Source organism: Streptomyces sp. NPDC007872, from assembly GCF_042868165.1.
Lineage (GTDB): Bacteria > Actinomycetota > Actinomycetes > Streptomycetales > Streptomycetaceae > Streptomyces.
The window spans coordinates 56203-113873 of sequence record NZ_JBIAEA010000012.1 but is presented as its reverse complement, the minus strand read 5'-3'; the positions used below and the strand labels follow the sequence as shown (position 1 = coordinate 113873).

Below are 57671 nucleotides of genomic sequence, written 5' to 3'. Positions count from 1 at the left end.
ATCCGGTGGAAGGCGGCCGACCGGTCGGGTCCCAGGGTCACGGGGGTGTTCCAGGGCGCCCACTCGGTCACGGCCTTCGACCTCAGTCCCGACGGACGGCTGGTGGCGGCCGGCGGCTTCGACGAACGGGTCACCCTGTGGGACCTCGGCGACCCGCGGCGGCCCCGCCGGATCGTCTCCCTGCCCGGACACACGGCGGGCATCTCGGCCCTGTCCTTCAGCGCTGACGGCCGGGCCCTGGACAGTGGTGACGACCAGGGCGACGTGATCCTCCGGGACCTCGCCGACCGGAAACGGCCCCGGCGCGCGGCGATCCTCCACCGTCCGGAGGCGGTCAGGCACCTGGTCTTCGCGCTGCGGGGCGCGATGCTGATATCGGTCGAAGGCCCGCTCTTCGGCACCGACACGGCTCGTTTCTGGGACGTCGCCGACCTGGCGAAGCCCCGGAAGGCCGGCCGCTCACCCGGCGCGAGCCCCCTGGCACCGCCACGCTTCCGCCGCGACGGGAAGGCGCTGGCCTTCGCCGGCGGGATCACCACCTACCTGTGGAACCTCGAACCCGACTCGAAGCCCGTCGAACTGCCCACAGGCGCCTCCTACCCCGCCTACTCGTGGGACGGCCACTGGCTCGCGACGGAGGGAGACCGGGACGGCAGCCCGCTCGCGCTCTGGAACGTCGAGGACCTCCGCCACCCGCGCAGGGCGGGCGAGGTGAAGGGCCAGGACCAGCTCGTCGATCTGCCGTTCCATCCCCAGGGAGACCTCCTCGTCGGAGCCGACCGGGAAGGGCACTTCACCCTCTGGGCGGTCGGCGAACGCAGCCTGCCGCACCAGGTCGCCGTGCTCGACGACCACCACGAAACCGCGAAGTCGGCGCAGTTCACGCTGGACGGCCGCTACCTCCTGACCTCGGACCGCAGCAGTCTCTACGTCTGGGACCTCGACGACCACCCCCAGATGAGCGCCGACACCGTCGGCCGTGCCTGCGCCGTGGCCGGCGGCGGGCTCACGAAGCAGGAGTGGGGCACCTGTGCGCCCGGCCTCGCCTACGAGCCGACCTGCGGGGGGTCACGGTGGGTCCCACGGACCCGCCGTCTCCGTCGGCCCCGCCCGCCACGGGTGGGTGGCCCGGGCACTCCCACGCGGAGCCGTCAGGGCCGGGGACGATCATCGTCGGGACTCCGCCGACCAGACGGAGCACGCGGCTCGGGCGCACCACCGGGCGCCCCCGGACCGTGCCGACCGGGCCCCGGCCGAGCATGCCACCCATCCGACCACGCCCGTTGTCAGTGCCGGATGCGACGGTGGATGCCATGGGCATGGACATGGCCGGGGAAGAGGAGCTGGAGCGCGGTCGGGTCTACGGCCGGGACCACAACGACCCGGGTCCCGGCCCACGGCCGGGGCGCGCCCACGCCGAACTGGGCGGCGGCCCCCTCGACGGCCTGTTGCTCGACCCCTCCGATCGGTGCCCTGAGCAGCTCCGGGCCGGCGTGCTCCTCGGGACCGCACTCGGCGGAAGGCGTCCTTCAGGTGGGTGGTGCAGTCGTCCTTTCCGTAGGCCCGCCGATGCCCACCGTTCGCGAGGAGCGGTGCGGAGAGGATCTCCGGGCGGGCGCCCGAGCAGTTGTCGCTCGTGAAGTCGCGCCGTCCGGGGCGTGCGCGGGACTGCATCGGCGGAGAGCGACGAAGGTCGTGCGGATGACGTCACGCGGATCGGTGAGGCCTGGCTGGTGGGAGCGGTTGCTCTTCAACCACCCGCGACGTAGCTCCAGTACGGGTCGAGAAGCGTTCCGAGCTGCCGGGCGGTGTGCAGGACACGGGCGGGTTCCTCGCCTCGGGCCAGGCCGTGCTCGAGGACCTCCAGTGTTCCTTCGGCGACCTCCGGGGGCGGCCTGTCGCCCCACGACTCCATGTACGTGAGCACGGGGACCGGGACGTCAGGCAGTTCACGCGAGGCCTCGATGATGCGGGAGAAGAGCGTGCACCAGGTCGACAGGTCCGTGTGGAGGTAGAGGGCGGCTTCGGCGGGGCCGGCCTGGGTGCCCATCCAGGTCAGGTCGCGCACCACGCGGAAGAGCCCTTGGTCGACCGGGACCGACGGGATGTCGGGGCCGGGGACGTCGACGGACGGTGCTGCTTCGCGCAGGAGTCCGCGTGCGGTGGCGATGGTGTGCTGGACGAACGAGAACATGGTGGCGGGCGTCTCGTGGCGGTGCCGGGCCACCAGGAGCGCGTAGGTGGACAGCTCGGCCTCCTGGCACTGGTACTCGGCCAGCAGGATCCTCCTGAAGTGCTCGGGACCGACCTGTCCGGAGCGTGCCAGTTCGACGATCCTGTTGTCGCTGACGAACCGTTCGACGTCCGGCTTCATCGCCTCGACGAGCTGCTCGGGCTTCACAGTGCTCTCCTTTTCGTGGGTGCGCGTACAGGGAGGCGAAAGGCTCGCTCCGGAGGGAAGCGGCCGGTCATCGGCGTACCGGACGGCCCCGTTGGATCACGTGCCGTGCGCGTCCGGTGGCGGTGATGTCCTGGAAGGGGTCGCCTTCGAGGGCGACGAGGTCGGCGGTGGCCCCGGGGGCGACGATGCCCAGATCGGGCCGACCGAGGAGGTCGGCCGCGGTGCTCGTGGCTGCCCGCAGGGCACGCAGAGCGGTGTAGCCGTGGTCCATCAGGGTGGGGAACTCGCGCCAGTTGTCGGCGTGCGGGAACATGCCGGCGTCGGTACCGAACGCCGTCTTCACAGCCGTCCGGGCGGGCCGCAGGAGTCCTTCGCGCAGCGTTTCGGCGTGTTCGCGGTAGTTCTCGCGTGCGAAGACCATGGAGCCGTCCCAGAAGGCGTCGTCGTCGAGCCGGTCGAGGAAGTAGGTCTGCACGTACTGGGTGGGCACCAGGAACGTGCCGGCTTCTTCCATGGCCCGGTAGGTGGGCGGGGTGGCGAAACAGCCGTGCTCCACGCTGCGCACTCCCGCGGTGACGGCGCGCATGACGGCGCGGTCGGTGAAGACGTGCGCCGCGCAGGGCAGGCCGAGGTCGTCGGCGGTGGCGACGATGGTGTGGACCTCGACGCGCGAGTAGGAGGTGCTGGTCGGGCTGTCCACCGGTGAGGAGAATCCGCCACCGCCCGCGAACTTGATCCAGTCCGCTCCCGAGCGGGCCTGCTCGCGTACCGCGCGGCGCAGTCCCTCGACGCCTTCTGCGAGGGTGCCGATCCGGTGGCCGTACCGCTGGGCGAGGTCGGGCTTCTTGTCACCGTGCCCGCCTCGCGGGGACAGGATGTTGGGTGCCGCGAGGATGCGCGGTCCCTCGATCAGGCCGTCCTCGACCGCGTCGCGCAGCGACACGTTGAGGGGAAGGTGGGCGCTGCCGAGGTCCCGGACGGTGGTGAACCCGTTGTGCAGCAGCGTGCGGAGGACGGGCACGGCGGTGAGGGTCTGGTACGCGGCGGGTCCGGTCTCCGCTCCCTCGTCGAGCAGGTGGACGTGGCAGTCGATGAATCCGGGCAGCAGCGTGCAGCCGGGCATGTCGAGCACGTCCGCCTCCGGGCCCGGGACGAGGTCGTGCGCGACGGACGCGACGCGGCCGTCGCGCACGAGGACGGCCAGTCCCTCGACAGGGGCGTCCGCGATCCCGTCCCACAAGCGGTCGGGTCGCAACAGGATCTCTCGGTGGACGGATGCGGGCACGGACGGCCTCCGGAGCGGCGAGTGCGGCAAGGGCGGGTGCGGAGGGCATCGGAGCCCTTCAGACGGCGGCGAGCGGGGTGTAGCGAGGGTCGCTCCAGACGTCACCGGGGCCCGGGTTGCCGGGCTCGGGAGGGGCGCCGAGCTGGCGCAGCACCCCCCAGGCGGCGTTGAGACCGGAGGCAAGGGCGTGGTCGAGCCAGCCGGGCGACCAGGACGTGTCGTCACCTGCCAGGTAGAGGGCGTTCGGCGGTTCGCCCGGTATGGCCGGGGAACCGGTGGAGTCCTTGAGGAAGTGAGCGAAGAGGTCCCGCTGGTAGGGGTAGTCACCCGGGCAGGACCAGCGGCACAGACCGCGGAAGTTCTTCTCGTTCTCCCACGACACCGTCACCGCCTCACCCGTGCGGACTTGGGCACGCAGTTCGTCCGCCACCGAGGGGTGGATGTCCGCGAGGTCGCGGACGAAGAGGGCGACCCTCTCCTCCAGGTCGGAGGGGGCGACCTTCAGGGCGTCCTGGGCCCAGCTGAAGCTGAGGTCGAGCACGCCCCGGCGGCCTCCGGCGCCGCGAGCGGGTCCGTAGTCCATGGTGTAGGCGGCGCGCGGCAGCCGATCGGTAAGGGTGACGCCGTCCATGGTCGTCGTCTCCCAGAACGGGTGCTCGACCACGAGGGCGGTCTTGGCGGACTGCCAGTAGGAGAGGCGGCGTACGGCCCTCCACAACCGGGGACCGAAGACGGGGACGCACGGGTCGGTGGAGCGCACCTCCACCCCGGTCTCCAGGAGGCGCAGCTGCGGAGTGAACACCACCGCCGCGAACCGTTCCTCCCGTCCGTCCGCATCGTGCACCACCACACCGCGCGCCGCGTCCGGTTCGACTTCCAGAAGACGTACGGCGGGTCGCGGCGCCCCTTCGTTCACCGCCTCCAGACTGCGCGTCCGTCCGCGGGGGTCGACGACGGGACGGGTCCAGAAGCCTTCGGCGAGCCGGCTGATGCCGTCGGGCGCGTACAGGGTGTCACTGCCCTCGGTGCACAACAGCAGTCGCAGGATCTCGACCACGCTGATCTCGAAGAAGGAGTCCCAGACGGCGGGTCCCACTCCCGCGGTACCCAGGAGCCGTGCCTGGTCGTGGGTCAGGCCCGCACCGTCCGGCTCGCGCAGGAAGCGGTAGAAGGACCAGGACTCGAACTGGCCGAGCAGCTGGTTCCAGCGGCGCCGCGCCGCGGCCAGGTCACGCGCGGCCAGGTCCCGCAGGATCTGCGGGAGACCGATCCGGGCGAGGACGCGCTGCCAGCGCGTGTGCGCCTCGCGGAAGCCGTCGTGCCGGGCGTAGAGGTCCTGGATCTTCGCGGCCGGGTACTGGACGCCGTCCACATCCAGCACGGTCAGCGGCGTGACGGGGGTGGCGTAGTTGTCGCGGAAAGGCTCCAGGCGGACGCCGAAGGTCCGGGCGTACTGGCGCAGCAGGGAGGCCGAGTCGGGAAAACGCATGCAGCCCAGTTCCACGACCGCGCTGTCCTCCTCACGGAGACGGCGGCTGTACATGCGTCCCCCCAGACGCCGGCCGCCCGGCCCGTCCGTGCTCTGCTCGGCCTCGTACAGGACGGGGTGGCAGCCGGCCCGCAACAGTTCGTAGGCGGCGGCCAGCCCGCTGCCGCCGGCGCCGACGACGGCGACCCGTGCTCCGAGGGACGGCTCTGGGAGTCGCCCCATGCGCCGGCCGTTGCCGACGTGCGCGGCGTAGTCGAAGGGGAAGTCGACCTGGAGGTCGGTGGCGGGTGGGGGAGTGTTCGGGGTCATCGCTGGCTCCGGGACGGGAGGGCGGGCAGTTGCCAGGTGTGTACGGGGGCGGCCCCCGCGGAGAGTGCCGCATAACGAACCGTCAGCTCAGTCAGTCCGCCGGGATCACGCCGTTCGGGCCGCCCGGCGTCCGGTGGTCTCGGCCGCCGTAGTGCTTCGCGTGCCCGCTGCTGCCACCACGCCCCCGTACGGCCCGTCGCGACCCGGTGGTGCAGCAGGTCCAGCAGGGCATCGGCCTCGTCGGTGTCCACCGAGAGCAGGACCAGTCCCTCCCGGGCCCGTGGCAGCAATTCCTCGACCAGTGCGGCGGCTTCGTGCTCCCGTGGCGCGCCTCCGGGCGTGGGCCACCACAGAGAGGCGCGCAAGCCGTCACGCGCGGCGCGGTAGAAGTTCTCCTTCGCGCGGGCGAAGGCAAGTTCCTCCGCTACGTCGCGTCCACCGGCCGCCAGGAAGACGGTCAGACCGGTCAGGAAGGCGGCGTTTGCGGCCATGTCCAGCGGGGTCGGTCCGGAGGGGAGCGCCCGGAACTCGATTCGCAGGTGGCCGAGCGGGTCGTACACCGGCCGGTTCCACCACCAGACCGTGCTCAGGTGCAGCCGGAGTTCCTCCAGCGCCGGCCACCCGCCGGGCGCGTCACGGTCCTCGGAGGAGACGTCGGGCAGCAGGACGTCATAGCGGTGCACCGCTTCCTCGAACGCCGTGAGGGGACCGCCCCGCATCCATCCGTGGCCGAATCCGACCCGGGGGCGCCGGGTGCCGGCGCCAGGTGCGACGCGGTCTCCGAAGCCGTGCTCGTAGAGCGGGATGCGGGCTTCCTGCCACCCGGACCGCCCCAGCGGCAGCGGCGAGTTCCCGGCGGCCGCCAGGGCCGGTCCTGTGGCGAGCTGGGCGGCGTTGAAAGCACGGTGGAAGAGATCGGGAGCGGCTGTCAGGTGCACCTGCCAGGAGCACGCCGCGCCCTGCGCCGCCACGGACTCCGCCCTGACCAGGTCCCGTTCGCCCACCGGTAGGACGAAGGGCACCGGGCGCCGACAGGACCAGGCCCGCTCCAGTGCGTGGTAGCGGGGCAGGTCGGTCAGGGCCCGTGCGGTCAGATCGGCCGGCGTGAGCGTCGGCAGGGTTCCGATCGGGATCGCGGCGACCGCGTGGCGGCGCGAGGCCGCAGCGGTGACGTTCGCCAGGGCTCGCGACGCCTGCGAGGCCAGGTCGGTGAAGGGGCGTCCTCGCGCGAGAACCGGCACCAGGTTCGCCTCCAGATTGAAGCGAGCGACCTCCAGAGTGAGGCGGTCGTCCCCGGAGTCCTCACGGACGGCCGCGTTCACCGGAGCCGGACGGCCGTCCGGGTCGATGAGGGAGAACTCGAGTTCCGCTCCCAGCGTGGGCGGCGTCATCCCGAAATCGGGATCCGTGAGCACCTTCCCCAGCGTGGAAAGACACTCCGCCAGGCGTGACCGGAAAAGCGTGTGGTCCCGCTCCGTGAACGCCACCCGACTGACTTCGCGTCCCATGCCACTCCTCTGCACGGCCTCATGCCTGTTGTCCGGAACCCGCCGCGGTGCCGGTGGAGCTCAGCCGGCCGTGGCGACCGCACGCCACCAGTCGCGCAGTGCGGGCTCCATCCGCACCGCGCTGCGGGTGATCCAGACGTCGGGTTCGTGGTGCTCCCTGCCGTACTGAATGACCTCCAGTACGCCGTCCGCGACCTCCGGAGGGTTGTCGCGGTAGGCGTCGACGTACGCCACCACGGCCTGCGGCACCTGTTCCGCCTCGGCGAGGACGTCGCTGAGCACCGCGCAGGAGTTGCACCACAGGGTGAAGTCGGTGCGCGCCAGGAGGGCTGCCTCACCCGCTCCCGCGTGCAGGGCGACCCACGAGATGAACTCGGTGAACCGCCGGACCGCCTCGGACCGGGGCTCCCGGCGCATCCGGTCGACCGACATGCCGAGGGCGGGCGCGAGTTCACCCACCATGCGCCGACGTGCCCGCATCAGCTCACGAGTGACGAACGAGAAGAATCCGCCGGGAACCTCGTGCGGGAACCGGGAGGTCAGGAGTCCGTAGGCGGTGAACTCCGCCTCCTGCGACTGGAACTCCGCCAGAGCGAAACTCCGCAGGTGTTCTTCTTCGACCATCCCTTCCCGGGCCAGCGACAGGAACTCGTTGGCGCTGAGATGCTCGGGAATGTTCACCCCGACCTTTTCGATGAATTCAGTGGAAGGCAAGAGGAATCCTTTTGGAGTGGGGGCGGCGAGAGGTGGGGGACGGCACGCCGAAGCCGACATGCGGAACCGGCTGGCGGAGCCGTGTTCCCGACGTGGCTTCGGATTTGATCCGCCCGTACGATCCAGAGTTTCCTCAAAAGCCGGATCTGGCAAGCGGATCTGTCTGTTCCGCCATGGGTTGGATTCTCGCCATGGCGACCGGATCTCGTGGCGATCTACTAGGCAGCCCTTTTGAACTGCGTGAACCCTCCTCCTTGCCTCATGGGACTCCGGCCCGAGAAGGATCCGATAGGTGTCCTGATGGGCTTCTGTGTAAATCTCGCACGAGCAACTTCAGTATCGCGTTGAACTCCTCCACCCTCTGTCTTCGTCCCTGGGGGCGATTTGTGGAGAATGACGCACCGTGGACGTCGGAAATTATTTGAGAGTCGTTGTTTTCAGGACGATTTCTGGAATAGAACTGTCCCGCCCTCGTCTGCGGCCGTCCGCCGTGCCCGGCCAGGGATTCTCGACACCGCCGGGCTTCGCTCCGCAGGCGGTGCGGCGCGCCCGTGCTGCTTCGTGGAGGGACCTGCCTGACCACCCTCTCCGCCCGGTGCACGCCGGTCCGCCCACGGCGCCCGGTGGTGCGGCGGCACCGTGCGTCAGCCGACCCGTCGCAGCGCGTCCTACACGGCCGGAAATCCGACGGCACAGCGGTTCACCAACCGAGTCCGGCCCGGGCCAGCCGGTCCAGAGCACTGTCGAGCAGGAGCCCCGGTTGTCCCAGGAAGAGCCGGACGTACGCCTCCTCCCGGTCGTCCTGTCCACCCGGGACGCTGACGTGGTTCGTCATGCTGCCCGCGCCCGGCAGGACACCCGCTGCCAGGCACAGGCGTCGGTAGTGGGCTTCCGAACCGCTCCTGACGAAGCGTGTGGGCACGCGGAAGCGAAGGTAGGAGGTGCACGAGCCGGGGTGGACGGCGTATTCCGGAAAACCGAGGTCATCGTGCAGGCGCCGGGTCACCCGCGATCTGGCGTCGGCATAGGTGTGCCTCAAGCGGTCCACGAAGGCCTCCGCTTCGTCGGCCGTCCGCAGCCAGTTCGCCATGGCCGCTTGCAGGGGCAAGGCGCAGCCGTAGGAGCGCTGCTGCGTGACCCGGGCCAGCCCCGCGAGGACCGCGGGCCCGGCGGTGAGGGCTCCGATGCCCCAGCCGTTGCAGTGGAACTGTTTTCCCAGGGTTCTCGTGGCCAGCCACGGCACGGAGGTCTCCCGCGTGGCGGTCACGAGGACGCGCAGGGCATTGGTGGGGGATGTGCCGGGTGCGTGCAGCGCGTAGTAGGCGTCGTCGAGCAGCATGGCCGCCCGGTGCGTTGCGGCCGTCCTCACGATCACTTCGACGGTGTCGGCCTCCCACTCGGCACCGGTCGGATTGTGCTGCGGGTTGAGGACGAGCAGGCAGCCGGAGCCGGCACGCGCCAGCAGTGCCCCGATCTCGGCGACATCGGGTTGCCAGGACCGGTCGGGCCGCAGGCCATAGGGGAGGATCCGGTAGCCGAGGGGGGCGAGCACGCCCGCGTAGTCCCATCCTGGCGAGGGGACGATGGCGGCCGGGGGCGTCCCGCGTCCGTCCGCATCTTCGAGGAGAAGGCGGCCGAAATCGGACATGACGCCTCGTGTGCCGCTCTGGCTGACGGCCACGTCGTACTGTGCGGCTTCCGGCCGTGGCAGGTGATGCGTCCGAGTGATGTAGTCACGCAGGACGTCACGCAGGAGGGGCATGCCGTAGGGGGACAGGGTGTACCCGTGGGCGTGGGCGGGCAGGGCACGGGTGAGCGCGGCGGTCAAACCGGGGGCAACTGCCTGCCACGTTTCGCCCAGGCTCAGATAGTGCAGGTCGCGTACGTCTCCGCCTCGTGCTTCGTACCAGCGTATGAGGCGTGCGTCCTCGTGGTCGTTGGGAAGCCGGCCGCTGTCCAGGACGAAGCGCGTGGGCTCCATGCCGCTATTCCTCCGTTCGCGGGTACGGGACGTAGGTGCGCGTCAGAGCGGCGAGTTCGGCCGCTGTCAGTTCGATGCCGAACTCGCTCAGGACACCGGGGAGGAGGTCGGTGGTGATCCGTTCGGTGCTCCGTCCCGACGGAGTGACGCGCCTGAGGACGTCACCGCGCAGTTGAAGCCACTTCTCGGGAGTCAGCAGTTGCAGGAACGGGGCCTTGCGCAGCATGGACCTGGGGTGCGTGCTGAGGAAGTGGTGGGCGACGGTGAAGTCCATGGGGTGCCGGGACTCGTGCGTGAACTCGTACAGCGGCGTCCACGCACCGGACGCGTGAACGTCGACGCTCCACCGGAAGCGGTCGTGGGCCGCGACGCGGAAACGACGACCGTGCTGCGTGACCTCTGCTCCGTGCCGCGCCGGCAGCGGGTGGAAGTATCCGTCGGATCCGAATCCGACGTCACAGAGCCATTCCTGCTGCCCGATCCGTGCCTTGAGGAGCATGTGGGTACGGGGGCGCGGACCCGAGCCGCCCAGCAGGACACGTGCGGCGAGGCGTTCGACGGGAACTCCCCACCGCTCGAGCACGAGGCCGAAGAGCAGGTTGTGCTCGTGGCAGCATCCGCCCCGGGGACGTCGGCACAGCTTCTCCGAGATCGCCTCGGGGGTCAGGCTCACCGGGTTTCCCAGCACGAGGTCGATGTTGTCGAACGGGATGGCCGCCAGGTGGGCGCGGTGCAGTGCGCACAGGTCGTCAGGCGTCGGACGGCTCCGTCGCCCCCCTTCTTCCGCGATGAGCCCGGGCAGGCCCACGCGGTCGAGGTAGGCGTCGAGGTCGAGGCGTTCGGAGCCCCAGCCGGACGGGGCTTCGGGTTCGGGATTCTCGGCTCGCATCACGGGATCTCCGAGGCCGGGGAGTGACGGGCGGTGGCGAGGATCTGCTCGCATCGACGGCCGAGTTCGAGCAGGTGCTCGTCGTGGTGGCGTGGTGCGTCCAGCAGCAGTCCGACGGGCAGCCCGGCAGCCGTACGTCCGACAGGTACCGTCAGCGAGGGCCACCCCCACACGGCGGCGGGTGCCGTGTTGCGGATGTAGGTGGTGAAGGTCGGCACGTTCCGTCCCCGGTGGCTCACCCACGCGCCGGTTGCGAGGGGCGGTGCGGGAAGGGGCGTGGTGGGAGCGAGGAACGCCGTGGCGTCGCAGTTCCCGAGCGCGTCCAGGGCGGCGTGGGCCGTTCTGGCGGCGATGAGGTGCGCGGCGAGACGCCGGCCCGGGTCGACGACCGGACCGTCCAGGAGGGGGATCAGGAGCGTGCGGACGTCAGGTGAGACGAGTGCTTCGAAGACCGTCGTCGACGTCTGCGGAGCTCCGTGGCCACGCAGGTAGGCGTTCACCGCGGCCTTCGTCTCGGCCAGGGGCACGGCCGTCGCGGCCTCGATCAGGTCAGCCGGATCGTACAGGGGCTCGCACAGCTCTCGCATCTGCCACCCGGCGGACCGCAGGGCGTCGAGTGCCGCCTCGGTGACGCGGGCCACCTCCGGGTCCAGATCCGCCCACGCGGTGGCGCGGGGCAGCGCGAGGACCGGAGCCGTTGCCGGAGGCTTCCCGGAGGAGGCGGTTCCACCCGCGAGCACCGCGTCGAGCAGGTGCACGTCGTCGACGCTGCGAGCCATGATCCCGACGGTGTCGCGGCTGGGCGAGATTCGAACGATCCCCTGGTCCGGGTAACGGCCCGTACTGGGGCGGAAACCCACGACACCGCAGAGGGCCGCCGGGATCCGCGCGGATCCTCCGGTGTCCGTGGCCAGTCCGGCCGGGACGATCCCGGCCGCCACGGCGGCGGCGGTACCGGAGCTGCTCCCACCGGCCAGCCTGCCGGGAGCGGCGGGGTTGCGCGCGGTGAGGACGTCGGCATGAACGCCGGTCACCCCGTAGGCGAGCTCGTGCATGGTCGTCTTCCCCATCGGCACGGCACCGGCTGTGGTGACCCGTCGCCAGACGGCCGCGTGCCGCACGGGCACGTGGTGACGGAGGGCCGGCGTACAGGCCGTCGTGGGGAGGCCCGCGACGTCGATGTTGTCCTTGACGGCGAGAGGTACGCCGCCGAGCGGACCGGACGGGCGCGACGAGTCGGGCCGGAGGCCGTCGGTCTCGTGCACGAAGGCGTGGAGGTGTGCCAGGACCTCTCTGCGCCGGGTCAGTTCGGTGAGGTATTCGGCGGTGGAGATGATGCCTCGCTCCATGGCCGTACGGGCCTGTGACACGCTCCACAGGTGCGGCGACGTCATCGCGCGGCCTCGTCGGTTGCCGGCTTCCGGGACGTGAGCGGTGGGGACGACGTGTCGCCGAGGAGCTCCGGGTGGTGTTCGGCCATGTACGGCCGCAGGACCTCCAGGGTGTCCGCGAACGCCGCGACGAACGAGTCGACGACCGGTTCCGGCGTCACGACGTGCTGGCAGATCAAGCCGTGTCGTGAGGTCAGGAACCCCTGGTCGAGCAGGTGCAGGTGGATCAGCGCCCGTAAGCCGTCCCTGCCCTTGCGGGCCGCCGCGGTGTCGCCCGCGTCCCGGGGCGGTGTGGCCGTGAAGTGGAAATAGCTGATGCCTCCTTCGCCGACGGCCCGCCCGACGACACCGGCGTTCCGGGCAGCGGCGTCAAGACCACGACGCAGACCGGCGCCGAGCCGGTCCAGGTAGGCGACCTCCGCTTCCCCGAACGTCTCCAGCGCTGCGATGCCGGCGGCCAGCGAAAGACTGTTCCCTCCGAAAGCGCTCGCGTGATAGACCGGCCGCGGCCCGGCGGGATCGAAGATCGACATGATGTCCGCGTTTCCGCCGAACACGCCGACGGGGAGCCCCCCTCCCACGATCTTGCTGAACGTGCTGAGGTCGGGCCGCACTCCGTGCCTCACCTGCCACGTCCCCAACCTGAAGGTGGCGCACTCGTCGAAGATCAGCACCACTCCCTCCTCCGCGGTGAGCCGGCGGACCTCTTCGAGGTAGCCGGGCCGGGCCGGGATGCCGCCGCCCACTCCCATGACCGGCTCCACGATCATGGCGGCGACCCGGCCCCGCAGTCCGGACAGGACGTCCGCCACTGCTCCGGCGTCGTTGAAGGGAACGGTGACCACGGACTGCAGCACCGTCTCCGGTACGCCGGGGGCCAGGTCCACAGCGGCGAGACCTGGAAGAAGCTGGGGATGCGTCTCGCCGCCTGTCAGAAAGGCGCTGACGTGCCCCCAGTCGTGCGTGCCGTGGTAGCCGCCCGCGACCTTCACGATGACGTCCCTGCCGGTGTAGGCACGGGCCGCCCGCAACGCCCACATCGTGGCTTCCGTACCCGAGTTGCAGTACCGCAGCCGCTCGAGGGCGGGCACCCGTGCGCACAGGAGCTCGGCATGCCGGTACTGCAGGGTGCTCGGTCCGCCCAGGGCGGTGCCCAGACGGATCTGGTCGTTCACCGCCCGTGTGAGCGCCGGATGGTCGTGGCCGTGGGTGAGGGCACCGTAGTTGGCGACCATGTCGTGGTACCAGCGGCCGTCGAGGTCCTGCACCCGCGCACGTTCACCACGACTGAAGTACAGCGGGTACGGCGCGTAGGTGGTCATGGTGCGCGTGTCGCCCCCCGGCAGGGAGGCCGCCGCCGCCTTGAAGGCGCGTGCCGATGCGGGGTTCGAGGTGTGGTAGCGCTCGATGATCTGCTCGGCTACGTCCCGACTCGGTGTCATGCTGTCGCCTTTCTGGGTTTGCCGCCTTGGTTGCCTGTCCGTGTTTCACCAGGCAGGAGAGCCTGGTTCCAGATCGGAACGCGCCTCCCACAGTTCGGGAAAGAAACGGTGGTCGGCCGAGCGGCGCAGCCAGTCGACACCCGTGGTGCCTCCCGTGCCGGCTTTGTTGCCGATGGTGCGCTCCACCAGGAGCAGGTGGAGGGAACGCCACCGGCCGAACCCATGGGCGAAATCCATCAGCGCCTCGCCCAGTCGGAACACGTCACTCGACGGGCCGTGCTGCCGGTAGACGTGCGCCCATGCTCGTCGAGCGGCCTCCGTCGAACGTTCGTCCGCGCCCAGGAGTCCGCGGCGACGCAGCAATCCCAGCGCCTCGTCGTAAACACTGGAACTGTGCAGCGTCCGGTGGACGGACTCGGAAACGCCGGGCACGCTCGCATACCGACGTGCCATGGACTCCGATTTTCGCCCCAGTGTGAACTCCACCATCCGATACATGTAGGAATCGATTCCGGATGCGGAACCGAGCTCTTCGCGGAAGGCGTTGAACTCGGCAGGAGAAATCCTGGCGAGCACATCCCATGCCTGCGTCAGCATCTCCATCGCGGAAGACGCCCGACGAAGGCTCCACGAAGCCTCGTCGGGATGATCGACGACGAGGGAGAGACGTGCCGACGTGATTTCCTCGTACACCAGCTTGAAGAGAAGTTCCTTGGCCTGTCCCACCAGGTAGAACGTCATCTCGGCAGGATGGCCGGTGTGGGGCTGCTGCAGGGAGAGCAGGGTGTCGATGCTCTGATAGGCGATGTATTCGCTCTTTCCCCTCCCTTTTCCCTTGGCTTCCTCGTACAGGTCGACGAAACGCTGTGGAAGGTGGGCGGCGGACCGTTCGCTGTTGTAGTGCCGGCCGAAACGGCGGTCGTACTCGTCGAAGAGCGACGGGGAACCGTGGAGGAAGAGGATGTCGTGCAGCGCCATGTGGCGGATGGCGAAGAGGGGCTCGGGGGACCGTGACACCGGGAACAGCGGGTTCCAGACTGAGGGCTCCGGACAGCGCGGGTGGAACTGGCCGATCATGAGACCGCGTTGCACCGCCTCGCTTTTCACTCGGCGCTGGGCCTCGTCGAGCAGCGGCCAATGGTGCTCAGGCATGCCGCACAGAACGGTGACCAGGGAGGAGAGGGACTCCTTTCCTTCCGGCCAGGAGCGTTCGTTGTAAGCGTCCATCTGATGACGCATGATTTCCGCTATTCCGGACCAGCCGACCTCGGCGTCGTAGTCGACCGTTTGCGACAAGAGACTTCCGGCACGAAGGGCGGGATCCACGAAGGGGCACACACTGCCTTGCCGTCCCAAATCATCGTGGGGCTTCGTCAGGAAATCTCTCAGCCACGCACCGACGGTGCCGGGGCACCCCGGAACTTCGTTCTCGTCTTTGGGCATCGGCAGGCTTCCTTCTCTGTCTGATGGTCGGCTACCCGGCAACAGTCAAGGAATCCGGTGCGCTTTCGGACAGGTGCACCTGATGCGCGAACGCACCTGAGGTCATGGGGTTGCGGAATGTGACGAACACGAGCCATTCCAGACTCGGGAGAAACTCCTGAAGGGGAAGACCGGGTGGACGTCTGGCGTAAAAAGGAGGTTTCGCCAAAGGGTCTTCGTCAGGATGCGGATGTGATCTTCTGCGTAACGCTGATCCGTTTTCATCTTGAATAGGTGCAGGTCGGAAGGACGTGGTGACTTGGACGACGATGCCGATGCGGCGGGTGGAGCATCGGGCCCGGCGGTGGATCCCGCGGATGCGGTCGATGGGGATCAGGGTGTCGTCGACGATGACGTGGTCGCCTTCGCCGGGGCCGGTGAGGGCTTCGTGGAGGCCGGGCGCCCGGTCGGCCTGGACGTCCAGGGTCTCGTCGGCGTACCGCCGGGCGGTGGCCTGCGATGTCCCGTGATCGGCTCCGGGTTGGGAGAACGTCTCGTTCTTCCGTGGATGGGCCGGTGTGAGCAGAGCCTGCTTGGAGCACCCGGGCCTGTGCCGGCGGGTGTTACGGGTCTGGTGGTGCTCGTGCAGGAGCAGGGCGACGTGCTCGACCGGCTCGTGCGGATGTCGAGCACGGCAGGACACGGAAACCTTCGGGGCCCCTTCGGTCGCCGGTGTGATGAGTGGGGTCACCGCGCCGACGACGAGGGGCCCTGCCTCGTCACCACACCCGCTGACCAGCCTCTTTCATCCCCCGGCACAGGATGGAAGAGGTCCACGCGAATGCCGTGGGCGGCTGCGGTGTTCTCTTTTCTTGAAGTGCTGTGCGTCTGGACCCTGGGTCGGCTGAAGGCTGCAGTCCACGGGTGCTGGTTGGGCGAAGGCGACGGCGTCCACCACGCCATGCTCGGCATCGCCCATCCACACGACCTCGCCCTCGCCGGATGGGTCGCACGCGGCACGGTGGGCCGCTACGTCCGGCAACTCCAAGACCTTCGACGGGACGACCCTTGGGCCGTGGAACGGACCTCGGCCTGGCTCGACCAGTCCAAACGCCTCCGTCCTCGCTACGGGAGGCGAGCCGACCTCCACCTCGGCCCGTCCCGACCCGCCTGCAGCGTCACCTGCTTGCGACGCCTCCGAACCTCATTCCGAAACGATCAGTGGCTCACGACTCCCATTCCGTCCGACCGCGGATCGACTTGGCCCCCGCCACCCTGCCCTTGCCCGCCGACGCGCGTCGGCCTCGCGGGCGTGCCCTGCGCGAGTGGCGTCGTGTCCGGGCACGGAACCCCGCCCGGATCCAGCCTGGACGCCACCCCGGCAGAGGTGCAAGATGATCTTCCGGTTATCCTCACGTCTCTTTTACATCGTGTCCCTGGCCTGTGTGAGCGCGGCCGGGACGCCTCCATGGGGAGTACGTTGGTGAGACGGATATCGCGACGCGCGCAAGCAACGCGAAGTGCGCGAAGAGCGCACAGCACGCACGGGGGGAGCGGTGCGTCCACAGGCTGGACCAGCCGGGTCGCGCTCTCGGTGGCCGCGGTGCTCGCGGCCCAGTCCGTGCTGGTGATGAGCGAGACGGGGGCGGCCTTCGCCGTTCCCCAGGGGAACACGGACCGGGCCGTCGCCGCCGACCCCGGCAGGCAGGCCGGTGCCAAGCCCGCCGCATCGTCGGCCGGTTCCGTCGCTGCCGCGCTGCTGATGGCACGGGTGCAGGGGCGGAAGATCGAGGTCGTCTCGCAGCGGTCCTCGGTCGCCACGACGTACGCGCTGCCCGACGGACAGATGCAGACCACCACCTATGCGGCTCCGGTGCGGCAGAAGGTGGACGGCAGGTGGCACAACATCGACACCTCGCTGTCGGACACGGGCGCCGCGCTGGAGCCGGACGTGGCCGCAGCCGACATCAAGGTGTCCGACGGCGGCGACACCGCCCTGGCCTCCGTGGGCAAGGGCGACAAGGCCTTCGGGCTCGGCTGGGCCAGCACGCTGCCCACGCCCACCGTCGAGGACGACACCGCCTCCTACAGCCTGGGCGGCGGGCAGACGCTGTCCGTCACGGCGCTCGCTCAGGGGTTCTCCGAGAACATCCTGCTGCACAAGGCGCCCAGCGGCCCGCTGCAGTACCGGATCCCGCTGCATCTGAAGGGCCTGAAACTGTCGGTGGCCGCCTCCGGTCACCTCCTGCTGAAGGACGCCGGCGGCAAGCTCGTCGCCGAGGCCCCGGCGCCCATGATGTGGGACTCCGGCGAGAACCGCGCCTCCGGCGAGTCCGACCACCAGGCCCGCGTGGCCGCCGAGGTGGAGACCGCGGCGGACGGTGCTCAGGTCCTGGTGCTCAAGCCGGACCCGGCGTACTTCGCGCAGGATCTCACGTATCCGGTCACCGTCGACCCGACGACCACCCTCGCCGCGACCACGGACACCTGGGTGGCGACCAACTACCCCGACTCGCAGGTCTCCTCGACCGAGCTGAAGTCGGGCACGTACGACGCGGGCACCACCAAGGCCCGCTCGTACCTGAAGTTCGACGTGACGGCCTTCCGGGGCAAGCACATCACCGACACCAACCTGGCGCTCTACTCGTACTACGCCTCGACCTGCTCCACCGCCGGTGCCGGCACGCAGGTGCGGCGGATCACCTCCGCCTGGTCGTCGTCGGACATCACCTGGGCCGCGCAACCGACCACCACGGCCACCGACGCGGTCACCAACACGGCGGCCCTCGGCTACGACAGCACCTGTCCCGCGGGCACGATGAACTTCGACGTCGACGCCATCGTGCAGGCGTGGGCGGACGGGTCCGCCAACCACGGTCTGCGGATCGCGGGCGCGAACGAGACGGACTCGCTCACCTGGCGGCGCTTCCGGTCCGCGAACTACGTCTCCGGTGACGGATCCACCGAGCCGCACCTGACGGTGACGTACAACTCGTACCCGGCGGTGCCGAGTTCGTCGGCGATCTCGCCGTCTCAGACCAACTCTTACAACGGCAAGCGCTACGTCACCTCGCTCACGCCGACGCTGTCGGCGAAGGTGACCGACCCGGACGGCTCCGCTTCCAAGGCGCAGTTCGAGATCACCGCCGACCCCGCGTACGCGGACACCACGTACGCGTACACCGCCACGTCCGCGGCCGTGGCCTCCGGTTCCACCGCGAAGCTGACCGTCCCCTCGGCGAAGGCCTTCCCGGCCGGCGCGCATCTGCGGTACCGGGCGCGGGCGAACGACGGGACGGACTACGGCGCCTGGTCGGGCTACACGACGTTCGTCATGAACACCGGCCCGCCCGCCGCGCCGGCGGTCACCTGTGACACGTACGTCAAGGACAGCTGGACCGACAAGGCCGACGCCGCGGTCTCATGCACGCTGGACACCTCGTCCACCGACGGCGCCGGCTACCACTGGGGCCTGGACGACTCCTCGCTGCCGAACAAGAAGCTGGACACCACCAACGGAACGGGCGGCGACGCGCTGACGATCAGCATCGCCCCCGCCAACGGCTGGCACACGCTGTACGCCCGGACCGTCGACTCCGGCGGAAACCTGTCCTCTGCGGTGACCTCCTACAGCTTCGGCGTCGGCGCGGACGGTGCGGGCATCCTCTCGCCGTCCGGCGGCACGACCACCGCCCGCCGCCTGACCCTGGCGGCGAAGGGCCTGAACAGCTACACCGGTGTCACCTGGCAGTACCGCCGGGGCGAAACCGACACCTGGCGCACCGTGCCGGTCGGTGACGTCACCGCCTCCGGCGCGGCGGTCTCCGCATGGCCGGTCCAGGTCACCGGCGGCACCGCGACCAAGCTGGTGTGGAACACCGTCGCCTCGCTGGCCGAGGACGGTGTGATCGAGCTGCGTGCCGCCTTCACCAACGGCACCACCACCGGTTACTCCCCGACCGCCGAGGCCACCCTCGACCGCGACGCGGGCAACGCCCCGTCCGCCGCGGTCGGCCCCGGTTCGGTCAACCAGCTCACCGGCGACTACACCCTGTCGGCGACGGACGTGACGGCGTTCGAGGCGAGCGTGGGACGCACCTACTCCTCGCGCGCCAACAACACCGACGCCGAGGGCCAGGCGCCCGTCTTCGGTCCCGGCTGGACCTCCTCACTGGGCGGCGAGGCCAGCGACTACACCCAGATCCGCAAGACGTCCGACACCTCCGTGGAGCTGCTCTCCAGCGACGGCAGCACGATCGCGTTCACCGCGACCGCGAGCGGCGGCTGGGCGCCGGAGACGAACGCGGAAGGCATGGTCCTCACCGGCACGCTCGGCGGGACGCAGTTCACGCTGACCGACCCGGACGCCAACCACACCGTCTTCGCCAAGGCCGCCGCCGGCGCCACCACCTGGACGCTGTCCTCGTCCGCCTCCGCGGTCGACGACTCCACGCTGAGCGTGGCGTCCGAGACCGTCACCGCGGGCGGCAGGACACTGTCCCGTCCGAAGTACCTCGTCTCCCCGTCGAGCGCGGTCCCCGCGGCCACCTGCCAGAGCGCACCTGCCACCAAGGGCTGCCGGGTGCTGGAGTTCGTGTACGCGCCCTCCACCACCGCCGGCCCCGGCACGCTCGGCGACTTCGCCGGCCAGGTCAAGGCGATCAGGCTGTGGGCGACCGACCCCGGTGCGTCGGCCGCGACCGCCGAGACCCTCGCCTCCTACACCTACGACACCGCCGGCCGACTGCGCCAGGTGTGGGACCCGCGGATCAGCCCGGCGCTGAAGACGGAGTACGCCTACGACTCCGACGGCCGCGTCCTCACCCTGACCGAACCCGGCGAGCTGCCGTGGACCTTCACCTACGGCAAGGCGGGCTCGACGCTGACCGCGGGCGCGGGCATGCTGCTCAAGGCGTCCCGCCCGGCCCTCGCGGAGGGCTCGAACACGGTCACGTCCGGCACCGCGGCCACCACCGTCGTGTACGACGTGCCGCTGAGCGGCGCCTCGGCGCCTTACCGGATGGACGCCGCGACGGTCGCCACCTGGGCTCAGGACGAGGCTCCCACGGACGCCACCGCGGTGTTCCCGGCCGACTCCGTGCCGGCCTCCAGCACCGGCGCCGACCTGGCCGCCGGCGCCTACACGCGGGCGACGATCACCTACATCGACGCGGACGGGGAGGAGGTCAACCTCGCGGCTCCGGGCGGTGCGATCACCACCGCCGAGCACGACGAGCACGGCAACACGGTCAGCGAGCTGACCGCCGCCAACCGCGCGCTCGCTCTGGGCATCTCCGACGGCGCCGCCGAGGAACTGGCCGGGCTCGGCCTGACCGAGATGTCCACGGCCGACCGTGCCCAGCGGCTGGCCTCCCTCTCGGAGTACACCGCCGGCGGCCGGCGCCTGACCGACGAGTACGGCCCGCTGCACGCGGTCACCCTCGTCGAGGAACTGACCGGCACCACGGCGGAGACCACCCTCCCGGCGGGCTCCACGGTGCTGGCGCGCACCCGCACCACGTACGCCTACGACGAGAACCGGCCCGCCGACGCGAAGGTGTCGGACCTGGTGACGTCGACCACCGTGGGCGGCTCCGTCGACGGTTACGCGGTCGACGCCGACCCGCACACCACGCACACCGCCTACGACTGGGCGACCGGTCAGGAGACCGCGACCACGCAGGGAACCGACGGCCGGTCGGTCACGTACACGACGTACGACACCAAGGGCCGCACGGCCACGACGCGGACGGCCGCATCCAACGGCTCGGACGCCGGGACGGTGACGTACGCCTACTACACGGCGGACGGCACCGGCGCGTGCGGCGGCAAGCCCGAGTGGGCGGGCCTGCTGTGCCGTACGGCACCGGCGGCCGCGGTGGCGGGCGGCGGGAGCAACCCCGCGGAACTGGTCACCACCGTCTCCACCTACGACCGCTGGGGCCAGGTGGCCGGCAAGACGGAGACTGCCAACGGCAGCACCCGCACGACCACGGTCACCACGGACGGCGCGGGCCGCACGGTCAGGACGACGGTCACGGGCGGTGTCGGGGACTCCCTGACGGCGGCCACGCTGACCTACGACCCGGTCAGCGGCCAGGTCGCCACCAAGGCCTCCAACGGCCAGACCGTCACGTACACCCACGACGCCCTCGGCCGCCAGACGGCGTACGACGACGGCGCGGGCAACACGTCGACCACGACGTACGACGTGCTCGGCCGCCCGCTGAAGGTCACGGACTCCGTCCCCTCCAGCACCACGTACACCTACGACGCCACGGGCCGCACCAAGACCGTCACCGACTCGGTCGCCGGAACGTTCACGCCCGGCTACGACCCGGACGGCGAACTGACCGGCGAGACCCTGCCCGGCGGTTACCGCCTCGCCCTGTCCTCGGACACGGAGGGCAACCAGACCGGCGTCGCCTACACGGACGCCGCCGGCAACACCGTGCTGTCCGACACCGCCGACATCACGGTCCGCGGGCAGCAGGCCGGCCACACCCAGACCGACGGCTCCACCACGGAGACGGAGTTCGCCTACGACACCTTCGGCCACCTCGTCCGGGCCGCCGACCGCACCGCCCAGGGCTGCACGACCCGTGCCTACGCGTTCGACGCGAACAGCAACCGCACGGGCCTGACCACGACCTCGGACGACTGCGACAGCGCCACCGCGGACGCGAGCAGCACCACGGTGTCCCACACCTACGACAGCGGAGACCGGCTCACCGCGAGCGGCGTCGCCTACGACGCCTTCGGCCGCACCACCGCCACCGGCGGCACCACGCTCACGTACTTCGTCAACGACGTGGTACGCAGCGAGACCGTCGGCACCAACCGCACGCTGTGGTCGCTGGACGCCACCGGCCGGCTCGCCCGGTCCACGGCGCAGAGCCGGGCGGCCGACGGCACGTGGAGCACGACCGGCACCACGGCCGACCACTACAACTGCGAGTGCGAGAGCCCGGCCTGGACGCAGCATTCCTCCGGTGCGATCAGCCGCAACGTGGCGGACGTGTCGGGTTCCCTGCTCGCCACGACCACGGCCGGCGGCACCGTCCTGCAGATGTCGAACCTGCACGGCGACGTCGCGGTCCGGCTGCCGCTCGACACCTCCGTGGCACCGACCGTGCAGCGGTACGACGAATACGGCAACCCGCTGGCAGGCACAGCCGCCGCCACCTACGGCTGGCTCGGCGCCTACGAGCGTGACAGCGGCACCCTCAGCGGCATCACCCTGATGGGCGCCCGTCTGTACGACCCGGCCACCGGACGCTTCCTCTCGGTCGACCCGGTGTACAGCGGTAGCTGCAACAGCTACGACTACGCCTGCGCCGATCCGCAGAACAAGTACGACCTCGCCGGCACCGCCCTCATGGAGCGGGTGCAGAAGCGATGCACGTACTACACCTGCGTGCGGCTGCGGCGCATCTGCAGCAAGTCCTCGCACAAGTGCTCCGCGCAGTGGGACATGTGGTTCCGCAAGGGCTGGCGGTCCGCCTGGATCTACGCCGGCTGGGACTACACCCTGTCCGTCCGCGGAACCCGCGTGAAGAAGGGAAGCTACTCGCACGGCGAGAACGGGCGCTACAACTTCCACGGGTACTGGTACGGCAACGGCGACGACACCAAGCCCGGGGACCGCGGGAAGCACAAGTGCTGGAAGGGCACCTGCTACTTCGACCCGGGCGATTCCTTCCAGTTCTCCGCCAACGGTCTGGCCCACCTCGGCCACACCAAGTACTACTGGAGCATCTACCAGTCGTTCGGTGGCGGAGGCAAGTACCGCGGCTGACCGGTTGAACATCTGAGAAGCCAGGGGGGTTCGGACGGGCTGCGGCCGGTCCGAACCCTCCTGTGCATCACCACACGCGCACACTTCGCCGCATACTGAGCCATGGCACACCGGCACGACGAGGACCCCGCCCCTGTGAACGAACGCGATGCCGAGGAGCGTTACGACACGGCGTTCCGGGACTGGCTGCACGAGCTGTACGACGTGCTGGACTTCCCCGACCCCGAGGCACCTCCTGCCTGGGTGCGGAAACTGTTCGAGTCGAGCGGTCGAGTCCCGCCGGACCGTTTCGCAGGGATCGCCTTCGAAAGGCGCCGCACCGACATCACCGAGGCGTTCACCCGCGTCGTCGCGACGGTGCGCACGCGGACCGGCATCGACCTCTCCGCCGACACCCCTGCCCTCGCCCTCGAACGCCCTTCCGAAGAACTCCCCATCGGTCTGGTCTCTTTCGCCGGTTCCCCCATCTGGTCGGCCGACCCCCCGAAGGTGTACGTCGACATCGCCGAGGCCGTCCAGAGCTACCTGGCCGACCGCCACCGCAAGGTCTGGCCCCTGTGCCCCCGCCACCACGTCGGAACACACCCGAGGGTCGCGGCAGGGCGAGCGGTGTGGTGGTGCAACGCCGGAGCCCATGAGAGCGAGCCCGTCTGACCGGCTGTCCTCCATCCTCTCGGACGGTCGTCCCGGCCGGGTTCCGGACGGGGAACACAGCGGGAACCATGCCATGTCCGGAGCGGGGGGGGCCTTACCCGCCCCCCCGACCACCGAGAGGCATTCCTCCTCGTGGACGCCGAGATCGACGAGGTCGACCGGCTGTGGACCCGCGCCAGTCCCCGCCGGTCCCTCCGGCCGACCCACGGCCACCAGGGGGAGAGAACCATGAAGACCACCGCACCCCCTCTGCTCACCACGGCCTTCTACGACCTGCACCGCCCCGCCCGCGCCGCCGTCCACCTCACCCCCGAGGAGGCCACCGTCGCCGTCACTTGCTTCATCGACCTCGTCGCCGGCCACTGGACCACCGTCGTCAACGCTCCCTCCCCCTCCGCCTGAGCCTGGTCCTGGGCCTGGAAGAGACACCTCCATGCCGTCGCCCACCGCGCCGGACACACCACCACCCCGGCCGAAGGCGCCGACCTGGTCCACCACACCCTGCACCCGAGCATCGACGAGTTCGCCACCGTCACCGAACCCGCCGCGCTCGCGCGGACCGTCACCCGCCAGGGCTGCTCCAAGTGCCGGGGACCACCGCCGTGCACACGGTGGCGCGGCGGGTTCTGCGCCTCGCCGCCCTGCCGCCACCTCAGGCCTGATCACGGAGGCGGACCGGGTTGCCCGCCCGTTCCGGCCTCTACGCCGCCCCGGCCCACGCCCTGCCCACCCGGCCGCCATCCCCGTGGAGGAGCATGGGCTTGCCCACCACCGCAGCGCACCGGACGGGCCCGCTTGCCCGGGCCCTACGTTCTCGCCCGGGTGATCGGCGGTGGCCATGATCAACGCGACCAACCGGTTCGGCGTGATCCTCGACGACCAGGGTGGGGGCAACGCGCCCGGCGACTTGGCCGGCGTCGCCGGTTCACGCACCACGGACGGCCCCGATCCAAGGATCGGGACCGTCCCTGTCGTGCGGGAGGGGTCGGGTGAAGCCGCCCGGCTCCCGGATGCCGGGCCTGGTTCACCGGTGCGGATGGGCGCCGGGCCTCAGCTCACCTGGATCGATACGTCGTCCAGGACGAACGAGGTCTGCAGGGACTGGTCCTCCACCGACGTGAAATCGAGGGTGACGGTCTGGCCCGCGAAGGACGAGAGGTCGTACGACTTCTCGACGTAACCCGCGGTCGCGTCCAGGTTGGAGTAGGACGCCAGCTGCGCGCCGCCCGCCTTGACCGTGGCCACGTCGTAGGCGACGTTCTCGGTCTCGTCCGTGTCGACGTGCAAGAAGAAGGAGAGCCGGTACGAGGTGCAGCCCGAGGGGATGGACACGGACTGCGCGGCGCGCTCGGTGTAGCTGGTACCCCTGCCGCCCAGCCACGCCTTGTAGCTGCCTCCGTGCGCGGCCTGCCGCGCGTCGTTGGTGATCACGCCCGTGCTCGCGCTCCACGGGCTGCTGCCGTTCTCGAAGCCGCCGTTGACCACGAGCTGGCGCGGCGTGCAGGAGCCGCCGCCGCCCGTGACGGTCAGCGTGTAGGTGGTGGTGTGGCTGACGGTGCCCGAGCCGGTGACCGTCAGGGTGTAGGAGCCGGGCGTGGTGTTCGCGCCGACCTGGACGGACAGGGCCGAGGAACTGCCGGACTGGACGGACGTCGGGCTGAGCGTGGCGGTCACGCCGGCCGGCGCGCCGGAGACGGAGAGCCCCACGGTCTGGGCGGCGCCGCTCACGGTGGCGGTGTTCACCGTCGCCGAGACGGACCCGCCGGGGGCCGCGCTGCCTGCGGACGGGCTCACGCCGACGGAGAAGTCCTGCGCCGGGGCGGTGCCGCCGACGGCCTGCTTCCAGAGAGCGTAGGCGACCCCGTCGGCGCTGCGGTTCAGGACCGTCGCGTTGATGTTGCTCGTGGTGTCACAGGCGCTGTGGTAGCAGGAGTCGTAGGCGGTGTTGGCGGAGCCGCCCCACTTCTGCGCCTGTGCCGAGGTCTTGCGGGCGCTCGCGCCGGCCGCGTATCCGGAGGTCGGGATGCCGCCCTGCTGGAAGGAGTAGTCGTCGCTGCGGCCCTGGCCTTCGGTGTTCTCCTCGGGCGCCAGGTTCAGGGAGGTCCAGTACGCCTTGAGGGGTGCGGCGGCGGTGGAGTTGAGGTTGTTGACGAAGTAGCCGCCGTTGGTGGAGCCGACCATGTCGAAGTTGTAGTAGGCCTTGATGGTCGCCCGCTGTGCGGCGGTGAGCCGGTTGACGTAGAACGCGGAGCCGTTGAGGCCCTGTTCCTCGTCGGTCCACCAGGCGAAGCGCACGTGCTTGGTCATCGTCGGGTTCTTCTGGGCGAGGGCGAGGGCGTTCTCCAGCAGGGTCGCGGAGCCCGAGCCGTTGTCGTTGATGCCGGGGCCCGCCGAGACGCCGTCCAGGTGCGCACCGAACATGACGACCTGGTCGGCGGGGCCGCCCGGCCAGTCGGCGATCAGGTTGTTCGACGGGTAGGTGCAGGAGGTGCAGTTCTGCTCGGTCACCGTGTATCCGGCGGCCTGCAGCTTGCCCTTCACGTAGGCCACCGACTGGGTGTGGCCGGCGCTGCCCGCACGGCGGTTGCCGCCGTTCTGGCTCGCGATGGTGCTGAACTGGCTCAGGTGCGCCTGCACGTTGGCGACGTCGATGTCCGGCGGGTCGTTACCGGGCTGGGTTCCGCCGACGTTGAGCGTGTAGTCGGTGGTGTGCGACAGCGTGGAGCCCTGGCCCTTGACGACGACCGTGGACGTGCCGGGTGCCGCGTTGGAGGTGGCGGTCAGGGTCAGCACCGAGGACTGGCCGGACTGCACCGTCGCGGGGTTGAAGGAGGCGGTCACCCCGGCGGGCAGGCCGGTGGCGGTCAGCGTCACCGACTGCGCCGTGCCGGTCGTGGTGGCGGTGCCGACGGTGGTGGTCACCGAGCCGCCCTGCTGGACCGTGCCGGACGAGGGGTTGAGCGACATCGAGAAGTCGTTGTTCTGACCGTTCGGGGTGCACGTCGGGTCCGCCGACTGGGCGGGCACGGTGATCGCGTCCCACGCCGCCTTCGTCTTGTCGAAGAGGCCGCAGGTCGCGTCGAGCGACTTCGCGGAACTGAGCGTCGCCGTCCGGTACTTCTTGTAGCTCATGCTGCTGGTCTTGAGCAGCATGCCACCGTAGAAGATCTTGCCGGCGGTCTGTATCCCCACGCCCGTCAGGGTGCTCTGGTTACAGGTGCTGCTGCTGGGCTTGCCGCCGCCGGGGCTGGTGCCCTCGGCCAGCAGGTAGAACCAGTGGTTCAGCGGGCCTGCGGCGGCGTGCACCTCGGTGCCGGGGATCGCCGAGCTGTAGCAGGCCGGGTCGTTGTTGACGGCGGGCGGGTTGTACATGTTGCGGATCGGACCCCGCCCCTGGAGGTTGATGACCTCGCCGACCAGGTAGTCGGGGACGTCGTAGGGGGCAGGCTGGTTGATGTACGCCTCGGTCAGCGCACCGAAGATGTCACCGGTGCCTTCGCCGAGCCCGGCCTCCTGACCGCTCGTCCCGCCGGGGGTGTTGGAGTCGATGGCGTGCCCGTACTCGTGGGCCACCACGTCTACGCCGGCGATCCACTCGTTGGCGCTGTTGCGCCCGATGGTCACCGAGCTGCCGTCCCAGTAGGCGTTGAGGTCGCTGAGCCCGACCTTGCCGGGGAAGCTGCGGCCGTTGCCGTTGACGCCGTTGCGGCCCAGCCACTGGCTGAGCATGTCCCACTGCTTCTGCGCGGCGAACATCAGGTCGACGCAGCCGGTCTCCTTGCTCGTGGGGTTGCCGGTGCCCCAGGAGTCGGAAGACTTCGAGAAGACCGCGTTGGTGCTGTAGTCGGCGCAGCTCAGGCCGGTCCGGCTCGGATCGCGGAGGGAGTAGGTGGAGCCCGAGGCGGTGGTGTCGATGGTGACCGGACCGGGCCCGTTCCACTTGCTGTTGCCGGTGCCCGCCACCACGTCGTCGTAGCTGTCGACGACGGAACCGCTACGGGCGTCGACGAAGACGTGCAGCTTGCTGGGCGCGCTCCTGGTGCGGCCGCGCAGCACGGTCTCCCAGGCCAGCACCGGCTTGTCGTCCTTGAGGCGGACGACCAGCCGACTGCTCTCGACCGTGTCGACCGAGGCCAGTCTCTTCCGCGAGGTGGTCTCGGCCTTCTTCGCGGTGACCGACGGCCGGGTCGCCACGTCGATGCGCGCGGAGGAGGCGGACTGGAGGGCGCGGATCCTGCCGGAACCGTCGGCGAGGACCACGGCGTCACCGCCGACGACCGGCAGGCCGCGGTAGCTGCGCTCGTACGACACCGAGTAGAGGTCCTTCACCCAAGGGGTGACGAGACGTCGCTCGTACTGCTCCTGGGCCGAGTTGATCAGCGTGTCGAGACCGCTGTCGACTGCCAGGTCCGCGGCCGCGACCGCGCGGGCCACGGGGCTGTCCTTCTGTGCCGGCGCCGGCCGCGCTGCCGACGCCGTTCCCGCGAGGGTGCCGACGAGGCTTGCGGACAGCGCCATCGCTGTCACGGCCGCCGTCCATCTGGTGGGCTGCAACGTGCACTCCGATCGTGGGGGTTCGGGTGTCATCGCCGCCGAGTATGGGCGTGGACATGACGAACGGGAGTCATCCCTGCGGGCATAAGACCCGCGTTATGACCTGCCGGCGGCACCCCAGGGATGCCGGGGCCTGAACGAACCGGAAGAACGAGACGGCCTCGATGCCACGCTGCCGGAAGGTGCCCGGCTCCGGTCCGCGTGCAGGACGCCGCGGCCACCGCGTCGGGAAGCGACGGTCGCCGGGCCGGGGGGTCTTTCCTGTCGGGCCGGACCAGGAAGCGGTGCCGGACGCCGAGAGCCCGGCCCGATCGACGAGACATCCCCTGGGGCGTGTGTCGAAAGAGCTGGTCGTCGGCGTGGCACCGCCTAGAACGACATGCTGTTCTCGCTCGGTAAGCGGGTGATCACTCCAGGGTGAGCCAGTTCTGATCGGCCACCCAGGCCCGCATCGCCCTGCTCCAATGGGCCGACAGCCCGTCCCGGACCAGGACCACCCGCTCGCCGCGGTAGAACACCTTCATCTGCCGAAGGACCTCGATGAGGCCGGCGGTGTCATGGCTGCCGGGCTTGAGGTGGAAACACAGGCGCGGGTTCCGTTCGGGGTCGGCGGCGTGGTAGCCGAGCGCCGCGGCCGTCGAAGCGCGTTTCCAGTTCAGCCGGTGCCTCAGGGGCGGTGTGCGGCCACGGGGTGCGCAGGTGCGGCGGACCTGGGGCAGCAGTGACACTCTCGACTCGTCGAGGAAGACGATCCGGGCACGTGTGCTCACCGCCCCTTTTGATCCGCGGCCCCTCGTGCGCGATCCGGCGGACGATCTCGTATTCGTTCCCCTCCACCACCCGCCGCTCGGGACGCCGCAGGCTCCATCCCGGCCGGCCGGTCGGCAACCGCCGCACCGACACCGGCGACAAGGCCGCTGCGGTCACCCGCTCGACGACCGGACCGACCCGCTCGAGCGTCCACAGGTCAGCCTCGCAACCGTGCGCCCGGGCGCCTTGCTCCAGTGCGGCCCGCACCCGCTCGACCTGGGCACCCGAACGCCCCTGACCGAACGACTCGGCCGCCCGCACGCGCCGGGCCTCGGCCAGATGCGGCCGCGCCGAGGCGGAACAACGGACGAGTGCCTGAAGGACACCGCACCAGAATCCCACCGACGAGGCCGTCACACCCATGGAACTCTCGAAAAGATCAGTAAGGACGAAAAGGACTTAGTGGTCAGGTTCGGCAGGAAAGGGAACCCGCCCCATCAGCTCCAGGGCCAGCCGCCCGTGTGGCTGTCCCGACGTCTTGCACCGGCCCGCGTCGACGGTTCGTGCACCGGCCGGACCGGGCGCTCGTGCGGTCCGACCGGGGGTCAGCCACGGCAAGGCCCCGCCGACGCCGCACCGCGACAGGCGGCTCTCATGCGGGACGCCAGAATGTTCTCGATCTTCTGCCACGCGTCCTGGAAACCGGTCACCGCCTGTGCCTCCAGCCGGTCGGCCACCGTGTCCAGGGAGATGCCGAGGCGGTCCAGGCCCTGCAGGACCGCTCGAGCCGAGGACCCATCTGCGTCAGGGGGATCGTTCGGCACCACTCCGTGGTCGGCCGTCGCACGAAGTGTTTCCTCCGGTACGGTGATGATGGAGCCCGGCAGGGCGAGACGGGTGACGTAACGGGTGTCGGCGTACTGGTCGTCCTTGGTGGCGGTCGACGCCCACAGCAGCCTCTGGGGAGAGAAGCCCGAGCGGTGGCCCGCCAGGGTCCGCCACATGTCACTGCCCCGCAGTTCGTCGTGGGTGTCCTGGGCGAGACGTGCGTGCGCGAGGGCGACGCGGCCGCGCAGGGAGGCGGCTGCTTCGGTTCCGGCGGCATCCAGCTCGCTGTCGACGGCGTCGTCGAGACGGGCGAGGTAGAAGGAGGCGACCGATCGGATCGTCCGCAGGTCCCGCGCCTGTTTCTCGGCCCGCAGAAGGCCCCTCATGTACGCATCGGCGGCCTGGCGGTATCTGGTCAGGGAAAAGAGGACGGTCACGTTGACGGAGATGCCGTGGGACACCAGTTCGGTGACGGCGGCGATTCCGGCGTCGGTGGCCGGTACCTTCATCATGACGTTCTTCCGGCCGACCATCCAGTGCAGGAGGCGCGCCTCGGCCACGGTCGCCTGCGTGTCGTGTGCGTAGAAGGGGTTCACTTCCAAGGAGACCCAGCCGTCGCGGCCGTTCGTCCCTTCGTGGACCGGCGCCAGCAGGTCGGCTGCGTCGCGGACGTCCTTGCAGGTGAGCAGCCGCAGGGCGTCGGTGGGACGGAATTCGGCCAGGGCGAGTTCCCTGATGGTTTCTTCGTACCCGGTTCCGTCGGCCAGCGCTTTGCCGAAGATCGCGGGGTTGGTGGTCACACCGACCACGTGGTGGTGCTCGACGAGCCGTTGCAGGTCACCGTTTTCCAGGCGGGAGCGGCTGATGTCGTCCAGATAGATCGAAACGCCGCGTTCGCTCAAGTCCCTGAGCGCGTCGTACGTCATGGGTTTCCTTCGTGAGGGGGAGGGGTGTTCCGGTGTTCGTGTGCGGTGGAGACGTGAGAGGGGGCTCGTCCGGCGGGGTTCAGGCGCTCTGTTCCGCGGCTTGCCGGGCCAGGTGTCCCGCCGCGACCGCGTCCGCCAGTGCGCGTGCCGCCCGTACCTGGTCGTAGGCGGCGAAGACGACTCTGGCGGATGCGACCCCGGTGCATCCCGTCTCCAGTGCCTGACATGCGTCGGCCACGGTTCCGATGCCGGCACCCGCCAGGACGGGTACGTCGACGCGGTCCAGAATGAGGCGGAACTTGAGCGGGTTGGCGATGCCCTGTCCGGATCCCGCCGGGGAACCCTGGGGCATCAGACCGGCACAGCCGATCCGGACCAGTTCGACCGCGGGTCCGGGGTCGTCGGGGACGAGGGGGAAGACTTCGAAGCCGCCGCGCACGAGCTGTTCGGCCGCGCGCAGCAGTTGAACCGGGTTGGGGACGTTGTACTCGGGATCCTGCGTGAGGATGAGTTTCACCCAGGGTCGGCCGACGAGGGCGGCTCCGTGGTGGGCCGCCCGGACGGCTTCGGAGGCGTCCGCCGCGTCGACGGTGTTGGGCAGCACGTGGACGCCGTGTTCGCGCAGAACGGCATGGGCACCCGGGGCCGCCTTCTCGAGGTCGGTGGAGACCTTGATCGTCGCGATCTGGATCGCGCCCGCTTCCAGGATCGCCCCGAGCCGGTCGAGAAAGGCGCCCTCGGGGATGGCGAGTATCAGGCGCGATGTCAGTTCGGTGGCGCCGAGGTGCCATGTCTGCCGGCACTGGTCGAGTTCCACGTCAGCCTCCCGGGGTCAGTACGGCCAGGCGGAGGTCGGATCCGGTGCCCATCGTCGTTCCCCACTTCTCCTGTGGCAGGACCTCGCCGTTCAGTGAGGCGGATACGGCGCCCTGGTCGACACGGTGGATCTCGCACATCTCCTCGACCAGAAGGCGGACCGCGGTCGAAGCGGGAAGCTCGCGTTCCTCGCCGTTGACGCGGATCCGCACGCCGGAGGACTCGTCGCTGCTTTCACCGGCCGCGCCGGGAAGAACGGTGGAGGCTCCGAAGGAGTCCAGTACCTCGCGCAAGGAGGCGTTGGCCACCAACTGTGGGACGAGGCCGACGACCTGCCAGGTCACCAGGCCCTCTGCGAAGAGGGGCTCGTCCCGCAGATAACCGCGCACCTCTGCCTCGTCGTCGCTCGCGGCGACGACGAAGCCGCCGGTGCGTGGTTCGCGCCGCCCACCGAAGACGAAGTGGCCTTCCGCGAAGTGATGCTCGACCCAGCGCCGGTGGCGCGGGAGGGCCTTGCCGATGGTGGCGGTCGGTACGGTGTAGGTGTTGATCAGGAAGAACACGGTGGCGCCTCCGCAGGTGTTCCGTGGGTGATGGGTGCCGGACGGTGAGAACGGCTTTCGAAGTCGGAGTGTCGCGTCGCACGTGTGCGCAGCCGGGGTGCGGGTCAAGTGCCTTTTTCTTCGTGGCCTTGGTCGGAGGGGTGCGGTGGTGGGTTCACAGCCCGTAGACCGCCGAGAGGTGGTGGCCGAGTCCTTCGGCGGTTGTGTAGTGGTGGGCCTGAAGGCCCAGGCGTTCCGCTCCTCGTGTGTTGTTCCTGTTGTCGTCGACGAAGAGGGTCCGTTCGGGTCGTGCGCCGGTGCGCAGGAGTACCGTTTCGTACGCGAGGGGATCAGGCTTGTTGACTCCGGTGTCGCAGCTGAAGAAGCGGCGGTCGAACAGGGCCATGACGGGGGAGCCGTCCAGGCACCGGGCCAGGTCCCGAGGCGCGTCCGACAGCAGGGCCAGGGGCACGCGCCCGTGCAGTCGTCGCAGCACGCGCACGGTCGGTTCGTGCGGGTTCAGGCAGTTGCCGATGTCGAGGGACCACAGGCGCTGCCGGTGCGCGGCGTCCCAGCCGGCGCCCAGGTCGTCCGCGACGAGTCGCCAGTACTCGTCGGCGGACGCGGTGGTGTTGTAGGCCGGTCTGTGACGGTGCCATGCCTCCCAGAAGGCCTTCGGAGGGACGCCTGCGGCTTCTTCGAGCGCTCGTACGACCGGCTGGGGCTGGTTGCGGGAGAGGACTTCGGAGTAGTCGAAGACCACAAGATCCAGGGACATGGGCTGCTCCGGCTCGGGCACGGATCGGTCAGCGGTCGGTGAAGGAGGAGTCGAACGCCTTCGGGCCGGGCCGGACCTCGGTCAGTTCCCGTAGGCGGGCCAGGGCCTGTGGGGCGGCTCTCATGCGGTCCATGCCCGCGTCCTCCCACTCGATGGAGAGCGGGCCGTCATATCCGATCGCGTTGAGCGTGCGGATCAGGTTCTCGAAGTCCACGTCACCGTGGCCGAGGGAGACGAAGTCCCAGCCGCGGCGCGGATCGCCCCAGGGAAGATGGGAACCGAGACGGCCGGACCGGCCGTCCTGCCGCACGACCGCGTCCTTGAGGTCGACGTGGTAGAGGCGTTCGCGGTAGTCGTAGGCGAAGACGGCGGGGTCCAGGCCCTGCCACAGGAAGTGGCTGGGGTCGAGGTTGAGGCCGAAGGCGGGCCGGTGGCCGATGGCGTCCAGGGCGCGGGCGGTGGTCCAGTAGTCATAGGCGATCTCGGTGGGGTGCACTTCGAGGGCGAAGCGCACGCCGGCATCGTCGAAGGCGTCGAGGACGGGGTGCCAGCGTCGGGCGAACTCCGCGTATCCGGCGCCGATGTCGGTCTGGTCCACCGGCGGGAAGAGCGTGAACATGTGCCAGACCGGGGATCCGGTGAACCCGACCACGGTTTCGGCGCCGAGGCGGGCCGCGGCGGCCGGGAGAGCCGTCATCGCATCGGCCGCCCTGCGGCGCACCCCTTCGGGCACGCCGTCGCCCCAGATGTCCGCGTCCAGGATCCGCCGGTGCCGGACGTCCACCGGGTCGCAGACCGCCTGGCCGAGCATGTGGGCGGCCAGCGCGTGCACCCGCAGCCCGTAGCCGTGCAGCAGTTCGCGCACCTCGTCGATGTACTCGGGTTCGGAGCGGGCGCGTTTGGAGTCGAAGTGACGTGGATGGCAGGCGAGAGTGAGGGCGTCGTAGCCCCAGTCCGCGGCGTGCCGGCACAGGTCGGACAGGGGCACGTCCGTCCACTGGACGGTCGTCAGGGCGATCGGACGGTTCACGGCGTCCCCTCCCGGTGGTCGGTCAGATCGAGGGCTGCGGCCATCGCGCCCAAGTGGATGCCGTACACGGCGTTGCCGTCGCCCCGGTGGTCCACGCTCAGGGCGCGGCGCCGGAATCTTTCCGCGGCGGGGTGGCCGATGGACGCCAGGACGTGGGCGTGGAGGGAAGCACTGAGCGTGGAGCCGTGCGTGGTGCGCTCGAGGTAGTACTCCACGGTTCGGCGCCAGGTGTCCGCGTCGAGGGCGTATCCGAGGTGGGCGAAGGCGGCCGCGAGGCGGGCGGGTGTGAAGAGCCAGCCGAGTGCGAGGGTGTCGGGCTGTTTGGCGACCTGGTAGTTGCGCGGGTGGTCGTCCTCGGTGTCCAGCAGACGGTCCAGCCGGCTCAGGTCTCCGTAGCGCTCCCGGCATGCGTCCCACGGCAGCGGGGGCAGTTCGGCGTAGCCCGCGAACTGGGACACCACTGCGTCGTGGAAGGGCACGGCGAGGCGGCGCGACACGTCCAGCCATCTCTCCGGTTCGTCCTCGGTGATGTTCCCGGAGCGCTCCAGCTCCTCGCGCCGTACGGGGGGCAGCGTCTCCCACAGGGCCGTGGCGCGCAGCAGGACCGTCGAGACGAGGACGTTGGTGTAGGCGTTGTCCTTCAGCCCGGGGTCCCTGGCGTCCGGGTAGGCGTCGTGGTACTCGTCCGGTCCCATGACCTCGTGAATGTGGTACCGGTCGTCCTCGGGATCGTGGCGGGCCGCGGCGGCCCAGTAACGGGCGATCTGCAGAACCATGTCCGCGCCGCGACCCTGGAGGTAGGACTGGTCGCCGGTGGTTCGGGCATAGCGGAAGACGCAGTGTGCCAGGGAGGCGCCGACGTGCCGCTGGAGCCGGGTGTGATCGGGCGCCCAGCGGCCGTTGAGCGGATTGAGGACCCAGGGCACGGTCGCCTCACGGCCGTCGTGACCGCTCTGCCAGGGGTAGAGCGCGCCGGTAAGTCCTTCTTCGGAGGCCGCCCGGCAGGCTGCGGGCAGGCGTCGGCTCCGGTAGTCCAGGGCTGCCCGGGCGGTCTGCGGGAAGTGCCGCCCGAGCCAGTCGAGCACGGGCGCCTCGTCCCAGAAGATCCTGCCCTGGTACTCCTCGCCGTGCAGCCCCCGGGAAGGGACGCCGACGTCCTGTGTCCTGCTGTGCGGCGACATCACCTGTAACAGGTGGAACCGGTAGAGGCGGCGGGTGCGCCGCTCGGCGGGCGGTCCCGCGTCCGGAACCTGGCTCCACAAGCGCTTCCAGGCGGCGCGGTGATCGCGCAGGAGGGTGGGGAAAGCAGGCGCGCCGCGGACTTCGCGCACCGCCAGGGAGCGTAGGTGGTCGAGGGAGAGCAGTCGCGCGACTCTCACGACGATCGTCTTGTCGACGGTCACCGTGCGGCCGGGGCTCATCTCGCAGCCGAAGACCGCCCGACCGTCCTGAGCGGCGAACGGCTCCACGGCCCGGACGGAGGCTTTCCCGTCCGCGGTGGCGCGGGTACGGGTGGCTACCACCACGGCCAGGGACGTGGTGGTCGTGTGACAGCTCACCCAGTTCACCGGCCTGCTGCCGCCACCACGCCCTCCGTCCGGTTCGGAGCCGGTTTCGATGCCGGTCAGGTGACGGCCGTCGAAGGCGCGGTAGCGCTCCACTTGCGTGTTGAGGACGTCGGTGTCGATCTCCGAGTCGATCAGCAGGGTGCCGGACCAGTTCTCCGCGGTGACTGTCAGCCGCACGGCGGCCAGGTGCGGGCGCGCCATGTGGACCAGACGGACCTCTTCGAAGCGGGTGTGCCTGCCTTCGCGATCCTGCAGCCGGTAGGAGCGTCGCAGCAGGCCGTGGCGCAGGTCGAGTTCCTGGTGGTGGTCGAGGATCCGGGCGGTGTCGGGTGTGAGGCGGTCGCCGTCCTGAACACGGCAGCGCAGGGGCAGGGGATTGGGGAGGTTCACCAGGGCTTCGGCGTCGACCCCCTGTCCGGCGATCCTGGACCGGGTGCTGTTGAAGCAGCCGGCCGCGTACGTGCCCGGATAGTGTCCGGCACCCCGGCGGACGTCGAGTGCGGCGCCCCGCAGGGCGAACACGCCGTTTCCCAGAGTGCAGAGGGTCTCCCGCTCCTGCTCCTCCTCGGCCCGGGACGCGGGGCCCTGGAAGGACCACTTCCAGTCGTCGTCCGCGATGCGTCGCGCTTGGACCGGAACCGCCGGCGGTGAGGGCCGCCGGTGCGGCGAGCGCGCTGGTGTCGTCCCCTTCAAGGGGCCCTCTTCACGATGTCGCATGGGGCGCGGCCGGTCCATCGGGCACGTGCGTGGGCAGAATGGGCGGCACGAGTTGACCCAGGTCGTGGACGAGCTGGTGCGCCCCGCACCGCAGGAGCACGTCGGGACGGCCGCACCGGTCGACCGCCACGATCCGGCCGAACCCTCCGGCGACCGCGGCCCGCAGGCCGCTGGGACCGTCTTCGAAGACGCAGCACGCGCCGGGAGGTACGTCGAGGTCCCGGGCGGCGGCGAGGAAGGTGTCGGGACTCGGCTTGCCGGCCAGGGCACGCCGTGTCGCAGCGGTCCGGTCGATCAGCACGTCGAACAGCGGCCGCAGACCGGTGGTGTCGAGAATCCGGGCGCAGTGGGTACTCGCCGAGACGACCGCGGTGGCCACTCCGCACTCGCGGAGCGCGCGCAGGAGGACCACCGTCCCCGGATAGGCCTCGACGAACCCGTCGCGGATCGCCTCTTCGTAGAGCGCGGACTTGCGCTGGACCAGCCTTCTGACGGTCACCGGGTCCGGGTCGGCGTTGGAGTCGCGACCGCGGTCGCGGCAGGCGGGGGAACGACAGACGGAGCACTCGTCGTCACTCGCCGGTCCGGCGGCGCGGGAGGCGAGGAAGGAGCGGACGGCACTCTCCTTCGGGAGACCGTCCACGTGCTCGAGGTAGTCGGTCACAGAAAACGGCTCGACCGACGGCTGATGGGACGCCGCATCCCATTCGTCGAAGGTTCTTTTCCACGCCTGACGGTGCTGGAAGTCCGTCTTCGACACGACCCCGTCGAGGTCGAAGACGCAGGCACGCACGCCCGGAGGAAGAAATCCTAATCCACTCACTCGATCACGATTTCCCGGCGCCGGGAGAAAGAAACCCCGGCGAGAGAAACTCTTAATAAGTACGATAAATGAATCACGGGTGTGGTTCTTATGGATCAGTGTGTCGCATGTTAATTAATCATCCCTTTCTTTCGCACCCCGGCGGCTCGGCGAGACGCTCGTCGAGTCTCTTTTCCTCCTGGCTCAACACGACACCTTGAGTAGCTCTGAACTGCAACGACGTGCTGAATCTTCCGTCTCGGAACCCCGTGGCGGAGGAGTTTGATGAAGCCCTCGGTCCTTCCAGGAGGAAGATCCTCCTGGAAATGATCTCCTCCAGGCTGAACCGTGTCGACCCCAATCATGCGCCAAGACTTCTTGCCGACCCCGAGGAGTCGTAGCGCGTCCACTTCGTGAGCAGGGCAAAAAAGGGGGGGCGCACGGCAGTGTGCGCCCGCTCGAATCAGTGCTCACGGTGGTACACAATTTCCTGATCATGGTCAAACGCGCCTGCAAGTCACCGTCAAAACGCGGTCCTTGTAATCCTTCGCGGCCCGGCAACACGTGGTCCATGACCTCTACAGGTGTGCGCGGATGAGCGGATCGGACCATGGTGATCTCTCTCGGACAAGGCGCAACCTGAGCGGGGCGGCTCACATGTCAGCCGCCAGCCGCCGTCCGGCCTCTCCGCCTCGGCCCGTGCGGAACAGCAGGAGTTCCACGTAGCACCGCTACCGGCGCTCCCGGTCGTTTCGGGGCGGTCCGTCACCTCCTCACCGAACACGAGAGACACCCGTACCGCCCCCGACGCACCGCCGGCACGTAGGAGCGTGATCAGCAGCTCATGGTCGACCAGTCAAAGCACCCGTCCGCCCCGTCGAAGGTCGTCATCGGCACGGACGGACCTTTCGGAACAGCCCGGCGGATCATCGCGCGGGAGGTCGACGCGCTGTTGTCGACCACGGACGAGAGCTCGGCTCAGGCCCTGGTGGACGCGGTGTACGCCGCGAACCGGGTGTTCACGGTCGGAGCGGGCCGGTCGAAGCTCGTGGTCGACGCCTTCGCCATGCGCCTGATGCACCTGGGACTTGACGTCCACGTTGTCTCCGACGTCACCACTCCCGCGGTGGGGGAGGGAGATCTGCTGATCGCGTGTTCCGGGTCGGGCGAGACGCCCACCGTGCTCGCGGTGGCCGAAGCCGCAAGCCGTGCCGGAGCACGTCTTGCGGTGGTCACGGCGGCGGTCGACTCCCGTCTCGCGAACCGCGCCGACGTGGTGGTGCTGCTGCGGGAGTACAGCCAGGACCGGATCCCCGAAGCTTCGACTCAGTTCATCGGAACTCTCTTCGAGCAGGGCGCCTTCGTCTTCTTCGACTGTCTGGTGATGGTGATCGAGACCACCCGTGGCGTCGATCCCGACGGGATGTTCGCGCGGCACACCAACCTCGAATGACCGGGAGGCCTCATGCCGGCCCCGCACAAACCGCTCACCTTCACCAACACCAAGATGCTCCTGAACCAGGCGCAGACGCTCCGATGGATCGACGACACGCTGCTTCCCCACGCGTCCGTCCTGGCCTCACTGGGTTTCTTCGTGTGTCTGCCCTCTCCGCTGATCCAGCCCGCACGAGCACGGCTGAGCACCCGCGGGGTGGGCGTCGGGGCCCAGGACGTCTGGCCCGAACGGGGCGGCTTCACCGGTGAGGTGTCGGCCGAACTGCTGTCCGAGCTCGGTTGCAGTCACGTCATGATCGGCCACGCGGACCGCCGCCGTCTCTTCGGTGAGGACGACGCCCTGGTGGCGCGCAAGGCCGCCGCCGCGGCCCGGCACGCGATGACGCCCGTGGTCTGCGTCGGGGAGGAGGACCGCATCGACACCGCGCAGGCGGCGGCGCACGTGAGCGCGCAGACGACCGCGGCCCTCGCGGAAGTCCCCGCCGCCGACCCCGCCATCGTCCTGTACGAACCGCTCTGGGCCATCGGTGCCGACCAGGGTCCCGGGCCCGGACACACCGCGGCCGTCCATGCCGCGCTGCGCGCCGCCCTCCCCGGCCGGACCGACACCCGGCTGGTGTACGGCGGGGCCGTCCTGCCCGGCACCTACACCCGGCTGCGCACGACCGCCGACTGGGACGGCGTCGCGATCGGCCGAGCGGCTCAGGACCCCGGCATGCTCCGGGAGGTGACGGCCGAACTCCTCGGCCCGCCCGCCTGATCCCGTTCCGTACCGTCCATCCTCCGACCCACGCCCCTCAGCGCGAGAAAGCGGGTTCCCGTGGCGAAAGCCGTGACATTCGACAGGACCGGGGGACCGGAAGTCCTCGCACTGCACCAGGTGGACCTGCTTCCACCGGGCCCCGGAGAACTCCTTCTGAAGGTGGAGGCGATCGGACTCAACCGCGCCGAGGTGATGTTCCGCCAGGGAACATATTTCTACGAGCCCGCGCTGCCCTCCGGCCTGGGCTACGAGGCGGCCGGAACAGTGCTGGAGACCGGGCCCGGGGTCACCGGCTTCTCCCACGGAGACCCCGTCAGCGTGCTGCCCGCCTTCTCCCAGAACGACTACGGCACCTACGGAGACCACATCCTCGTCCCCTCCGCGGCCACCGTCCACCGCCCCGCCTCCCGCACACCGGTCGACGCGGCCGCCTCGTGGATGGCACACCTCACCGCCTACGGCGCCCTGGTCGAGGACGGCCGCACCCGCCCAGGGGACCACCTCCTGCTCACCGCCGCGTCGGGCAGCGTCGGCCTTGCCGCCATCCAGACCGCCCGACGGCTGGGCGCCGTACCGATCGCCACCACCCGCACAGCCGCCAAACGCCGGCGCCTCCTGGACGCCGGGGCCGCCCATGTCGTGGTCACCGACGACGAGGACCTCCCCGAGCAGGTCGCCGAGATCACCGGCGGCAAAGGGGTCCACACCGTCTTCGATCCGGTCGCAGGACCTGGTGTGGACATCCTCGCCCGCTGCGTCGCCCCCGGGGGCCGCCTGATCGTCTACGGCGCCCTCGACCCGCGCCCCACCCCCCTGCCCAACGCACAGCGATTCCCGGCACTGTCCACCCGAACCTACGCGGTCTTCGAGGTCACGACCGACCCCCACCGGCTGGCAAACGCCGTCGCCTACGTCGACAGCGGCCTGGAAACGGGCGTCTTCCATCCGGTCGTCGACGCCACCTTCGACCTCACCGACATCGTCGAAGCCCATCGGCACCTGGAGTCCGGGACCCACGTGGGAAAGATCGTCGTCACCGTCCGGCACTGACCCGGCCGCGTACCCGTACGGCGGCATCCCACCAGGAGCCCTCCCCGGCGGGCGGCTTCGCCTTGGTGCCCCTCCTGACACCCGTACCGTCCTGGGGCACTTGGACGGGTGCGACCTTCCCTCCACGCCGTCGGGCCGGTCTGCTGGTGGAGCGGGTCTCCTACAGCACGACGAGCAGGGCGATCAGGGAGCGGCCGGAGACGGTGATCGTGATGTGGCCGTGGGACAGGTCACCGACGGCCGACGGGGTGCGGAAGTGGTCGTGGTCGGCGGCATGGATGACGGGCCACTCCCAGGTGTGACCGTGGGCGACGACCTCGGCGGCGGCCACGCCGACGGCCCACAGCAGCACACCGTGGTCGAGCTGCGGCCCTGGGCCGTTCCGGCCGGAAGGCCTGCCCCGAAGACGCCGGCCGTCCGCCGCCGACGGTGCTGCTCGCCGTCGTCCCGGGCCGGGGAGACGGGCGGCGATGTTCCCGAGCTCGGTGTGCAGGCTTCACAACGCCGGTTTGGCGAATCAGCCGCGCGAAGGCGGTCTGCGCTGCCAGGATGGCCGGGAGTGCAAGGAGGCCGCCATGAACGAACCGCTGCCCATGGACGGCAAGGGCCCGAAGCTGCCGCCGACCTACCCTCCCCGCACCCCGCCCCCACAGAAGAAGCCCGTCGAGCCCCCACGGCCGAACCCGTCGACGAAGCCCGTCACCACCTCCCTGCCACTCCCCGGCCCCGGACAGGCTCGCGTACAGATCCGTCGGCCCCGCATGAGCGTTCGCAACCGGCGTGCCGCGAACTGGGCCCTCACCGCCTATCCGTGGACCGCCGCCCAGGCCGTCACCAAGGTCACCGCGATCGTCCGCGCTTGGGGCTATGCCCACCCCGACGACGACCAGCTTCAGCGGACCGTCCGCCTCCTCGTCGGGGCGACCGCCGCCGACAACGGCCGGCGCATCAGCGTCCACCTCGCCGACCAGGACGGCATGCTCCTCGTCGCCGTCCTCAGCCACACCGATGCCGTGCCCGACGAGACGGTCCTCGCCGGCCTTGCCGCCGTCCCCGGCACCACGAGCTGTGGCACCGACGCCTCCGACGACGGCCGCCGCGTCTGGGCGGTGCTCTCCACCGACCGCCCCCGCACCCGAACCCGCGGCACCCCCGCAGCCTGACCCGGAGGCCGGGGCACGGGCAGGCGAAGACATGCGCTCGCGCCTTCGGCGACCGCTGCCGGGCAGGCGGTCGCCGAGGCCGCCACTGTCGAACGGCCTCCCGCGATGCAGCCCGGACAACAGGCCACCTGGGTCCATGCCCGGCACGCCGTCCAGCCCACCCCCGGCCAGCCCGACGACGCGCTCGTCGCCACCACCGGCCCAGGGCGCCGGAAGAGCGAACTCGTCCGCGTCCTGGATCTCACTCCCTGACCGCACGCGACTGCGGTCAGGGAGGCGCCGAGCAGCCTGATCTGCATCCGAACGGCTGCAGACCGGCTCCGGATGCCGCAGAACCGCTGTCGGCCGTCCTGCACGGCCGGTTGTCTGCCGAGGGCTCGCGAGCGGACCATCAGGATGATGCGTTCGCGATGCATGAGAACTGACTTCGGGTGTACCCGTAGATCATGGCGACCTCTCTGACATCCCAGAACACGAGCCCGAATCTGGATTCGACCGGCATGGCGGGGCGCGTCGCCGCCGAGAGGTTCTCTCGGTGGGCGGAGGACGGAGCCGGGCGGTTGCCGCTGCCCGGCTCGGGCAGCACGCAGGAGCGGTTCACAGCGCTGCAGTCGCTCGGCCGGGCGGACCTCTCACTCGCCCGGCTGGCAGAAGGGCACGCGGACGCCACGGCCATCCTGCACGAGCTCGGCGCACCTGCACCGGCCGTGGGAGAACGCTGGGGGGTGTGGGCAGCGCGACCGCCCGGGACCACCTTGCGTGCCCGTCCGGACGGAGACGGCGGCTGGCTGCTCGACGGGCTGAAGGGGTACTGCTCCGGTGCGCACACCTGTACGCACGCGCTGGTCACCGCCGAGACCGACGACGGGTACCGGCTGTTCTCCGTCGCGACCGGCCACCCGGGGTACGCCCCGGTCGCCGGCACGTGGCGCGCGGTGGGCATGGCGGGGAGCGACACCCCGGACGTGCGCTTCACCGCGGTGCCGGCCCGGGCGATAGGCGGTGTGGACGCCTACCTGCGGCGCCCCGGCTTCGCCCACGGCGGGGTGGGGGTCGCCGCGTGCTGGCTGGGCGGCGCCCGGGGCGTCGCCGACGCGCTGTTCGCAGCGGCACGTCATCGCGCGCCGGACCCACTGCTGGCGGCCCACCTGGGCGCCGTGGACGTCCTGCTGCACAGTGCGCAGTGGGCGCTCGACGCCGCCGCGGCCGCGATCGACGCCGAGCCGTTGGAGGACGGTCCGCCCGCCCAGTTGCGTGCGGCCCGGGTGCGCGCCCTGGTCGCCGACGTCTGCGCGCGCGTACTGGACGAGGTCGGCCGGGCGCTCGGCGCCGGGCCGCTGTGCCATGACGCCGAGCACGCCCAGCGGGTCGCCGACCTCACCGTCTACATCCGCCAGCACCATGCCGAACGCGATCTCGCCGCGCTGGGCCGTCTGGTGACGGAGGAGACGGCGGACACGGCCGCCGCGAAGGAGGGGACCGATGGCTGAACGGCCCTCCACCGATCTTCCCCCTGTGATCTCCGCCGACCGGCGACGGGCCGCCGACGCCATCGACGCCGCGGGCACCGCCGAGGAGGTGTGGGCCGCGTGGGCCGGGCGCGAACCTTGGTCCGAGGCGGTACTGCCCGACGGGCCGGTGCTCGTCGTGGCGGCCCACCCCGACGACGAGGTCCTCGGGTTCGGCGGGACCGCGAGCCGGCTGGCGGCGGCGGGACGACAGGTGCACGTGCTGACGGTGACGGACGGGGAGGGCTCACATCCCGGGAGCCGGGTGCTGCCCCCGCCCGAACTGGCTCGGGTACGACGGGGGGAGCTGGCCGAGGCACTGGACGTGCTCGGCCTCGACTCCGCTTTCCGGTACCGGATGGGCGTCGCGGACACGCGCGTCGACGAGGCGGAGGACCTGGTCGCCGCGCGGGTGGAGAAGCTGGTGCGGGAAACGGGGGCAGGGCTGTGCGTGGCTCCGTGGAGCGGCGATCTGCACGCCGACCACGAGGCGGCGGGCCGGGCCGCGAGGACGGCCGCGGCCGCTGCGGCCGTTCCCTTGTGGCAGTACCCCGTGTGGATGTGGCACTGGGCCGCTCCCGGTGACGCCCGCGTGCCCTGGGGCCGCCTGCGCCGCCTGCCGCTGACCACGGAGCTGCTGAACCGCAAGAAGGCCGCCGTGCGGTGCTTCCGCACGCAGATCGCGCCGCTCGTCGACCACCCGGGCGTGGTGCTGCCACCGGACGAGCTCGACCACCACCAACGCCTCTTCGAAACCGTCTTCGTCGAAGGAGACACCGCATGAAGGACGCGGGCCCGCCGGTGCGTAACACCGGATCCTCCACGCCGGAAAGCTACTTCGCCCGCATGTACGCGGACGCCTCCGACCCCTGGGATCTGGCGAACCGCTGGTACGAGCAGCGCAAGTACGCGCTGACGCTGGCCGCGCTGCCCCGGCGCCGCTACCGCCGTGCGTTCGAGCCGGGCTGTTCCGCCGGAGTGCTCACCCGGATGCTGGCCGGACGGTGCGACGAGGTGGTGGCGGCGGACCGGGTGCAACGGGCGGTGGAGACGGCGGCGGCGCGCAACCGCGACCAGCCTCACGTCAGCGTCGAGCACCTCGTCGTACCGGACCAGTGGCCCGCCGGCCGCTTCGACCTCGTGGTGCTGTCCGAGCTGCTGTACTACTTCGACGACGCCCAGATGCAGAAGATCCTGGACCAGACCGTCGCCTCCCTGGAGCCGGGGGGCTCGCTGGTGACCGTGCACTGGAACCACCCCGTGCCCGAGCACCGGCTGACCGGCGAGCAGCTGCGCCCGTACCTGGAGGCCGTGCCCGGACTCGTCACCGGGCCCGGCTTCGCCGACCCCGACTTCGCCCTCGGCACGTACACCCGTCCCCTGCCCGACGGCACCCCGCCGCCTTCGCCGGCCGCCGCCGAGGGCCTGGTGTGACCGTCACGATCAGCGCACTGGTCGTGGCGGTGCCGGCGCACGACGAGGCCGCGGACCTTCCCGCGGCGCTTCGCTCGGTCCACCGCGCCCGGCGCCTCGCCGCGTTCCCGCCGTGCACGGTCGTGGTCGCGGCGGACGCCTGCACGGACGCCACCGCGGCCACGGCGGTCCGGCACGGAGCGGACGTGGTGGAGGTCGCGCACCGGATGGCCGGTGCCGCCCGGGCCGCCGCCGTGGCGCGGGCCCTGGAGCTCTGCGGGACGCGCCCCGAGGAGACCTGGATCGCCACCACCGACGCCGACTGCCGGGTCCCGTCCGACTGGCTGGTCCACCACCTGCACCACGCCCGCCGAGGCCGGCAGTGCCTGGTCGGCACCGTCCGCATCGCCCCCCATCCGTCCCTCGCCCCGCCGGTACGGGCGCTGCACGACGCGCACTACTTCGCCGGCCGCGACGGGCCCGGCTGGGTGCACCCCCACGTGCACGGGGCCAACCTCGGCATCCGCGCGGACACCTATCTGCGGGCGGGCGGCTTCCCCGCCGTGCCGTACGGAGAGGACCACGCCCTCGTCGCCGCCCTGCCCCCCGACACCCGCGTACTGCGCACGGACGCCTGTCCCGTCACCACCTCCGGACGGACCACTCCACGCGCACCGCACGGATTCGGCGCGTTCCTGAAGGCACTGGGCGAGCGGTCCGAGGAGGTTGCCGCAGAACGCAGCGGCTCAGGCCCCCCGTAACAGCAACTCGTGCGCCTCTTGTGTGCCGGTGAGCCGACGTGCGCCGTCCTGCTGTATTGGTTCCGTGGCTTGCCGCCGCAGCGGTCACCCACCTTCCGCGATGATGAGCCGCTCCCGTGGCCGGCACCGTGCCGACGCACCCTTCGCAGGAGCGCCTCGTTGGCCCGCAGAGAAAAGGAGACACAGTGGCGCGGGATGTGAAAGAGCTGCGGGCGTGGATCCGGCGCCGGTGTCGCGAAGGTGCGAGTCTCGCGGTGGTGGCCCGGGAGCTGGGGGTGTCGAAGTCCACCGTGCGGCGTCATGTTCCCGCTCCTGGGCCACGGCGCGAGGCTGCAGAAGGACGATGGTGGTCTCGCAGACCTTGGCGTACGCCTTCAGCGCCTCGCTCTTGACCGGGGTGAGCTGCCCCACCGGGGGGGGGGAGACTCCTGGGCGAGGAACCTCGCGGACGGTCTGGCGCGCGACCTCCTGCGGCAGCGCCGGTTCTGTCGCCTCCGGCACGGTCTCGACCACCGGTTCCTCCCCGATCAGGCCGTCGCCCTGCTCCTGGGTTCTGTCCGTGCCGCAGGTGTACGACCCGAACTCCTGCTCATCGATGGCCCGTGGTCTGGATGCGAGCGCAGGGTGTGCCCGAGTCACCAGACCGGTGAAGGTCCGCTGGGCGTGGCTGACGTGGCGGGAGCCGTCCCGGCCGCCTGCGTGAGGTGACCGGGAGACGGGTGCGCGGCTGGAGGAGGCAGAGAGGCTGCCCGGTTGTGCCGCGCTCAGGCCAGGGCGGGGGCGGAGAGCCGGATGAGGGTGTCGTCGGGGCGGGGGATGTCGCCGAAGTCGTCGTCGGGGGCGACGGGCAGGCTGTGGATGACGGCTTCGAGCCGGGCCGGCAGGACGGGGCGGCGGCCTTCCCAGCAGCGGCTGATCAGGCTGCGCCGTACGTCGTCGGGCAACAGCGGACAGGCCGGGGACATGGAAGGGGCCGGCCGGACGGGTGGGCGTACGGAGGGGAGGGCCTGGGCACGCCAGTGGGCGGCGGTGCGGTGCTCGGCACGCTTCTGATGGAGCAGGGTGAGGCAGAAGGCGGCGGTGCTGCTGCCGGCGCCGGCGGCGAACTCAAACCAGAACTGGCTCTGGTCGCGGTATCCGGCCAGGTGGAGCAGGGCGGCGAAGACCAGGGCGCCTTCGGGCTCGATCACGGCGGGATCGGGTTCGAGGAGGCGGGTGAGACTGAGGTGCGCCTGGGGTGCGTCGACGATGAGGGTGGCGGCCAGGTCGAGGTCGTGGGCGGCCTGTTCGTGCACCGTGGGGTAGCGCGAGGGAATGGCGGAAGCCGGGAGGGCCCGGGCAGTGGCCGGGTCGACGATCCGGTTGAGGGCTTCGCCGGTGTCGTAGTCGCGGTAGGTGTCGGCGAAGGCTTCGGCGGCTTCGAGAGCGGTGTCGATGTCGGCGGCGAGTTCGTGGCCGGTGTGGGTCACTGGCGGTCCGTCTCCTTGTAGGCCATGTTCAGGTCCCTGGCGAGCGAGCGCCGGGCGTGGCGGATGTGCGAGCGGACGGTGGCCACCTCGATCCCGAGGTACTCGGCCACCTCGCTCTCCTCCCGGCCGAGCACGAAGCGCAGGAGGATGACGTCGTACTGCCGCTCGGGCAGGGCGGCGATGGCGGTGTAGAGGCCGATCTCCTGGGAGATGGCGCGCAGCTCGTCGCGCATCTCGTGCATCAGGAGCTTCTGGACGGCGACCATGAAGGCGGCGTCGCCGACCTGGGGCTTCAGGTCGCGTTCGGTGAGCCATCGGTGCACCTCCTCCTTGAGCACCATCCACGCGTACTGCCGCAGGGACTCCTGCGCCAGCGCGTGCGGCCAGGACGCCTCCAGACGGGCACAGGCCCTGGTGACGACCGCCTCGGCCGCGGCCGCGCTGCCGACCTGGACATGAGCGGTGCGCATCCACAATCGGCGGTGGTGCTCGTGGAAGGCCTTGAAGGTCAGGGCCATGCGCCCGGCCCGGGTCCGCGCCGATGAGCCTTCAGCATGCGACCCGCGGGAGTCCTCGAGCGGCGGATTCACCGCACATCGTCCTCGTGGACGAGTGCGCCGGAAACGGGGGAGGCAGAAGGCGCTGCGGTGGCGCTCTGCTGGTGGAGTTGGTGCGCTCCGGCGCGTACGGCGGCGGCAAGCAGGTGCCGTCCGGCCCGGCGCGGGTCGGGCACGAAGATCCGGAAGGCGGTCCCCCGGACCACCAGCGTGACCAGATCGATGTCCACGGGCGTCCTTGTCGACTGAGCACCGCACCGCTCCCTACTGGGGCGGCGTCGGTGTGGAAATCAGGGTTCCCATTCATCAGCCAATCGGATGAAGGGCCGCTTTGTGCAAGGCGGTTCCAGAATTTTTGTACGGATGGCAACCGACTGGTTACTCACGCGTACGTGTGCGGTGTCTCCCTCGCCACCGGCAGCACTCATCCCTGCCTGTGGCGCAACGCCGGAGGATGGCCGGAGGCAGGGTTGATTTTCCCTGCCGCTCGGGAGGAAGGTCGGGGTGGCCGAGGGTGGCGCGTCCTGGCGCGTCACCGACCGGAGCCAGCCACTTCGACGACGGGGGACGCGCATGGACAGCGCCGGCATCGCACAAGGACGCTACGACGTAGTCGATCTGGAGATGGACCGCCCGCATTCGGCCCGCATGTACGACTACTTCCTCGGCGGGATCACCAACTTCCCCGCAGACCGGGACGCGGCCGCCCGCGCCATGGGCGCCTTCCCCTCCATCCTGATCGCCGCACGCAGCAACCGCGCCTTCATGCACCGTTCCACCCGCCACCTCGCCGAGCAGGGCATGGACCAGTTCCTCGACATCGGCACCGGCATCCCCACTTCTCCCAACCTCCACGAGGTGGCCCAGACCACCACTCCTCACGCCCACGTCGTCTACACCGACAACGACCCCATCGTCCTGGCCCACGCCCGCGCCCTCCTGCACAGCCACCCCGAGGGCCGCACCGCCTACGTGCCGGGAGACGTCACCGACCCCACCGCCCTGCTGGAGCACCCCGCACTGCGGGACGAACTGGACTTCACCCGGCCCATCGCCCTCAGCCTCAACGCCCTGCTGCACTTCGTCACCGACCAGCACCACGACGTCCGCGGCATCGTCGCCCGTCTCAAGGACGCCCTGCCCTCCGGCAGCACCCTGACCATCAGCCACGTCACCCCCGACTTCGACCCCGATGCCATCGCCCGCCTGGCCGCCATCTACCAGGCGGCAGGCACCCCCGGCCAGGCCCGCACCCGCGACGAGATCCTCACCTTCTTCGACGGCTGGGAACTCCTCGACCCCGGCCTCGTGCCCATCCTGCGCTGGCGCCCCGACCCGCACGAGGCCCACCTCAACTTCAGCGACGCCGACGCCGCCTGCTACGCGGGCATCGCCCGCAAACCCTGACGGACGCCACGGCACGAGCGCTTCCTCACGAAGGACCGCTGCCCGGTGGCCGGAGGAAAGACCCCGGGCTCCGGTGATGGACAGCCTGCCCGGGGGACAGCGCACCATCTCGCCGACCAGCCCACCGCCTGCCGGCCAAACCAGCGTGGGCTCGACGGCATCGACCTCAAGCCCGGGGAGGTCGCCCACGTCCTGCGGGGAGCCATCCGTGCCGGGGGCCTCGGAGTCAGGACACCGCTCTGAACCATCGCGCAGATCGTCCTGCCGCCGGGCCGGGGAAGAGCCGTCTATCCGTAGGTTGCCGGCAGCGGCGCCACCAGATGGTGGGAGGACCTGATCCGGGCGGCGTCCGCCAGGTAGGGCGCGGTGGCGGGATGCTCTGCGGCTGCCACGATCACGGCTCCCGGCTCGGTGACCAGATGTGGGGCACGGTAGCCGGCCCGTTCCAGCAGACCGAGCGTTATCTGGACGTCGGCGCTGGCCGGGACACCGGACAAACGGACTCCGCGATCCAAGGACGCGGCAGCGGCCAGCAGCGGCAGAGCCGCGTTCTTCGAGCCGTCCACCCGGACCGTCCCGGCGAGCGGGCGGCCGGGGCGGACGGTGACGGTGTCGATGTTTCTCGTACGGACGGGGACAAGGCCCACCAGAACCTCCTGGTCGCAGGTGGTCGGAGTGGTGTGGCCTCAAGGGGTGGTACGACCGCTGAAGCCGGTTACCGCGCGCCTCGCTGTTCAGCGGTCGGCGGTGAGGGTCGCCCAGACGTTGTCCGGTGTTGCCACGGCCGCTCGGTGGCCGCGGCATCCGGCATCTGGCTGGCGTGGTTATGCAGCGTCCGGGCGGGCCCGACCGGGCCGGCGAAGGCGAGGAACGTCAGGACGATCCGGTCGCTGCGGTCCGCCCGCACGATGGGGGAAGCGGTGACGGGCCCTGTTGACGAGGTCTCCCCGAGGGCGTTCTCGCGCGCGTGGGGGAGGCGGCTGGTCCGCGCGTACAGCCGCTCCAGTTCCACCGGGGCGAGGGCGAGGGGCGCCTCGCAGGTCGAGTCGTCCTCGGAGTGGAACTCGACGGGCACCGAGCTCTGGCGGGCGCGTGGGTCGTAGATCGCGTCCCGGCCGGGCGTCAGCGTCGCGTGGGCGGCCCACGTCGGTACCGGGCGCAGCGTCGTGCCGTCCGCCGGCGCGGTCCGGGCGGGCCCGCCGCCGGGCGGGGACGCGAGAGCGAAGAAAGCGGAACTTGCCCGGCGCCGGCCGCTCCGGGCCGGCGCGGGGCACAGGACCTGCAGCGTCCGCTGCCCGCGCGGAGGCGTTCGACGGGCCGTGAACGGTCGGCCGTCGTCGTCTGCGGGGCTTCGAGCCGCCCCGCCGCGCGTGCCGGCCCCCTGCAGCGGTCGCACGCAGGCCACCTGAGAGGATGGCCGGGCCGACAACACCGCCGTCGTACCCGCCGGGCGACGCAGACCGCGAGGGGACGCCGCGCATGGCGGAGCAAAAGGACCGTTGGGCGGAGCTCACCGGGGGGCAGGCCGGCGAGGAGTACGCGCGGCGGTTCGCCCGGCTCGCCGCGGCCGGGCAGGACGTCCACGGTGAGGCCGCCTTCTGCGACGCGCTGCTGCGTCCGGCCGCGCGGGTCCTCGACGCGGGCTGCGGCACCGGCCGGATCGCGATCCGGCTCGCGGAGCTGGGCCACGACTGCACCGGGGTGGACGTCGACGCCTCGATGCTCGCGGTCGCCCGCCGTGACGCCCCCGTGCAGGACTGGCTCCTCGGCGACCTCGCCCGGCTCGACACCCTCGGGCTGCAGCCGGACTTCGACCTGGTGCTCGCCGCCGGGAACGTCATCCCCCTGCTCGCCCCCGGTACCGAGCCGACGGTCCTCCGGCACCTCGCCGCCGCACTGCGCCCCGGAGGCCTGCTCGTCACCGGCATGGGACTCGACGCGGCGCACCTGCCGCTGCCCGAACCCCCTTTTGAAATCGAGAAGTTCGACCGCTGGTGTGCCCTGGCCGACCTGACCCTGCTGCACCGCTACGCCACGTGGGACGGCGAGTCCTACGCACCGGGCTGCGGGTACGCCGTCAGCGTGCATCGACGCCCTGCCGCCTGACGCTTCTCCTCCGCCGCCGCCGTCCCGACGGCCCGGGGGCCGGGTGGGACACGTCCGGGGCGGACCGTCGAACGACGGTCCGCCCCGGACGATGCCGGGCGCGGGGCCCGGCCGGGATCGGTCAGAGGGCGCCGGAGGTGCCTCTGCCGGGCCGGTTGGTGCAGTGGCTCCCGACCTGCTGGTGGTAATCGGCGTCGCCGAGGTGCTTCTCCTTGTCGAACTCCGGCGCGTCCTTGATCTCGTCCTTCGTACGGTCGACCTGGACGGTCTCGCTCTCCGGGGCGAGCGAGCGGATGACTCCGGTGGGGAGGAGGACCTTCTTGCCGAAGATCCAGACGCCGGTGTCGACGACGACGTACTGCGCGCCGACCTCACGAGAGTGCTTGTCGGTCTTCCCGATGTGCCCGTCGATGGCCTCGACCTTCCAGCCCGTCAGGTCCGTGCCCGTGGTGACGTCGGCGTTGGCGGCAATCGAATTCCAAGAGATTGCCAAGGGCACGGCATCTTCTTGCCGATCACGTGCTGAGAGGCAGACGGGCGCCGGCGAGGCAGCCGTCGATGACCTCTGGTCGATACCGCGGCGTCTTCAGCCTGCGCTTCACCGCGCGGGTGATCCGGCCGAGATCGGCCGCAGCGAGGTTGCCGATGTCCCGCTTGACCAGCGACCGGACGCTCCGGTCGGCTTGAGGTCCGGCGCGAGGTGGGCAGCAGGAACACAGCGAGCCAATCGGCACTCGCGGCAATGAACCCCCTCGTGCCCGCTGTCAGGTGCGGGCGGACGTTGTCCCACACAAGCACGATCGGGCCGCCGAACCGGACGCGGGCACGGGCGATCAGGTCGCGCAAGTCGCGCCGGCCGAAGCCTTTCGGTTCATCCTCGCGGCCCCTATGCCCACGGATCGCGCAGATCAGCCGGGACCGTTCGCCCGGCTTGCAGCAGGCCATGCACGCCGTCGACACCCACCCCGATCCCCGGCCCCGGACTCTCACGACAGGGGACTGTCCGATCCGGGCCCAGGTTCTGGCACGCGGCGAAGTCATCGATCGCCCGGCCTCGCCCTCGAAGCGGAGAATGAGAATGACTTCCTCGTCCACGGCGTCATCGTCGCGGACCACCCAGGGCTGACGTCGCCTGCTACGGCACTATGAGAGAGCCGCCACGCACCAGTAGGCCTCCAGGCCCGAACAGCTCTTCCCGGTTCATACACCGACTCCGGCACCGAAGAGTCGAAGGCCGAGGACGAGGGGCCGGGCTGCATGGCGCCGAGTCGGCCGCCGAGCACTGAAGCGACCGGCCGACCGCCCGTGTCGCCGACCGGACTGTCGGCCAGTCCCGCTGCCGACTGGGACGGGCGTGTTCACTGCGGGAAGTGGTGGGGCAGTTCCGCGGTGAGTGCCGCCGCTGCGGGGGAGAGCCAGCGCTGGCGGTGACGGGCCAACTGGACCGCGACGTCAGGAAACCGTGGCCCGGGCACCTGCACCAGACGGCCCGCTGCAAGCGCGTCTGCGATGTTGGTGTGGGCCAGCAGGCTGAGGCCGAGGCCCGCAGCGACACAGGACCGGGCCACCTCCAGACTGCCGAAGCGCGTGATCCGGGACTGGGCGCCTCCGGCCTCGGTGAGCAGCCGGTCGACGAAGCGGTCGGTGTACGAGCAGCCCTGTTCGTGCAGGAAGTAGTCCTGGCGCGCCAGCTCAGGCCAGTCGACGGGCGCATCGGCGGCGTTGCGGGCGAGGGGATGTTCGGGAGAACAGACGAGCACCAGCGGTTCATGGGCCAGCGGCGTGCATGAGATGTCACGGAAAGCCGCCTCGTCCTCCAGGAGAAGTGCCAGGTCCAGTTCGCCGGTGTGAAGCGCAGCGATCGCGGCCGCAGTGCTCATCGTGCGCAGGTCCACCTCGATTCCCGGACGACTGCGCCGCAGTGCGGCGATGACTCCCGGCAGTCGTGCGGACACCAGCGTCTCGCCGGCCGCGACTGTCACGCGTCCGGTCACCCGACCGTCCGTGCCACCCACCGAGGCGGCGACCGCCCGCAACCGTGACTCGGCCTCCAGCACTGTTTCGATCTGTACCAGCACCTCACGCCCGGCACTGGTAAGCACTACTCCGCGCGGCAGCCTGTCGAACAGACGCAGGTCCAGCTCCTTCTCCAATGCCTGCACCTGGGCGGTGACAGTGGACTGCGCCAGGTGCAGTCGCTCCGCAGCGGCGGTCAGGTTCTCGGTCCGGGCAACGGCGGCGAAGGTGCGCAACAGTCGAGTGTCCATGACGTCCACCCTAGACAATCCCATCGGTTGGATCGATGAATCAGATCGAAAAGCATCGTTTGTAACGATGCCTGCGCGGTGGCACAGTAAAAGTCATGAACCCGAGGACACGCCCCGAGATCCTGCGCTACACCGCCTTCACCACCGACCCCGCCGGCGGTAATCCAGCCGGTGTCGTCATGGACGCGGCCACGCTGGACGAGACCGCCATGCTCGCCATCTCCGCCGAAGTCGGCTACTCGGAAACCGCGTTCGTCACGGCCGCCGACAACACGGCACGCCGGTTCCGACTTCGCTACTTCAGCCCACTCGCCGAGGTCGCCTTCTGCGGTCACGCCACCGTCGCCACCGCGGTGGCCCTGGCCGAGCGGATCGGCACCGGCCCGCTCGTCTTCGACACACCGGTGGGCGAAATCGCCCTGGACACCTCCGCCGACTTCGAAGGGCCCGTGACGGCGACGCTCACCAGCGTCCCCACTCGCTCCCGGCCGGCGACCACCGAAGAACTCGACGCCTCCCTCGCAGCTCTGCGCTGGTCCCCGCAAGACCTCGACCCCGCGCTGCCGCCCCACGTCGCCTTCGGAGGAAACGAGCACCTGGTCCTGGTCTCGGCCACCCGCGAGCGTCTGGCGGCCCTCGACTACGACTTCGACGCCCTGGCCGAGATCATGCACCGCCACGGCTGGACCACGCTCCAACTGGTCTGGCGCGAAAACCCGGAACTCTTCCACGCCCGCGACCCCTTCCCGGTCGGCGGTGTCATCGAGGATCCGGCCACCGGCGCCGCCGCTGCCGCCCTCGGCGGATACCTGCGCACCCTTCACGCACTCCCGCCCACCGGGGCCTTCACCATCCATCAGGGAGAGGACCTCGGCCGACCCAGCCTGCTCCAGGTCGAGGCCTCCACCACTCACCCCCGCGTACGGGTGAGCGGACAGGCGGTGGCGATCGAGGGCGCGGACACGGCCGTGGGCGCAGGAGGAGCCTGAGCACACCGAGGGGGCTGTACATGACGTTCGCTCACACCGTGCGGATCAGGATCTTCGGTCCTCCCTCACCCTTCCGGGACAGGACAGAAGAAGACCACCGACCCTGTGACACCTCGAGCCGAGGACATGCGTACGACGCACCCGCCCGAGACGACTCCCGCCATCCGCGCTCTTCCAAAGGGATCGGTCAGCGGTGAGGCACGGCGATGCCGGCGGCACGCAGCTCCGCCTCGACCAGGGCATTCAGCCGGGCTATGGACGGTACCCGGTCCTCCATGTGGTGGTTGACCATCCTGTAGCGCGTGGCGGTGTCGGATCGGCCCTCGAACCCGGACGGCATCGACAGCAGTTCGCGCCGGGTCAACAGCTTCCCGGCCAGTTCACGGGCCAGTTCCCCGATCCGCGGATCGTCCGGATCCCAGCTTCTTGCCTCCCAGCCGCGCTTGGTCAGTTCGACGGTCTCGGGGTCGGTGAGCGATTGTTCGAGCCAGGTCATGAAGCCGTCGAAGATCTCCGGGACCAGAGCCCGTGTCAGTACGAGGGCTTCTCTCTGACCGGTCACATAGGCGGAGTCGAAGCCGAGTCCAGCCAGTGTCTCCAAGATCGCGCAGGCCCGGTCGGGCAGCAGGGCGCGATCACCGTGGTCGAGGCGGTGCAGCCGGTCCCGGCGCGCGGTCAGTTCCTCGATCCGGGCGGTGAGTTCGCGGTGAACCTCCTCCAGGGTCGCGGCGAAGGTCTCCGAGTCGGCGTTGAGGAGATCACCGACCTCGGCCAGCGGTACCCCGGCTGAGGCCAGGGTGCGCACCTGGAGCAGACGGAACAGCTCGTCCGAGCGGTAGCGGCGGTAGCCGGAAGCATCGCGTTCCGGCTCGGCGACCAGACCGAGCCGGTGGTAGTGCCGCACGGTCTTGATCGTGACGCCGACGTACGCCGCCGCCTGACCGATCGTGAGCCCGAACCCGTCCGCCACCCTGACGCTCCTCCGTGTCGCTGGTCGTAGCGGAGGCGAGGATAACGCGCCCGAAGCCACCCTTGACCTTGACCCTGGGGCAAGGATGCAACCTCTTGCCACGGCCCTTCGCAGGGCCGCGCGGCCGTCGGTGAGCGGCCGCGGGAAACGACACCGTCAACAGGAGGTACCCCATGGCGACGAACGACAGCGGCTTCACCGGTGCGGGACTGCACCGACTGCGCGAGGTGCTGGAGAAGCACGTGGAGTCAGGAAAGATCCCGGGTCTGGTCGCCCTCGTCGGCCGCGGCGGACAGACGCACGTCGAGGCGATCGGGACGATGCGGCACGACGGCGGCCCGCCGATGCGCCGGGACACCATCTTCCGGATGGCATCCACGTCCAAGCCCGTCACCATGGCGGCGGTGATGGTCCTGCTCGACGAGTGCCGACTGAGACTGGACGACCCCGTGGACCCGTGGCTGCCCGAACTCGCCGACCGACAGGTGCTCAGACAGCCTGACGGCCCGCTGGACGACACCGTTCCGGCGCGGCGGCCGATCACCGTACGAGACCTGCTGACCTCCACCTTCGGGCTCGGCACCGATTTCGAGTCGATGGCCTCGCCGATCAGGGCCGCGACCTTCGAACGCCTCGACTACAGCGTGGCCTCCGGCCCGGCACCCCACCAGGACGAATGGATGCGCCGCCTGGGCGAACTCCCCCTGCAGTACCAACCAGGTGTGCGCTGGCAGTACGACCTGAGCAACGAGGTGACCGGCGTGCTCGTCTCCCGGGTCGCCGGACAGCCGCTGGAAGCGTTCTTGCGCGAACGGATCCTCGATCCGCTGGGGATGAAGGACACCGGCTTCCACGTGCCCGCCGACCGGATCGACCGCCTGCCGCCCCTGTACGGGCCCGATCCGCAGACGGGCGAGTTCACCGTCTGGGACCAGGCGGCAGGGGGCCTGTTCAGCGCTCCTCCCGTGTTCCAGGGCGCAGGCGGCGGACTGGTCTCCACCGTCGACGACTACCACGCCTACTTCCGCATGCTGCTGAACCACGGAGTCCACGACGGCGAGCGCATCCTGTCCCGGGCCGCCGTCGAACTGATGAGCACCAACCGCCTCTCCTCGGGACAGATGGCCGCCCGGGCAGCGATGTTCGACGGTGTCGCCCACCTGTCGTCCGGCCAGGGCGCGGCCGGCGGCTGGGGATTTGGCATGTCGGTGGACACTGGCCGCGACAGCTACGCGCCCGTCGGCCGGTTCGGCTGGTTCGGCGGCACCGGCACCACCGCCTACGCGGACCCGACCCATCAGCTCACCGGCGTCCTGCTCACCCAGGTCGGACTGTCCACCCCGGACTCGCCGCGAGCCATGGCTGACTTCTGGACCACGCTCTACCAGGCCCTCGACTGACGAACCCCATAGGGCCTGGGGCTTCATGAGATCGTTCGCCAACGAGTGCACCGCCTGATGGATTGCCCATCTGCTCCACCGCCCTCACCCACCAACTGCATGCCGCACGCGGCGCGGGACGCACCCGGTATCAAGAGAGCGTCATCGCGCACCAGCAGGCCACGATGCCCGAACGGCTCCTCCTCTTCCCTGCCCCCGACGTCGAGGAGCCGAAGGCCGGGGGCCAGCCGGCGGACTACATGGAGAGGCTGCGGACGCTGCAGAAGGAACGCATCAAGACGGGCGTACAGGATCTGACCGCCGAGCAGATCAGCAGCATTCAGACCTGCGTCGAGGAGATGAAGAGGCGCTCCAGGAGCGGTACGAAACCCGCCCCGAAGCCCCCGCTCCCCGGCAGGTCCTCGAGGACCGGAAACGCGCGCAGCGTCCCGGTCAGCCCGGCACCGGACACGGAGGGGCGAGCCGCTGAGTGGGCTCCACCCTCCACGGGTGGGCTCCACCCTGTGGAGAGTGGGACCCACCGGGTGGAGCCCACCGAGTGGGGTCCGCCCACTTCTTTTCCTTGGCCCGCCGGGTGGGTCGGGGGCTGAAGTCGCGGTCGCACCGGCTGGGACGCGACCGGTGACCACGCCTTGGGGTGGGGGAGGGAGACAAGGACGGAAGGAGCCGGTCACTGATGTACGTGGGTCCTCGCCACGGTCCTCCACGGCCGCTTAGCCTGTCCGGCGTGCTCCGCAGGTCAGCCCCGCAAGTCAAGGCCTGCCGATGCGTTCGACAACCCTCCTGGGTCTACAGAGGCATGGAAGCCGACCGGAGTGCGAAGGCAGAAGCGCTGAGGGCTCTGGGAATCTTCCAACGGGCCACCCCCGATCAGCTCTGGCGGATGCTGCGGCCCGGAGACCGGCACGACCGGTGCACCAGGGACACCCTGAACGCGTTGAAGGAGACGGGGATGGTCCGGGTGGAGGGCCGGCTGAAGTCGGGACACCAGTTGTGGGTGCTCACCGAGGCGGGTCACAGGGAGGCCAAGGGGCTGTTGCCGAGGAGCGTGCGGATCTCCGCGCTGTGCAAGCAGAAGTACGACACCCGGGGCAGGCCGATCCCGGGGCAGGGCTACGACGAGCACGCCGCCGCCGTCACCCTGACCGCCGCCGTCCTGACCGGTGCCGGGTTCGGCACTCCGCTGTCCTGGCAGACGGAGATCGCCCACAAGCTCCCGTATGGCTACACCCAGTACGCCGACCTGACGATGCGCGCCCCCGGCGCCGGGGTGCCCGCGATGCTCCTGGAGGTCGACCGCGTCAACGAGCCCGTCGACGAGCCGGTGGACAAGCTGCGCCGCTACACCGACTGGTTCGAGCTCCTGGCGCCGAAGGCCGACCCGAACAAGGAGAAGGCGGCCCGGGGAACGGCGGTCCACGACTTCCGGCTGTGGTCGCGGATCCACTCGGCGACCGGCCACGAGGGCTACGTGCCGGTGGCGTTCGTGTTCACGGGGAAGACCGCCGCGCAGCGCGAGAGCCGCATGCGGTGCCTGGAGCGGGCCGGCCGCCGCTACTTCGCCGGGGAGCCGTATCCGGGCCGGGGCGAGGGGATCACGGCTGTCGACTACCACCAACCGGTGCCCGTGGTCGTCACCGAGCTGGAGCGGATCACCGCCGATCCGGCCGGGGCTGCGGGGAAGGTGTGGCGGCGGCTCGGCAGGGAGGAGCGGCAGACCTTGGCCGAGGCGCTGGACAACCCCGACGGCGACCGGCTGCACGCGGTGCGGTTGAAGGGGGCCCGCCGCCGGGCGGAGC

Annotated in this window: 48 protein-coding genes and 2 pseudogenes (2 of these 50 only partly in view); 19 read left to right on the top strand and 31 right to left on the bottom strand. The window is 70.5% G+C overall.

Annotated features, from left to right (window positions below; all coding sequences use genetic code 11):
* Positions 1–99: pseudogene (locus ACFYNX_RS31535) on the top strand (WD40 repeat domain-containing protein) (its annotated part extends 504 nt beyond the left edge of the window); the annotation flags it as partial.
* A 360-nt stretch (positions 100–459) separates the two neighbouring features.
* Here the strand turns inward: ACFYNX_RS31535 and ACFYNX_RS31530 are convergent.
* The 12 genes and pseudogenes from ACFYNX_RS31530 to ACFYNX_RS31475 all read right to left on the bottom strand — a co-directional run.
* Entirely contained in the window at positions 460–951 is a 492-nt protein-coding gene (locus ACFYNX_RS31530) for a hypothetical protein (protein WP_388666641.1), read from the bottom strand.
* Between the two features lie 799 nt (positions 952–1750).
* Positions 1751–2401, bottom strand: coding sequence for a hypothetical protein (locus ACFYNX_RS31525; RefSeq protein ID WP_388666483.1), 651 nt, complete (start codon positions 2399–2401; stop codon positions 1751–1753).
* Between the two features lie 67 nt (positions 2402–2468).
* On the bottom strand, positions 2469–3686 hold the full coding sequence (locus ACFYNX_RS31520; protein ID WP_388666480.1) for an amidohydrolase family protein: 1218 nt from the start codon (positions 3684–3686) through the stop codon (positions 2469–2471).
* A 58-nt stretch (positions 3687–3744) separates the two neighbouring features.
* Positions 3745–5484 (bottom strand): flavin monoamine oxidase family protein, encoded by a 1740-nt coding sequence (locus tag ACFYNX_RS31515; protein WP_388666477.1) that lies wholly within the window; start codon positions 5482–5484, stop codon positions 3745–3747.
* Positions 5481–6875: a glutamate--cysteine ligase gene (locus ACFYNX_RS31510; RefSeq protein ID WP_388666474.1), complete on the bottom strand. Its 1395-nt coding sequence runs from the start codon at positions 6873–6875 to the stop codon at positions 5481–5483. Before ACFYNX_RS31510 ends, ACFYNX_RS31515 begins: the two co-directional genes overlap by 4 nt.
* A 177-nt stretch (positions 6876–7052) precedes the next feature.
* On the bottom strand, positions 7053–7706 hold the full coding sequence (locus ACFYNX_RS31505; protein WP_388666471.1) for a hypothetical protein: 654 nt from the start codon (positions 7704–7706) through the stop codon (positions 7053–7055).
* 700 nt (positions 7707–8406) lie between these two features.
* Positions 8407–9687, bottom strand: coding sequence for a pyridoxal phosphate-dependent aminotransferase (locus ACFYNX_RS31500; protein WP_388666468.1), 1281 nt, complete (start codon positions 9685–9687; stop codon positions 8407–8409).
* Positions 9688–9691: 4 nt separating this feature from the next.
* Positions 9692–10576, bottom strand: a complete 885-nt coding sequence (locus ACFYNX_RS31495) for an arylamine N-acetyltransferase (protein ID WP_388666465.1) — start codon at positions 10574–10576, stop codon at positions 9692–9694.
* Entirely contained in the window at positions 10576–11925 is a 1350-nt protein-coding gene (locus ACFYNX_RS31490) for an amidase family protein (protein ID WP_388666462.1), read from the bottom strand. Before ACFYNX_RS31490 ends, ACFYNX_RS31495 begins: the two co-directional genes overlap by 1 nt.
* A 41-nt stretch (positions 11926–11966) precedes the next feature.
* Positions 11967–13409 carry an aspartate aminotransferase family protein gene (locus ACFYNX_RS31485; RefSeq protein WP_388666459.1) on the bottom strand — a complete coding sequence of 481 codons (1443 nt, stop codon included), beginning with the start codon at positions 13407–13409 and terminating at the stop codon, positions 11967–11969.
* A gap of 45 nt (positions 13410–13454) precedes the next feature.
* On the bottom strand, positions 13455–14852 hold the full coding sequence (locus tag ACFYNX_RS31480) for a tryptophan 2,3-dioxygenase (protein WP_388666456.1): 1398 nt from the start codon (positions 14850–14852) through the stop codon (positions 13455–13457).
* A gap of 295 nt (positions 14853–15147) precedes the next feature.
* Positions 15148–15582: pseudogene (locus ACFYNX_RS31475) on the bottom strand (IS5/IS1182 family transposase); the annotation flags it as partial.
* An 843-nt stretch (positions 15583–16425) separates the two neighbouring features.
* On the opposite strand from ACFYNX_RS31475, the gene ACFYNX_RS31470 reads away from it, so the two are divergent.
* The 3 genes from ACFYNX_RS31470 (at position 16426) to ACFYNX_RS31460 (ending at position 23685) form a co-directional block, all read left to right on the top strand.
* Positions 16426–22629, top strand: a complete 6204-nt coding sequence (locus tag ACFYNX_RS31470) for a DNRLRE domain-containing protein (protein ID WP_388666454.1) — start codon at positions 16426–16428, stop codon at positions 22627–22629.
* A gap of 135 nt (positions 22630–22764) precedes the next feature.
* Entirely contained in the window at positions 22765–23283 is a 519-nt protein-coding gene (locus ACFYNX_RS31465; protein WP_365549505.1) for a hypothetical protein, read from the top strand.
* Between the two features lie 228 nt (positions 23284–23511).
* Positions 23512–23685: a hypothetical protein gene (locus tag ACFYNX_RS31460; protein ID WP_388666451.1), complete on the top strand. Its 174-nt coding sequence runs from the start codon at positions 23512–23514 to the stop codon at positions 23683–23685.
* 648 nt (positions 23686–24333) lie between these two features.
* Here the strand turns inward: ACFYNX_RS31460 and ACFYNX_RS31455 are convergent.
* From ACFYNX_RS31455 to ACFYNX_RS31415, 9 genes are all read right to left on the bottom strand, one after another.
* Entirely contained in the window at positions 24334–27801 is a 3468-nt protein-coding gene (locus ACFYNX_RS31455) for a M28 family peptidase (RefSeq protein WP_388666448.1), read from the bottom strand.
* Between the two features lie 443 nt (positions 27802–28244).
* Positions 28245–28607 (bottom strand): transposase, encoded by a 363-nt coding sequence (locus ACFYNX_RS31450; protein WP_388666445.1) that lies wholly within the window; start codon positions 28605–28607, stop codon positions 28245–28247.
* Between the two features lie 585 nt (positions 28608–29192).
* Entirely contained in the window at positions 29193–30341 is a 1149-nt protein-coding gene (gene tal, locus ACFYNX_RS31445; protein ID WP_388666442.1) for a transaldolase, read from the bottom strand.
* A 79-nt stretch (positions 30342–30420) separates the two neighbouring features.
* Positions 30421–31158, bottom strand: a complete 738-nt coding sequence (locus tag ACFYNX_RS31440; protein WP_388666439.1) for a thiazole synthase — start codon at positions 31156–31158, stop codon at positions 30421–30423.
* A 1-nt stretch (position 31159) separates the two neighbouring features.
* On the bottom strand, positions 31160–31720 hold the full coding sequence (locus ACFYNX_RS31435) for a YciI family protein (protein ID WP_388666436.1): 561 nt from the start codon (positions 31718–31720) through the stop codon (positions 31160–31162).
* 154 nt (positions 31721–31874) lie between these two features.
* On the bottom strand, positions 31875–32477 hold the full coding sequence (locus ACFYNX_RS31430) for an HAD-IA family hydrolase (protein ID WP_388666433.1): 603 nt from the start codon (positions 32475–32477) through the stop codon (positions 31875–31877).
* A 28-nt stretch (positions 32478–32505) separates the two neighbouring features.
* Positions 32506–33507 (bottom strand): sugar phosphate isomerase/epimerase family protein, encoded by a 1002-nt coding sequence (locus ACFYNX_RS31425; protein WP_388666431.1) that lies wholly within the window; start codon positions 33505–33507, stop codon positions 32506–32508.
* Positions 33504–35792, bottom strand: coding sequence for a glycoside hydrolase family 65 protein (locus ACFYNX_RS31420; protein WP_388666430.1), 2289 nt, complete (start codon positions 35790–35792; stop codon positions 33504–33506). The genes ACFYNX_RS31425 and ACFYNX_RS31420 overlap by 4 nt, the downstream gene beginning before the upstream one ends.
* Complete coding sequence (locus ACFYNX_RS31415) at positions 35779–36585, bottom strand: HAD family hydrolase (protein WP_388666427.1); 807 nt, start codon at positions 36583–36585, stop codon at positions 35779–35781. The genes ACFYNX_RS31420 and ACFYNX_RS31415 overlap by 14 nt, the downstream gene beginning before the upstream one ends.
* Before the next feature lie 853 nt (positions 36586–37438).
* Between ACFYNX_RS31415 and hxlB the strand changes: the two genes are divergently transcribed.
* The 3 genes from hxlB to ACFYNX_RS31400 all read left to right on the top strand — a co-directional run bounded on the left by hxlB (position 37439) and on the right by ACFYNX_RS31400 (position 39862).
* Positions 37439–38047 (top strand): 6-phospho-3-hexuloisomerase, encoded by a 609-nt coding sequence (gene hxlB / locus ACFYNX_RS31410; protein ID WP_388666424.1) that lies wholly within the window; start codon positions 37439–37441, stop codon positions 38045–38047.
* A gap of 12 nt (positions 38048–38059) precedes the next feature.
* On the top strand, positions 38060–38809 hold the full coding sequence (locus tag ACFYNX_RS31405; RefSeq protein WP_388666421.1) for a triose-phosphate isomerase: 750 nt from the start codon (positions 38060–38062) through the stop codon (positions 38807–38809).
* Positions 38810–38881: 72 nt separating this feature from the next.
* Positions 38882–39862: a zinc-dependent alcohol dehydrogenase family protein gene (locus ACFYNX_RS31400; RefSeq protein ID WP_388666418.1), complete on the top strand. Its 981-nt coding sequence runs from the start codon at positions 38882–38884 to the stop codon at positions 39860–39862.
* A 160-nt stretch (positions 39863–40022) separates the two neighbouring features.
* On the opposite strand, the gene ACFYNX_RS31395 is transcribed toward ACFYNX_RS31400, so the two are convergent.
* Positions 40023–40214, bottom strand: coding sequence for a hypothetical protein (locus tag ACFYNX_RS31395; RefSeq protein WP_388666415.1), 192 nt, complete (start codon positions 40212–40214; stop codon positions 40023–40025).
* Between the two features lie 223 nt (positions 40215–40437).
* Here ACFYNX_RS31395 and ACFYNX_RS31390 point away from each other — a divergent pair, with 223 nt between their 5' ends.
* The 7 genes from ACFYNX_RS31390 (at position 40438) to ACFYNX_RS31360 (ending at position 45099) form a co-directional block, all read left to right on the top strand.
* Positions 40438–41025 carry a hypothetical protein gene (locus ACFYNX_RS31390; RefSeq protein WP_388666412.1) on the top strand — a complete coding sequence of 196 codons (588 nt, stop codon included), beginning with the start codon at positions 40438–40440 and terminating at the stop codon, positions 41023–41025.
* Between the two features lie 105 nt (positions 41026–41130).
* Positions 41131–41277, top strand: a complete 147-nt coding sequence (locus ACFYNX_RS31385) for a hypothetical protein (RefSeq protein ID WP_388666409.1) — start codon at positions 41131–41133, stop codon at positions 41275–41277.
* Positions 41278–41525: 248 nt separating this feature from the next.
* Positions 41526–42515, top strand: coding sequence for an acyl-CoA dehydrogenase (locus tag ACFYNX_RS31380; protein ID WP_388666634.1), 990 nt, complete (start codon positions 41526–41528; stop codon positions 42513–42515).
* Entirely contained in the window at positions 42508–43317 is an 810-nt protein-coding gene (locus tag ACFYNX_RS31375; RefSeq protein ID WP_388666406.1) for a PIG-L deacetylase family protein, read from the top strand. Before ACFYNX_RS31380 ends, ACFYNX_RS31375 begins: the two co-directional genes overlap by 8 nt.
* Positions 43314–43967, top strand: coding sequence for a class I SAM-dependent DNA methyltransferase (locus tag ACFYNX_RS31370; protein ID WP_388666404.1), 654 nt, complete (start codon positions 43314–43316; stop codon positions 43965–43967). The genes ACFYNX_RS31375 and ACFYNX_RS31370 overlap by 4 nt, the downstream gene beginning before the upstream one ends.
* Positions 43964–44707 carry a glycosyltransferase gene (locus ACFYNX_RS31365; RefSeq protein WP_388666402.1) on the top strand — a complete coding sequence of 248 codons (744 nt, stop codon included), beginning with the start codon at positions 43964–43966 and terminating at the stop codon, positions 44705–44707. Before ACFYNX_RS31370 ends, ACFYNX_RS31365 begins: the two co-directional genes overlap by 4 nt.
* 116 nt (positions 44708–44823) lie before the next feature.
* Positions 44824–45099, top strand: coding sequence for a helix-turn-helix domain-containing protein (locus ACFYNX_RS31360; protein ID WP_388666399.1), 276 nt, complete (start codon positions 44824–44826; stop codon positions 45097–45099).
* Positions 45100–45471: 372 nt separating this feature from the next.
* Here ACFYNX_RS31360 and ACFYNX_RS31355 read toward each other — a convergent pair whose 3' ends face one another.
* The 3 genes from ACFYNX_RS31355 to ACFYNX_RS31345 form a co-directional block, all read right to left on the bottom strand.
* Positions 45472–46176 (bottom strand): glycoprotein, encoded by a 705-nt coding sequence (locus ACFYNX_RS31355; RefSeq protein WP_388666397.1) that lies wholly within the window; start codon positions 46174–46176, stop codon positions 45472–45474.
* Positions 46173–46694 (bottom strand): RNA polymerase sigma factor, encoded by a 522-nt coding sequence (locus ACFYNX_RS31350; protein ID WP_388666394.1) that lies wholly within the window; start codon positions 46692–46694, stop codon positions 46173–46175. The genes ACFYNX_RS31355 and ACFYNX_RS31350 overlap by 4 nt, the downstream gene beginning before the upstream one ends.
* 68 nt (positions 46695–46762) lie before the next feature.
* Positions 46763–46963, bottom strand: coding sequence for a hypothetical protein (locus ACFYNX_RS31345; protein ID WP_388666391.1), 201 nt, complete (start codon positions 46961–46963; stop codon positions 46763–46765).
* A 343-nt stretch (positions 46964–47306) separates the two neighbouring features.
* On the opposite strand from ACFYNX_RS31345, the gene ACFYNX_RS31340 reads away from it, so the two are divergent.
* Complete coding sequence (locus ACFYNX_RS31340; protein WP_388666388.1) at positions 47307–48140, top strand: SAM-dependent methyltransferase; 834 nt, start codon at positions 47307–47309, stop codon at positions 48138–48140.
* Positions 48141–48427: 287 nt separating this feature from the next.
* On the opposite strand, the gene ACFYNX_RS31335 is transcribed toward ACFYNX_RS31340, so the two are convergent.
* Both ACFYNX_RS31335 and ACFYNX_RS31330 read right to left on the bottom strand, forming a co-directional pair.
* On the bottom strand, positions 48428–48787 hold the full coding sequence (locus ACFYNX_RS31335; protein ID WP_388666385.1) for a hypothetical protein: 360 nt from the start codon (positions 48785–48787) through the stop codon (positions 48428–48430).
* Positions 48788–48855: 68 nt separating this feature from the next.
* Positions 48856–49215: a hypothetical protein gene (locus ACFYNX_RS31330; RefSeq protein ID WP_388666382.1), complete on the bottom strand. Its 360-nt coding sequence runs from the start codon at positions 49213–49215 to the stop codon at positions 48856–48858.
* A 404-nt stretch (positions 49216–49619) separates the two neighbouring features.
* On the opposite strand from ACFYNX_RS31330, the gene ACFYNX_RS31325 reads away from it, so the two are divergent.
* The gene (locus tag ACFYNX_RS31325; RefSeq protein WP_388666379.1) at positions 49620–50246 is read left to right on the top strand and encodes a class I SAM-dependent methyltransferase; all 627 of its coding nucleotides are present in this window, start codon (positions 49620–49622) and stop codon (positions 50244–50246) included.
* 121 nt (positions 50247–50367) lie between these two features.
* On the opposite strand, the gene ACFYNX_RS31320 is transcribed toward ACFYNX_RS31325, so the two are convergent.
* The gene (locus ACFYNX_RS31320) at positions 50368–50745 is read right to left on the bottom strand and encodes a PRC-barrel domain containing protein (RefSeq protein WP_388666376.1); all 378 of its coding nucleotides are present in this window, start codon (positions 50743–50745) and stop codon (positions 50368–50370) included.
* Between the two features lie 859 nt (positions 50746–51604).
* Complete coding sequence (locus ACFYNX_RS31315; RefSeq protein WP_388666373.1) at positions 51605–52513, bottom strand: LysR family transcriptional regulator; 909 nt, start codon at positions 52511–52513, stop codon at positions 51605–51607.
* Positions 52514–52608: 95 nt separating this feature from the next.
* Here ACFYNX_RS31315 and ACFYNX_RS31310 point away from each other — a divergent pair, with 95 nt between their 5' ends.
* Positions 52609–53502 carry a PhzF family phenazine biosynthesis isomerase gene (locus ACFYNX_RS31310; RefSeq protein WP_388666370.1) on the top strand — a complete coding sequence of 298 codons (894 nt, stop codon included), beginning with the start codon at positions 52609–52611 and terminating at the stop codon, positions 53500–53502.
* A gap of 187 nt (positions 53503–53689) precedes the next feature.
* Here ACFYNX_RS31310 and ACFYNX_RS31305 read toward each other — a convergent pair whose 3' ends face one another.
* Positions 53690–54472, bottom strand: coding sequence for a MerR family transcriptional regulator (locus ACFYNX_RS31305; protein WP_388666367.1), 783 nt, complete (start codon positions 54470–54472; stop codon positions 53690–53692).
* A gap of 173 nt (positions 54473–54645) precedes the next feature.
* On the opposite strand from ACFYNX_RS31305, the gene ACFYNX_RS31300 reads away from it, so the two are divergent.
* Positions 54646–55872 (top strand): serine hydrolase domain-containing protein, encoded by a 1227-nt coding sequence (locus ACFYNX_RS31300; RefSeq protein WP_388666364.1) that lies wholly within the window; start codon positions 54646–54648, stop codon positions 55870–55872.
* Positions 55873–56191: 319 nt separating this feature from the next.
* Here ACFYNX_RS31300 and ACFYNX_RS31295 read toward each other — a convergent pair whose 3' ends face one another.
* Positions 56192–56323, bottom strand: a complete 132-nt coding sequence (locus ACFYNX_RS31295) for a hypothetical protein (RefSeq protein ID WP_388666362.1) — start codon at positions 56321–56323, stop codon at positions 56192–56194.
* A 225-nt stretch (positions 56324–56548) separates the two neighbouring features.
* Between ACFYNX_RS31295 and ACFYNX_RS31290 the strand changes: the two genes are divergently transcribed.
* Positions 56549–57671, top strand: the 5' portion of a protein-coding gene (locus tag ACFYNX_RS31290; RefSeq protein ID WP_388666360.1) for a replication-relaxation family protein. 266 nt of this gene lie beyond the right edge of the window; 1123 of the gene's 1389 nt are visible here — the first part of the coding sequence; the start codon lies at positions 56549–56551; its stop codon lies beyond the right edge, outside the window.

Bases quoted from the DNA above. Each gene is read 5' to 3' on its own strand.
- ACFYNX_RS31515 (WP_388666477.1), bottom strand. From the start codon at position 5,484: ATGACCCCGAACACTCCCCCACCCGCCACCGACCTCCAGGTCGACTTC.
- ACFYNX_RS31510 (WP_388666474.1), bottom strand. From the start codon at position 6,875: ATGACGCCGCCCACGCTGGGAGCGGAACTCGAGTTCTCCCTCATCGAC.
- ACFYNX_RS31500 (WP_388666468.1), bottom strand. From the start codon at position 9,687: ATGGAGCCCACGCGCTTCGTCCTGGACAGCGGCCGGCTTCCCAACGAC.
- ACFYNX_RS31495 (WP_388666465.1), bottom strand. From the start codon at position 10,576: ATGCGAGCCGAGAATCCCGAACCCGAAGCCCCGTCCGGCTGGGGCTCC.
- ACFYNX_RS31490 (WP_388666462.1), bottom strand. From the start codon at position 11,925: ATGGAGCGAGGCATCATCTCCACCGCCGAATACCTCACCGAACTGACC.
- ACFYNX_RS31485 (WP_388666459.1), bottom strand. From the start codon at position 13,409: ATGACACCGAGTCGGGACGTAGCCGAGCAGATCATCGAGCGCTACCAC.
- ACFYNX_RS31480 (WP_388666456.1), bottom strand. From the start codon at position 14,852: ATGCCCAAAGACGAGAACGAAGTTCCGGGGTGCCCCGGCACCGTCGGT.
- ACFYNX_RS31460 (WP_388666451.1), top strand. From the start codon at position 23,512: ATGAAGACCACCGCACCCCCTCTGCTCACCACGGCCTTCTACGACCTG.
- ACFYNX_RS31455 (WP_388666448.1), bottom strand. From the start codon at position 27,801: ATGGCGCTGTCCGCAAGCCTCGTCGGCACCCTCGCGGGAACGGCGTCG.
- tal (WP_388666442.1), bottom strand. From the start codon at position 30,341: ATGACGTACGACGCGCTCAGGGACTTGAGCGAACGCGGCGTTTCGATC.
- ACFYNX_RS31430 (WP_388666433.1), bottom strand. From the start codon at position 32,477: ATGTCCCTGGATCTTGTGGTCTTCGACTACTCCGAAGTCCTCTCCCGC.
- ACFYNX_RS31420 (WP_388666430.1), bottom strand. From the start codon at position 35,792: ATGCGACATCGTGAAGAGGGCCCCTTGAAGGGGACGACACCAGCGCGC.
- hxlB (WP_388666424.1), top strand. From the start codon at position 37,439: ATGGTCGACCAGTCAAAGCACCCGTCCGCCCCGTCGAAGGTCGTCATC.
- ACFYNX_RS31405 (WP_388666421.1), top strand. From the start codon at position 38,060: ATGCCGGCCCCGCACAAACCGCTCACCTTCACCAACACCAAGATGCTC.
- ACFYNX_RS31390 (WP_388666412.1), top strand. From the start codon at position 40,438: ATGAACGAACCGCTGCCCATGGACGGCAAGGGCCCGAAGCTGCCGCCG.
- ACFYNX_RS31385 (WP_388666409.1), top strand. From the start codon at position 41,131: ATGCAGCCCGGACAACAGGCCACCTGGGTCCATGCCCGGCACGCCGTC.
- ACFYNX_RS31380 (WP_388666634.1), top strand. From the start codon at position 41,526: ATGGCGGGGCGCGTCGCCGCCGAGAGGTTCTCTCGGTGGGCGGAGGAC.
- ACFYNX_RS31375 (WP_388666406.1), top strand. From the start codon at position 42,508: ATGGCTGAACGGCCCTCCACCGATCTTCCCCCTGTGATCTCCGCCGAC.
- ACFYNX_RS31370 (WP_388666404.1), top strand. From the start codon at position 43,314: ATGAAGGACGCGGGCCCGCCGGTGCGTAACACCGGATCCTCCACGCCG.
- ACFYNX_RS31350 (WP_388666394.1), bottom strand. From the start codon at position 46,694: ATGGCCCTGACCTTCAAGGCCTTCCACGAGCACCACCGCCGATTGTGG.
- ACFYNX_RS31340 (WP_388666388.1), top strand. From the start codon at position 47,307: ATGGACAGCGCCGGCATCGCACAAGGACGCTACGACGTAGTCGATCTG.
- ACFYNX_RS31325 (WP_388666379.1), top strand. From the start codon at position 49,620: ATGGCGGAGCAAAAGGACCGTTGGGCGGAGCTCACCGGGGGGCAGGCC.
- ACFYNX_RS31315 (WP_388666373.1), bottom strand. From the start codon at position 52,513: ATGGACACTCGACTGTTGCGCACCTTCGCCGCCGTTGCCCGGACCGAG.
- ACFYNX_RS31310 (WP_388666370.1), top strand. From the start codon at position 52,609: ATGAACCCGAGGACACGCCCCGAGATCCTGCGCTACACCGCCTTCACC.
- ACFYNX_RS31300 (WP_388666364.1), top strand. From the start codon at position 54,646: ATGGCGACGAACGACAGCGGCTTCACCGGTGCGGGACTGCACCGACTG.